47 protein-coding genes and 2 tRNA genes are annotated in these 57,671 nt (G+C 60.5%); 18 read left to right on the top strand and 31 right to left on the bottom strand.

All coding sequences use genetic code 11. The annotated features are described in order from the left end of the window. Nucleotides 1-256 precede the first annotated feature (256 nt). Both amaA and amaB read right to left on the bottom strand, forming a co-directional pair. Complete coding sequence (gene amaA, locus AC1DWG_RS15135) at nucleotides 257-1,540, bottom strand: L-pipecolate oxidase (RefSeq protein ID WP_477763652.1); 1,284 nt, start codon at nucleotides 1,538-1,540, stop codon at nucleotides 257-259. Between the two features lie 144 nt (nucleotides 1,541-1,684). Then, a complete protein-coding gene (gene amaB, locus AC1DWG_RS15130; RefSeq protein WP_477763653.1) occupies nucleotides 1,685-3,175 on the bottom strand; it encodes an L-piperidine-6-carboxylate dehydrogenase in 1,491 nt (496 codons plus the stop codon). Nucleotides 3,176-3,349: 174 nt separating this feature from the next. Between amaB and AC1DWG_RS15125 the strand changes: the two genes are divergently transcribed. The 3 genes from AC1DWG_RS15125 (at nucleotide 3,350) to nadE (ending at nucleotide 6,417) form a co-directional block, all read left to right on the top strand. Beyond that, entirely contained in the window at nucleotides 3,350-4,261 is a 912-nt protein-coding gene (locus tag AC1DWG_RS15125) for a LysR family transcriptional regulator (RefSeq protein WP_477763654.1), read from the top strand. 97 nt (nucleotides 4,262-4,358) lie between these two features. Beyond that, a complete protein-coding gene (gene pncB, locus AC1DWG_RS15120; protein ID WP_477763655.1) occupies nucleotides 4,359-5,585 on the top strand; it encodes a nicotinate phosphoribosyltransferase in 1,227 nt (408 codons plus the stop codon). Nucleotides 5,586-5,589: 4 nt separating this feature from the next. Further along, a complete protein-coding gene (gene nadE, locus AC1DWG_RS15115) occupies nucleotides 5,590-6,417 on the top strand; it encodes an ammonia-dependent NAD(+) synthetase (RefSeq protein ID WP_477753182.1) in 828 nt (275 codons plus the stop codon). A 151-nt stretch (nucleotides 6,418-6,568) separates the two neighbouring features. Here the strand turns inward: nadE and azu are convergent, their stop codons facing one another. Continuing rightward, the gene (gene azu, locus AC1DWG_RS15110; RefSeq protein ID WP_477763656.1) at nucleotides 6,569-7,015 is read right to left on the bottom strand and encodes an azurin; all 447 of its coding nucleotides are present in this window, start codon (nucleotides 7,013-7,015) and stop codon (nucleotides 6,569-6,571) included. A gap of 343 nt (nucleotides 7,016-7,358) precedes the next feature. On the opposite strand from azu, the gene AC1DWG_RS15105 reads away from it, so the two are divergent. Beyond that, entirely contained in the window at nucleotides 7,359-7,946 is a 588-nt protein-coding gene (locus AC1DWG_RS15105; RefSeq protein ID WP_477753180.1) for an LOG family protein, read from the top strand. A gap of 68 nt (nucleotides 7,947-8,014) precedes the next feature. Beyond that, complete coding sequence (locus AC1DWG_RS15100; protein WP_110660080.1) at nucleotides 8,015-8,206, top strand: hypothetical protein; 192 nt, start codon at nucleotides 8,015-8,017, stop codon at nucleotides 8,204-8,206. A 213-nt stretch (nucleotides 8,207-8,419) separates the two neighbouring features. On the opposite strand, the gene AC1DWG_RS15095 is transcribed toward AC1DWG_RS15100, so the two are convergent. The 11 genes from AC1DWG_RS15095 to rnr all read right to left on the bottom strand — a co-directional run bounded on the left by AC1DWG_RS15095 (nucleotide 8,420) and on the right by rnr (nucleotide 25,141). After that, entirely contained in the window at nucleotides 8,420-9,310 is an 891-nt protein-coding gene (locus tag AC1DWG_RS15095; RefSeq protein WP_477763657.1) for a transglutaminase family protein, read from the bottom strand. Then, nucleotides 9,310-11,796 carry a circularly permuted type 2 ATP-grasp protein gene (locus AC1DWG_RS15090; RefSeq protein ID WP_477763658.1) on the bottom strand — a complete coding sequence of 829 codons (2,487 nt, stop codon included), beginning with the start codon at nucleotides 11,794-11,796 and terminating at the stop codon, nucleotides 9,310-9,312. The genes AC1DWG_RS15095 and AC1DWG_RS15090 overlap by 1 nt, the downstream gene beginning before the upstream one ends. 88 nt (nucleotides 11,797-11,884) lie before the next feature. Next, nucleotides 11,885-15,160, bottom strand: a complete 3,276-nt coding sequence (locus tag AC1DWG_RS15085) for a transglutaminase family protein (RefSeq protein WP_477763659.1) — start codon at nucleotides 15,158-15,160, stop codon at nucleotides 11,885-11,887. Nucleotides 15,161-15,429: 269 nt separating this feature from the next. Continuing rightward, nucleotides 15,430-17,733, bottom strand: coding sequence for a YgiQ family radical SAM protein (locus AC1DWG_RS15080; protein WP_218430973.1), 2,304 nt, complete (start codon nucleotides 17,731-17,733; stop codon nucleotides 15,430-15,432). Between the two features lie 105 nt (nucleotides 17,734-17,838). After that, complete coding sequence (gene dnaB, locus AC1DWG_RS15075) at nucleotides 17,839-19,233, bottom strand: replicative DNA helicase (protein ID WP_477753176.1); 1,395 nt, start codon at nucleotides 19,231-19,233, stop codon at nucleotides 17,839-17,841. Between the two features lie 122 nt (nucleotides 19,234-19,355). Beyond that, nucleotides 19,356-19,802 (bottom strand): 50S ribosomal protein L9, encoded by a 447-nt coding sequence (rplI, locus tag AC1DWG_RS15070; protein ID WP_034149636.1) that lies wholly within the window; start codon nucleotides 19,800-19,802, stop codon nucleotides 19,356-19,358. A gap of 19 nt (nucleotides 19,803-19,821) precedes the next feature. Beyond that, nucleotides 19,822-20,715, bottom strand: a complete 894-nt coding sequence (locus tag AC1DWG_RS15065; protein WP_223462530.1) for a YybS family protein — start codon at nucleotides 20,713-20,715, stop codon at nucleotides 19,822-19,824. 36 nt (nucleotides 20,716-20,751) lie between these two features. Next, nucleotides 20,752-20,982, bottom strand: coding sequence for a 30S ribosomal protein S18 (rpsR, locus tag AC1DWG_RS15060; RefSeq protein WP_002551829.1), 231 nt, complete (start codon nucleotides 20,980-20,982; stop codon nucleotides 20,752-20,754). Nucleotides 20,983-21,010: 28 nt separating this feature from the next. Next, nucleotides 21,011-21,433: a 30S ribosomal protein S6 gene (gene rpsF / locus AC1DWG_RS15055; RefSeq protein WP_008048087.1), complete on the bottom strand. Its 423-nt coding sequence runs from the start codon at nucleotides 21,431-21,433 to the stop codon at nucleotides 21,011-21,013. Between the two features lie 307 nt (nucleotides 21,434-21,740). Continuing rightward, nucleotides 21,741-22,508, bottom strand: coding sequence for a 23S rRNA (guanosine(2251)-2'-O)-methyltransferase RlmB (gene rlmB, locus AC1DWG_RS15050; protein ID WP_110661045.1), 768 nt, complete (start codon nucleotides 22,506-22,508; stop codon nucleotides 21,741-21,743). Continuing rightward, nucleotides 22,505-25,141: a ribonuclease R gene (rnr, locus tag AC1DWG_RS15045; RefSeq protein WP_477753173.1), complete on the bottom strand. Its 2,637-nt coding sequence runs from the start codon at nucleotides 25,139-25,141 to the stop codon at nucleotides 22,505-22,507. Before rnr ends, rlmB begins: the two co-directional genes overlap by 4 nt. Before the next feature lie 224 nt (nucleotides 25,142-25,365). Between rnr and AC1DWG_RS15040 the strand changes: the two genes are divergently transcribed. The 4 genes from AC1DWG_RS15040 (at nucleotide 25,366) to AC1DWG_RS15025 (ending at nucleotide 28,535) form a co-directional block, all read left to right on the top strand. After that, nucleotides 25,366-25,452 (top strand) — tRNA-Leu (locus AC1DWG_RS15040). 167 nt (nucleotides 25,453-25,619) lie between these two features. Beyond that, nucleotides 25,620-25,706, top strand: a tRNA-Leu gene (locus tag AC1DWG_RS15035). Between the two features lie 262 nt (nucleotides 25,707-25,968). After that, entirely contained in the window at nucleotides 25,969-26,979 is a 1,011-nt protein-coding gene (locus AC1DWG_RS15030; protein ID WP_477763661.1) for an extracellular solute-binding protein, read from the top strand. After that, nucleotides 26,979-28,535: an ABC transporter permease gene (locus tag AC1DWG_RS15025; RefSeq protein WP_477763662.1), complete on the top strand. Its 1,557-nt coding sequence runs from the start codon at nucleotides 26,979-26,981 to the stop codon at nucleotides 28,533-28,535. Before AC1DWG_RS15030 ends, AC1DWG_RS15025 begins: the two co-directional genes overlap by 1 nt. A gap of 90 nt (nucleotides 28,536-28,625) precedes the next feature. On the opposite strand, the gene AC1DWG_RS15020 is transcribed toward AC1DWG_RS15025, so the two are convergent. The 12 genes from AC1DWG_RS15020 to AC1DWG_RS14965 all read right to left on the bottom strand — a co-directional run bounded on the left by AC1DWG_RS15020 (nucleotide 28,626) and on the right by AC1DWG_RS14965 (nucleotide 43,626). Beyond that, nucleotides 28,626-30,560, bottom strand: coding sequence for a methyl-accepting chemotaxis protein (locus AC1DWG_RS15020; protein WP_477763663.1), 1,935 nt, complete (start codon nucleotides 30,558-30,560; stop codon nucleotides 28,626-28,628). 149 nt (nucleotides 30,561-30,709) lie between these two features. Continuing rightward, nucleotides 30,710-31,999 carry an adenylosuccinate synthase gene (locus AC1DWG_RS15015; RefSeq protein WP_477753169.1) on the bottom strand — a complete coding sequence of 430 codons (1,290 nt, stop codon included), beginning with the start codon at nucleotides 31,997-31,999 and terminating at the stop codon, nucleotides 30,710-30,712. A 54-nt stretch (nucleotides 32,000-32,053) separates the two neighbouring features. Beyond that, nucleotides 32,054-33,241, bottom strand: coding sequence for an ATP phosphoribosyltransferase regulatory subunit (locus tag AC1DWG_RS15010; RefSeq protein WP_477753168.1), 1,188 nt, complete (start codon nucleotides 33,239-33,241; stop codon nucleotides 32,054-32,056). A 310-nt stretch (nucleotides 33,242-33,551) separates the two neighbouring features. After that, nucleotides 33,552-34,421, bottom strand: a complete 870-nt coding sequence (gene hflC, locus AC1DWG_RS15005; protein WP_007973264.1) for a protease modulator HflC — start codon at nucleotides 34,419-34,421, stop codon at nucleotides 33,552-33,554. After that, nucleotides 34,421-35,596, bottom strand: a complete 1,176-nt coding sequence (hflK, locus tag AC1DWG_RS15000; RefSeq protein WP_477763664.1) for an FtsH protease activity modulator HflK — start codon at nucleotides 35,594-35,596, stop codon at nucleotides 34,421-34,423. Before hflK ends, hflC begins: the two co-directional genes overlap by 1 nt. Nucleotides 35,597-35,692: 96 nt before the next feature. Then, nucleotides 35,693-36,994 (bottom strand): ribosome rescue GTPase HflX, encoded by a 1,302-nt coding sequence (hflX, locus tag AC1DWG_RS14995; RefSeq protein ID WP_008048071.1) that lies wholly within the window; start codon nucleotides 36,992-36,994, stop codon nucleotides 35,693-35,695. A 12-nt stretch (nucleotides 36,995-37,006) separates the two neighbouring features. Further along, complete coding sequence (gene hfq, locus AC1DWG_RS14990) at nucleotides 37,007-37,267, bottom strand: RNA chaperone Hfq (protein ID WP_007902656.1); 261 nt, start codon at nucleotides 37,265-37,267, stop codon at nucleotides 37,007-37,009. A 92-nt stretch (nucleotides 37,268-37,359) separates the two neighbouring features. Beyond that, on the bottom strand, nucleotides 37,360-38,331 hold the full coding sequence (gene miaA, locus AC1DWG_RS14985; protein ID WP_477763665.1) for a tRNA (adenosine(37)-N6)-dimethylallyltransferase MiaA: 972 nt from the start codon (nucleotides 38,329-38,331) through the stop codon (nucleotides 37,360-37,362). Next, nucleotides 38,331-40,241 (bottom strand): DNA mismatch repair endonuclease MutL, encoded by a 1,911-nt coding sequence (mutL, locus tag AC1DWG_RS14980; RefSeq protein ID WP_477787953.1) that lies wholly within the window; start codon nucleotides 40,239-40,241, stop codon nucleotides 38,331-38,333. The genes miaA and mutL overlap by 1 nt, the downstream gene beginning before the upstream one ends. Continuing rightward, nucleotides 40,238-41,668: an N-acetylmuramoyl-L-alanine amidase gene (locus AC1DWG_RS14975; RefSeq protein WP_477754993.1), complete on the bottom strand. Its 1,431-nt coding sequence runs from the start codon at nucleotides 41,666-41,668 to the stop codon at nucleotides 40,238-40,240. Before AC1DWG_RS14975 ends, mutL begins: the two co-directional genes overlap by 4 nt. Further along, nucleotides 41,669-42,139 (bottom strand): tRNA (adenosine(37)-N6)-threonylcarbamoyltransferase complex ATPase subunit type 1 TsaE, encoded by a 471-nt coding sequence (tsaE, locus tag AC1DWG_RS14970; RefSeq protein ID WP_150727883.1) that lies wholly within the window; start codon nucleotides 42,137-42,139, stop codon nucleotides 41,669-41,671. Next, nucleotides 42,127-43,626: an NAD(P)H-hydrate dehydratase gene (locus AC1DWG_RS14965; RefSeq protein ID WP_477787952.1), complete on the bottom strand. Its 1,500-nt coding sequence runs from the start codon at nucleotides 43,624-43,626 to the stop codon at nucleotides 42,127-42,129. The genes tsaE and AC1DWG_RS14965 overlap by 13 nt, the downstream gene beginning before the upstream one ends. A 63-nt stretch (nucleotides 43,627-43,689) precedes the next feature. Here AC1DWG_RS14965 and queG point away from each other — a divergent pair, with 63 nt between their 5' ends. Then, nucleotides 43,690-44,769 carry a tRNA epoxyqueuosine(34) reductase QueG gene (gene queG, locus AC1DWG_RS14960; protein WP_477787951.1) on the top strand — a complete coding sequence of 360 codons (1,080 nt, stop codon included), beginning with the start codon at nucleotides 43,690-43,692 and terminating at the stop codon, nucleotides 44,767-44,769. Here the strand turns inward: queG and AC1DWG_RS14955 are convergent. After that, a complete protein-coding gene (locus AC1DWG_RS14955; protein ID WP_477787950.1) occupies nucleotides 44,751-45,353 on the bottom strand; it encodes a trimeric intracellular cation channel family protein in 603 nt (200 codons plus the stop codon). The two genes, queG and AC1DWG_RS14955, sit on opposite strands and share 19 nt — an antisense overlap. A 15-nt stretch (nucleotides 45,354-45,368) precedes the next feature. Next, nucleotides 45,369-45,911, bottom strand: coding sequence for an oligoribonuclease (gene orn, locus AC1DWG_RS14950; protein ID WP_477763669.1), 543 nt, complete (start codon nucleotides 45,909-45,911; stop codon nucleotides 45,369-45,371). Between the two features lie 106 nt (nucleotides 45,912-46,017). Here orn and rsgA point away from each other — a divergent pair, with 106 nt between their 5' ends. The 4 genes from rsgA (at nucleotide 46,018) to AC1DWG_RS14930 (ending at nucleotide 49,108) form a co-directional block, all read left to right on the top strand. Beyond that, the gene (rsgA, locus tag AC1DWG_RS14945) at nucleotides 46,018-47,049 is read left to right on the top strand and encodes a small ribosomal subunit biogenesis GTPase RsgA (protein ID WP_095943175.1); all 1,032 of its coding nucleotides are present in this window, start codon (nucleotides 46,018-46,020) and stop codon (nucleotides 47,047-47,049) included. A gap of 198 nt (nucleotides 47,050-47,247) precedes the next feature. Then, entirely contained in the window at nucleotides 47,248-47,655 is a 408-nt protein-coding gene (locus tag AC1DWG_RS14940; RefSeq protein ID WP_477763670.1) for a TIR domain-containing protein, read from the top strand. A gap of 2 nt (nucleotides 47,656-47,657) precedes the next feature. Next, complete coding sequence (locus tag AC1DWG_RS14935) at nucleotides 47,658-48,617, top strand: caspase family protein (RefSeq protein WP_477763671.1); 960 nt, start codon at nucleotides 47,658-47,660, stop codon at nucleotides 48,615-48,617. Further along, complete coding sequence (locus AC1DWG_RS14930; RefSeq protein ID WP_477754986.1) at nucleotides 48,617-49,108, top strand: toll/interleukin-1 receptor domain-containing protein; 492 nt, start codon at nucleotides 48,617-48,619, stop codon at nucleotides 49,106-49,108. The genes AC1DWG_RS14935 and AC1DWG_RS14930 overlap by 1 nt, the downstream gene beginning before the upstream one ends. Before the next feature lie 51 nt (nucleotides 49,109-49,159). Here AC1DWG_RS14930 and motB read toward each other — a convergent pair whose 3' ends face one another. Together motB and motA are read right to left on the bottom strand one after the other, a co-directional pair. Then, nucleotides 49,160-50,188, bottom strand: a complete 1,029-nt coding sequence (gene motB / locus AC1DWG_RS14925) for a flagellar motor protein MotB (RefSeq protein WP_477763672.1) — start codon at nucleotides 50,186-50,188, stop codon at nucleotides 49,160-49,162. Between the two features lie 3 nt (nucleotides 50,189-50,191). Further along, nucleotides 50,192-51,043, bottom strand: a complete 852-nt coding sequence (motA, locus tag AC1DWG_RS14920) for a flagellar motor stator protein MotA (RefSeq protein WP_150754807.1) — start codon at nucleotides 51,041-51,043, stop codon at nucleotides 50,192-50,194. 167 nt (nucleotides 51,044-51,210) lie between these two features. Here motA and AC1DWG_RS14915 point away from each other — a divergent pair, with 167 nt between their 5' ends. From AC1DWG_RS14915 to asd, 3 genes are read left to right on the top strand one after another with little or no spacing between them, the layout of a single operon-like run. Next, complete coding sequence (locus AC1DWG_RS14915) at nucleotides 51,211-52,749, top strand: HDOD domain-containing protein (protein WP_477787949.1); 1,539 nt, start codon at nucleotides 51,211-51,213, stop codon at nucleotides 52,747-52,749. 41 nt (nucleotides 52,750-52,790) lie between these two features. Next, nucleotides 52,791-53,606 (top strand): rhodanese-like domain-containing protein, encoded by an 816-nt coding sequence (locus AC1DWG_RS14910; RefSeq protein ID WP_477763674.1) that lies wholly within the window; start codon nucleotides 52,791-52,793, stop codon nucleotides 53,604-53,606. Nucleotides 53,607-53,624: 18 nt separating this feature from the next. Continuing rightward, nucleotides 53,625-54,485 (top strand): archaetidylserine decarboxylase, encoded by an 861-nt coding sequence (gene asd, locus AC1DWG_RS14905; protein WP_477763675.1) that lies wholly within the window; start codon nucleotides 53,625-53,627, stop codon nucleotides 54,483-54,485. Nucleotides 54,486-54,582: 97 nt separating this feature from the next. On the opposite strand, the gene serB is transcribed toward asd, so the two are convergent. Further along, the gene (gene serB, locus AC1DWG_RS14900; protein WP_108218400.1) at nucleotides 54,583-55,797 is read right to left on the bottom strand and encodes a phosphoserine phosphatase SerB; all 1,215 of its coding nucleotides are present in this window, start codon (nucleotides 55,795-55,797) and stop codon (nucleotides 54,583-54,585) included. A 135-nt stretch (nucleotides 55,798-55,932) separates the two neighbouring features. On the opposite strand from serB, the gene AC1DWG_RS14895 reads away from it, so the two are divergent. Then, on the top strand, nucleotides 55,933-57,456 hold the full coding sequence (locus tag AC1DWG_RS14895) for an AhpA/YtjB family protein (RefSeq protein ID WP_477753909.1): 1,524 nt from the start codon (nucleotides 55,933-55,935) through the stop codon (nucleotides 57,454-57,456). Nucleotides 57,457-57,671: the final 215 nt, after the last annotated feature.

Genomic DNA, 57,671 nt, shown 5'->3' with positions numbered 1-57,671 from the left:
TGTTATTTCGACTGTTTCGGGCCCATTTTCATTGGGCGTGCAACCGTCTAAACCGCGGAAGGTAGAACCATTATTTTTTTGAGGCGCAACCCGCCTGCGCCATCATTGCAACCGCGGCTTTAAACGACGTGCAACCAGCCTGTAACAACGTGCGTCACCGAAGTGCACACTGCTGGTGCGAGACTGCTACAACCCGCACCACTACAGGCTAGCTGCAGATCGAAAAAGCGCCGCTTCCTACGGCAAAAATCAACCTTCAGATCACGATCCGAAGGCACTGGCCTGCGTGATACAGCGAGAATCCCGCCTCATACAGACAGCTGCGCAACCCCACCCCGGCCAACGGCTGCATGGGCGCGAAAGGAATCGGTAGTGCTTGAGGATTTCCGTTACACAGGTAATCGGCAAAGGCCTTGCCGACCACCGTTCCCGTGGTCACGCCCCGCCCGTTGTAACCGGTGACTGCCACCAAACCGGGCGCCGGTTCGAACAGGCGCATCAAATGATCGGGGGTGAAGGCGATGCAGCCGGTCCAGGTGCACTCCCACTCCACCGGTTTGAGGTACGGGAAATAGTGCTGCTGCACCCGGTCGGCCCAGGCCTTGAGAAACCAGGCTGGTTTCTGATTGCCATTACCGAGACTGCCCAGCAGCAGGCGTCCGTCTTTATCCCGACGAATACTACTCAAGACCTGGCGGGTGTCCCAGGAACCCTGGCCGCCGGGAAGAATTTGCCGGGCGGCTTCGTCGGTCAGCGGGACCGAGGCCACCTGGTAGTAATAACCGGGGAAAAAATTGCGCCGCAGTTCCGTCCAGTCGCCTTCGGTGTAGGCATTGGAGGCAATCACCACTTTCTCGGCCATGACCGAGCCCTGGGCGGTTTGCACAGACCAGCGCTGGCCCTGACGCTCAAGTCGGGTGACCGGGGAGTGATCGTATAATTGACCGCCCAGGCCGATGGCCGCTTTGGCCAGCCCCGTGGTATAGGCCATCGGGTTGAGCGTGCCGGCGCGGCGATCGAGCAGCGCGGCGGCGATCTTTTTGGTGCCCGTCGCTTGCTCGCAAGCCTGGCCAGTCAACAACTCCACCGGCGCCCCGCGGCGTTTCCATTGTTCTTCACGACTGCGCAAGTCAGCTTCGCCACGGGCGTTGTGCGCCATGTGCAGCGTGCCTTCGCGGCGCAACTGGCAATCGATGTTGTACTTGTCCACAAGGCTGAACACCAGGGATGGCGCCGCCCCAAGCATGCGGTTGAGCTGGCTGCCAACCTCCTTGCCAAACCCGGCTTCGATCTCGTCCGGGGGAATCCACATCCCGGCATTGACCAGCCCGACGTTACGCCCCGAACCACCGTGGCCGGCGCGATGGGCCTCCAGTACACAAACGGTCTTGCCTTGCTCCAGCAGATGCACCGCCGCCGACAAACCGGTAAAACCGGCGCCGATGACGCAGACATCCACCGTGATCTCACCCTTGAGGGCCGAATTGTCCGGCCTTTGCGGCGTCAGTTTTTCCCACAGACACTCTTCGCGTAACGGCATTGCCAGACTCCAACAGAAACCTAACCCACCTCGTTGTCGCCGCCAAAAGATCGCAGCCTGCGGCAGCTCCTACAAAATCGCAGCCAGTCACAGTCCTGTAGGAGCTGCCGAAGGCTGCGATCTTTCCAGCTTCACAATCAATACTTAATCGAACGTAATACCCTGCGCCAACGGCAATTCCAGCGAATAGTTCACGGTGTTGGTCTGGCGGCGCATGTAGCCGCGCCATGCATCGGAGCCGGACTCACGACCACCGCCGGTTTCTTTCTCGCCACCAAATGCACCACCAATTTCAGCGCCGCTCGGGCCGATATTGACGTTGGCGATGCCACAGTCGCTGCCCACCGCCGACATGAACTGCTCGGCTTCACGCACGTCGGTGGTGAAGATGCACGAGGACAGGCCTTGTGGCACAGCATTGTTCAGGCGCAGGGCTTCCTGGAAATCGCTGTAGCCGACCACGTACAGGATCGGGGCGAAGGTTTCGTGGCAGACCACATCGCTCTGCTCCGGCATTTCGACGATGGCCGGCGACACGTAGTAGGCATTGGGGAACTTGTCTTCCAGCTGACGTTTGCCGCCGAACACCCGGCCGCCTTCGCTCAGGGCTTGTTCCAGCGCGTCCTGCATGTTGTCGAAGCTTTGCTTGTCGATCAGCGGGCCGACCAGATTGCCTTCCAGCGGATGGCCGATACGTACTTTCGAGTACGCGGCTTTCAGGCGGGTTACGATTTCTTCTTTCACCGATTCATGGGCGATCAGGCGACGCAGAGTGGTGCAGCGCTGACCGGCGGTGCCGACGGCGCTGAACAGGATCGCGCGAACGGCCATGTCCAGGTCGGCGCTTGGGCCGAGGATCATTGCGTTGTTGCCGCCCAGCTCCAGAATGCTGCGGGCGAAACGTGCGGCGATTTTCGGCGCCACTTCACGGCCCATGCGGGTACTGCCGGTGGCGCTGACCAGCGCGACACGCGGATCATCGACCAGGGCTTCGCCGGCATCGCGACCGCCAATGACCACCTGGCTCAGGTGCGGTGGAGCATCGCTGAAGTTCTTCAGCACACGATCGAACAGCGCCTGGCAAGCCAGTGCGGTCAGCGGAGTCTTTTCCGACGGTTTCCAGATCACCGGGTTGCCGCAGACCAGCGCCAGCGTGGCGTTCCAGGCCCAGACCGCAACCGGGAAGTTGAACGCACTGATCACCCCGACAACGCCCAGCGGATGCCAGGTTTCGCGCATGTGGTGGCCAGGACGCTCGGAAGCGATGGTCAAACCGTACAGCTGACGGGACAGGCCGACGGCGAAGTCGCAGATATCGATCATTTCCTGAACTTCACCCAGGCCTTCCTGGGTGATCTTGCCGGCTTCCCACGACACCAGCTCGCCGAGGTCGGCCTTGTATTCACGCAGGATGTCACCCAGTTGCCGCACCAGTTCGCCACGGCGCGGTGCCGGGACCTTGCGCCACAGTTCGAACGCATGATCTGCGCGACTGATGTGCTGCTCGACTTCAGCAGCGCCTTCCCAGTTCACGGCGGCGATCCTGCTGCCATCGATGGGCGAATGCACCGGCACTTTGCCATTCTGGTACAGGGCCGGGTTCACACCTAGACGATCAAGCAATGCGGCAACCATGAGTCACTCCTCAAGCAAAAGACAGAACACGTGCAGCCGGAAATTCACGGCTGATCAGACCTGTAGTTTTAGCTGCCCGGAGGTTACTCAACAAACGACCTTTAAGAGAGATATCATTCCGTTTATTCATGCTGTGCATTGCTGGCAATAAGAAACAAGAACCAAGGACCGCCCATGCTGAATAAACGCTACTTGCCATCGATCGCTGCGTTGCAGTGCTTCGAGGCCGTCACCCGGCATTTGAGCTTCACCCGGGCCGCCGAAGAGTTGAACCTGACCCAAAGCGCCGTGAGCAAACAGGTCGCGCAACTCGAAGAGCTGTTGCAACACCTGCTGTTTCGCCGGGTGCGCCGCCGCCTGCAGATGACGCCGGCCGGTGATCTGTATCTGGTTGAGGTGCGAAAAATCCTCACGCAGGTCGAGATGTCGACCCATTACCTGCGTTCCTACGGTGGCGAAACAGAAGTCCTGCGGGTTTCGACGCCTCCCACCTTCGGCGCACGCTGGCTGGTGCCGCGCCTGAAAGGCTGGCGCCTGCGGCACCCGTCGATCCACCTGGACCTGTGCAGCGAACAGGAAGCCGACGATCTGCTGCAAGGTCGCAGCGACCTGGCGTTCTACTTCGGCCAGGGCTCGCGGCCGGGCACCGAATGCCTGAAGCTGTTCGGCGAAGAGCTTGTTCCTGTATGTGCTCCGGGCAGCTTGCCTGCCCAACCGTTCACCGATCCGACGCAACTGTCCGATCTGGTACTGCTGCAAAACGCCTCCCGCCCCCAGGCCTGGCACGACTGGTTCGAGCATCAGGGCTACCACACCGAGCACAGCTACCACGGCCCGCGTTTCGAAACCTTTTATATGTGCATCCGCGCCGCCCAGGTCGGTTGCGGCGTTGCGTTGTTGCCACGCTTTCTGGTGGAAGAGGAACTGGCTGACGGCAAACTGGTCATTCCCTGGCAGCATGCAATGCCCAGCAGCGATGCCTATTACCTTGCCTACCCTGAACACTCGGCGGAAGTGCCCAAGGTGCGGGACTTTGTGAAGTGGATGCTGGAGCAGATCGATAGCCCGGATGCGGTGCCGCATTAAGCCCTCCCACAAGGATCTGCTGCAGTCTAAAAAATTGCTGGCAATCCCCTTCACCGTTATGCGCCACTAGCTCTATTCAATGTGGAGAACCCCCGTTATGAGCGAGAGTGTGTTTGCCGATCGCATCGTGCAGAACCTGCTCGACACCGACTTCTACAAACTGACGATGATGCAGGCGGTGCTGCACAACTACCCGAACGTCGAAGTCGAATGGGAGTTTCGTTGCCGTAACAGCGAGGACTTGCGCCCGTACCTGGCGGAAATCCGCTTCCAGATCGAGCGCCTGGCCGAGTTGAGCCTGAGCGCCGACCAGTTGAGCTTTCTCGAGCGCATCAGCTTCCTGAAGCCGGACTTCCTGCGTTTTCTCGGGTTGTTTCGCTTCAACCTGCGCTACATCCACACCGGCCTCGAAAACGGTGAGCTGTTTATTCGCCTGCGGGGCCCCTGGCTGCATGTGATCCTGTTCGAAGTGCCGCTGCTGGCGCTGGTCAGCGAGGTGCGCAACCGCTATCGCTACCGCGAAGTCGTGCTGGAGCAGGCCCGCGAGCAGCTCTACCGCAAGTTCGACTGGCTGAGCGCCAATGCCAACAGCGATGAATTGTCCGAATTGCAGGTGGCCGATTTCGGCACGCGCAGACGTTTTTCTTACCGCGTGCAGGAAGAAGTGGTGAATGTGCTCAAGCACGACTTTCCCGGACGCTTCGTCGGCACCAGCAACGTGCACCTGTCCCGGGAGCTGGACATGAAACCGCTGGGCACCATGGCCCACGAGTGGATCATGGCCCACCAGCAACTCGGCCCGAGGCTGATCGACAGCCAGATCGCCGCACTCGATTGCTGGGTCCGCGAATATCGTGGCCTGCTGGGGATTGCCCTGACTGACTGCATCACCATGGATGCCTTCCTCGGCGATTTCGATCTGTTTTTCGCCAAGCTTTTCGACGGTTTGCGCCATGACTCGGGCGATCCGGTGGTATGGGCGGAAAAGGCCATCGCCCACTATCACAAGCTCGGCATCGACCCGATGAGCAAGACGCTGACCTTCTCTGACAGCCTGACCCTGCCCAAGGCTCTGGAGATATTCCGGGTGCTGCGCGGTCGGATCAATGTCAGCTTCGGCATCGGTACCAACCTGACCTGTGATATTCCGGGTGTCGAACCGATGAGCATCGTGCTTAAAATGGCCGCCTGCAACGGCCAGCCGGTGGCGAAGATCTCCGACGAGCCAGGAAAGACGCACTGTAAAGACCCGAATTTCGTCGCTTACTTGCGACACGTTTTCCAGGTTCCTGCCGCCCTTTCAAATACATCAAGCAAGGAGTGAATTCATGCAAGCCGTACAGCGTGAGATTGCTGAACAGCTCAAGGTCCAGCCGCCATTCGCCGACGAAGCCGCCCTTGAGGCCGAAGTCGCCCGGCGGGTGACCTTCATTCAGGACTGCCTGGTCAATTCCGGGCTCAAGACCCTGGTGCTGGGCATCAGTGGCGGGGTCGACTCCCTGACCGCCGGTCTGCTGGCCCAGCGGGCCGTCCGTGAACTGCGCCAGCGCAGCGGTGATGCCGCGTACAAATTCATCGCCGTACGCCTGCCCTACGAAACCCAGTTCGATGAACACGACGCCCAGGCTTCGGTGGATTTCATCAAGCCGGACGAGCGCCACACCGTGAACATCGGCCCGGCGGTCAAGTCCCTGGCCAATGAAGTCGCGGCCTTCGAAGGCAAACATGCGGTGTCGGTGGACTTCGTGCTCGGCAACACCAAGGCACGCATGCGCATGGTCGCCCAGTACACCATCGCCGGCGCGGCCCATGGCCTGGTGATCGGCACCGATCACGCGGCGGAAGCGGTGATGGGGTTCTTCACCAAGTTCGGTGACGGCGCCTGCGACCTGGCGCCACTGAGTGGCCTGGTAAAAAACCAGGTCCGCGCCATCGCCCGCAGCTTCGGCGCGCCGGAGTCGCTGGTGGAGAAAGTCCCGACCGCCGACCTCGAAGACCTGTCGCCCGGTAAACCGGACGAAGCTTCCCACGGCGTGACCTACGCCGAGATCGACGCGTTCCTGCACGGCAACCCGGTGCGTGAAGAGGCGTTCAGGATCATTGTTGATACGTACAACAAGACCCATCACAAGCGGGTGATGCCGTTTGCGCCGTAACGCCTGCGCGCAGGAGCGTGTAGGAGCTGTCGAGTAAAACGAGGCTGCGATCTTTTGATGTTCAAGATCAAAAGATCGCAGCCTGCGGCAGCTCCTACAAGCGCAAAAAAAAGCGTCCACTACGGACGCTTTTTTTATGACTGCGATTCAATTACTTCAGGGTCACGGTGCCTTTCATCATCGAGATGTGCCCCGGGAACGAGCAGAAGAATCCATACTTTTCAGCCGCATCCAGCTTGGACACATCGAAGGTCACCGAGTCTGTCTCGCCAGCGCCGATGATCTTGGTGTGAGCGATGATGCGAGCGTCGCCTTCCTTCAGGTAGTTCTTGTCGATACCGGCGCTCAGGCCGTCGGTGGCGATCGGCTGCATGTCAGCTTCTTTACTCAGCACCCAGTTATGGCCCATGACGTTCTTCGGCAAGCTGCCGGAGTGCTTGAGTTCCACGGTAAACGTCTTGCAGCTCTTGTCGATTTCAATGGCCTTGGTGCTAAAGGACATTTGATCGGTGGAGTCAATGGTGGTCTTGCACTCGGCAGCCATCAATTGGCTGCTAGCCAGTGTCAACAGGGATACCGCAACAAGTTTGGCAAACATGGTGAATCTCCAAGGCAGGGTTAACGAAATCGCGAATGGACAGAAGACTGCCTGAAAATTTCGCAAGTTCATATGACTTGAATCAAAAATTGTATACAACTTTCGGGCTATGACACCGATGCAAACTATCTACCGGCCAAGTGCCTGGTCCGGGCCTATCATCAGACCGTCCCCTTCAAATGGAACGTCTGTCATGTCGATCAACAGCCTGTTGTGCAGTTTGCTCGCCGCCTACGCTTGCGGCGCCAGCGGTACGTACGAACCCCCAGAACACCAAGTCTAGCCCTTGGAGTACCGTGCGCCTGCCTTTACTCTGTGGCCCTGATCGACCATGGAGCAAAGCATGTCTTTAACATCCGTTTGTGTATTTTGTGGTGCCAGCACCGGCACCAACCCGGCTTACCGTGAAGCGGCCGTGGCCCTTGGCCGGGCGTTGGCCGAACGCAAGCTGACCCTCGTTTATGGCGGCGGCGCCGTGGGCCTGATGGGCATCGTCGCCGATGCCGCGCTGGCGGCCGGCGGTGAAGTGATCGGCATCATCCCGCAAAGCCTCAAGGACAAGGAAATCGGCCACAGCGGCCTGACTCGCCTGGAAGTCGTCGATGGCATGCACGCCCGCAAGGCCCGGATGGCCGAGCTCAGCGATGCCTTTATCGCACTGCCCGGTGGCCTTGGCACCCTCGAAGAACTGTTCGAAGTCTGGACCTGGGGCCAGCTCGGCTACCACGGCAAACCGCTGGGTTTGCTGGAAGTGAACGGTTTCTACAGCAAATTGACGTCTTTTCTCGATCATATCGTCGGCGAAGGCTTCGTTCGCGGGCAGCACCGTGACATGCTGCAAGTGAGCGAATCGCCGCAAACCCTGATCGATGCTCTGGATGCCTGGCAACCGTCCATAGCGCCAAAATGGGCCGAGCAAAAACCCAGCTAACGGCTTGGCACCGATACAGGGCAGAATATGCGCCGCTCAACCTCACCTTCGACCCCAGAGGATCGCCCATGGCCAAACCTAATTATTCCTTCGCCAAACGTCAAAGAGACTTGGCCAAGGAGCAGAAGAAAGAGGAAAAGCTTCAGCGCAAGAAAGCTACAGCTGAAGAAGAAGCAGCCGCACTGAACCCGGAAGCAGAAGGTGAAGTGGCCGCAGAAAGTGATGTTGAAGCACCGAAAGATCAGGCGCCCGACGCCTGAGACCCTCAGGGCCCGATGATCTGATCAGGCCCACCGGATCTGTGTCCAGGGTTGGCAGCTTTGCTGCCAACCCTCACAGGCCAATCGAATGACTCCAACACACCACCATTCCCTGTAGGAGCGAGCTTGCTCGCGAAAGTGGTGTGTCAGACAACATCCTTGTGAATATGAAATTGCTTTCGCGGGCAAGCCCGCTCCTACATTTGATCTTTGTTACTCCAGTGGCATCACCGTTACCCGAACTTCCGGATCGTGATTGCCCCCGCCCAGAATCACCCCCCGCAATGGCGACACATCAGAAAAATCCCGGCCCCAGGCCAGGGTGATGTGCTCCAGCGCCGGTTGCACATTGTTGGTCGGATCGAAATCCACCCACCCCAGCACCGGGCAAAACACCGAGACCCAGGCGTGGGACGCATCAGCACCGATTAGCCGTGGCTGACCCGGCGGTGGCTGGGTCAGCAGGTAGCCGCTGATGTACCGCGCCGCCAATCCACGGGACCGTACGCAAGCGAGCATCAGGTGGGCAAAGTCCTGGCAGACCCCGCGTCGGCGCTCCAGCACCTCCACCAGCGGCGTCGCCACCTGGGTCGCTTCGGCATCGAAGGTGAACTCGCTGAAGATTTTCTCCATCAGCGCCTGCACGCCGAGCAACAACGCTCGACCGGGCGGAAAACAGCTTTGCGAAAACTCGACGAAGTTTTTCTTCAAATGCACATACGGCGATTCAAACCGGTATCGGCAGGCCTCGAGTAGCTCGGGCGACAGCGGTTGGCTGCTGTAGGTCAGCGCGCTTCGGGTCTGTTCCCACGCTGGTGACCGATTGAAGTCCAACGCAGGTCGGGGCAGCACTTCAATGGTCAGGCTGGCGTTGACCAGCAATTCATCGTGGGGACGCTCGAACGCCAGCCGGGTCAGCGGATTGCCGAATACATCCAGTTCATCGCGACGCGAGGTCGGCTGCGGACTGATCTGCAATTGCCGGTCGGTGCAGCGCTGCCAGGCACAAGGCCGCGGCCACAAATGCGCCAATTGCTGGGCCAGGGACACCGGGCTGTCATAGTGATAATGGGTGTCGTGGAAAATCTGGTAGTGGGCGCTCATCAGACGGACACCGTGCGCTGGCTGACATCGTCGACATGGGCGAAATGCCGCAGCGCCAGGCGATCGGAAACTTGCCCGCTGGCGTCGGCGATCTCCTGCAACAGCGCGGCCAGCCCCTCGATGGCGGCGCGAACACTCGCGTCGCCGAACAGCGGGTTTTCCAGGCAGCCCAGATCGAATCGCGCCAGACGCTCGACCAATTGCGGCAGCGCCGTTTCGCGCGGCACGCCAAAGTCGTCGTTGAGGCGCTTGAGGGTGCGGGTCACCAGTTTCAACTGGAACAACACGGCGTGAGGGTTCTGCTCGTCGAGCAACAACAAGTCGAGCACCGGGATCATCTGTGCCACCGCCAGGTATCGAGAACGATAGGTGATACTGCTGTTGCCCAGTTCCAGCAACCACTCCAGGCCGGCCTGATCGAAAGCCCCGGCGCCCCGCAGGAACGCCGCCAGGCTGCCGCTGAGAAACTGCAGACGCTCGAGCCGCCGGCCAATCATCAGGAAACGCCAGCCTTCGTCCCGGGTCATGTCGTCCAGGGCAAAGCCGGACAGTGCCGCCAGGGACATCACCAGACGGTTGAGGAAATCCAGCAACTCGCCGAAATCCGGCTCTTCGGTTTCCAGCTCCATGGCTTCACGCTGCAACTCCACCAGTGCCTGCCAGTTTTCCCGCGAGAGTTTGCCGCGTACCTGTGAAGCAGCCCACTGCAAGCGTTGCAGGTTGGAGCGCAGGCTGAACGGCCAGTCATCGCCGAGCAGCGCCGCCAACAGGCGCTCCGGCAATTCGCCCTCATCGGGTAACAACATCAGCCGTTCACCGAGATCCACCGCAGCCTGCAGGGCTTGCGGGTCGTCGCCGTCGACATAGCGCGCCAGCATGATGCGCAGCAAACGGGCGCTGTCGTCGCAACGCTCGCAGTAACGGCCAAACCAGAACAGGTTTTCTACCACCCGCGACGGCAGGTATGGATCGCGCCGCACCAGGTCATGCACGCCGATATTGCGCTGGGCCTTCCATTGTTCGCCGCTGGGCGCACGATCGCCCAGCACCCAGGTGTCTTTACTGGCGCCGCCGCGCTGCATCGACACCACTTCGGCATCGGCTTGCGCGGCGACCCGGGTCAAGCCACCGGGCAGCACCCGGTAGCCCTCGCGGCTGGCCACCGCATACACGCGCATGCCGATGGCACGGGGCTGCAGTTGACCGTCTTCGGCTTGCCAGATCGGCGCCTGGGACAATTGCGCGAGTTCTTGTGCCACATAAGCGTAAGGCCGTGCCTGCATGCGTTCGGCGAGTTCCTGGCGCTGTTTTTCACCCAAATCACGGCCAAATACCGGTGCAAAGCTTTGGGACGGAAACGCCGGTTTGATCAGCAGCTCTGGCAGTTTTTCCAGGGCCTGGGCCAATACCGACGCTTCGCCGCACCACCAAGTGGCGATGGACGGCAGGATCAGCTCTTCGCCGAACAGGAATTGATTGATCTTCGGCAGAAACCCCAACAACCCCGGCGATTCCAGCACACCACTGCCGAGGGCGTTGGCCACCAGCACCCGCCCCTGCCGCACTGCTTCCAGCAGGCCCGGCACGCCGAGGGCTGAGTCGGTTCGCAGCTCCAGCGGGTCGCAGAAATCATCGTCGAGCCGGCGCATGATCGCGTGAACCCGGCGCAGACCACTCAGGGTCTTCAGGTAGACCGTCGCATCGCGCACTGTGAGGTCGCCGCCCTCCACCAGTGGGTAGCCGAGCTGGCGAGCGAGGTACAGATGTTCAAAATAGCTTTCGTTGAAACGCCCTGGCGTCAGCAGCACCACCAACGGTGCGTCCCCGTCGTTCGGGGCCTGACGAGCGAGGGTTTCCTGCAAGGTGCGAAAGAACCCGGCCAGGTGCTGCACTTTCAGATCGCGGTACAGCTCGGGAAAGGCCCGGGACACAATCGTGCGGTTTTCCAGCGCATACCCGGCTCCCGAAGGCGCCTGGGTACGATCCGCCGTCACCCACCAGCGGCCATCGGGTGTGCGCGCCAGATCCACGGCATACAGATGCAGAAAGGCTCCGTCAGGCGGGCTGATGCCCTGACAGGGCCAAAGGAAGTTGTTGTGACCGAACACCAGCTCGGCGGGCAAAAGACCTTCGGCAATCAGCCGTTGCGGACCGTAAAGGTCAGCAAGCACGGCATTGAGCAACCTGGCCCGTTGCGCGATGCCGGCCGCAAGGTGCTCCCACTCCTCGGCGGCAATGACATGGGGCAGCAGGTCCAGTTCCCATGGTCGGTCAGCGCCTTTGGGATCGGCATAAACGTTATAGGTAACGCCGTTCTCCTGGATTTGCCGGGTCAGCAGGGCCTGACGCTGCACCAGTTGCGCCGGCGTGCTGCGTTGCAACTGCTCGAACAACCGGCGCCAGTGCGGGCGCACGGCGCCACTGTCGTCGAGCAGTTCGTGATAGGTGCCCGCCGTCAGCGGGTAGCGGTCTAGCAGGTCAGGCATGGAAAGCTCGGCAGACAGCAATGAACGGTCAGACTAACGCAGGCTCGTGACGCCCGGATATACGTAAAATCCGAGCGTCGCGTACGGTTTAGAAACGTCGCAAATCGAGCGTCATCGGCAGCTCGTCACTGATTTCCAGATTGGGTATAGGAAGTTTCCCTGGCGTGTGTCCGATGCGGAAGAAGCGCGCCATTCGCCGGCTCTCCGCTTCATTGGCGTTCACCGGCAAGCTGTCGTAATTGCGCCCGCCCGGGTGGGCGACGTGGTACTGGCAGCCGCCCAACGAACGCTGCATCCAGGTATCGAGCAAGTCGAACACCAGGGGCGCGTGGACCGGGATGGTCGGTTGCAGGCAGTTGGCCGGTTGCCAGGCACGAAATCTCACGCCAGCAACGAATTCGCCTACACGCCCGGTGGGTTGCAATGGCACGGGCACGCCGTTGCAGGTCAGCAGATAACGCTGGGGCGGCAAGCCGCTGAGCTTGACCTGCAAACGCTCCAGCGACGAATCCACGTAACGCACCGTACCGCCCATGGCGCCCTCTTCGCCCAGCACGTGCCAGGGCTCGAGCGCCTGGCGCAACTCCAGCGCAATGCCACTGACGGCGTAGTCGCCAACCTTGGGAAAACGGAACTCCAGATGCGCGGCGAACCATTCGGCCCGCACCGGATAACCGGCGGCGTTGAGGTCGACGATGACATCGGCGAAGTCTTGCTCGATAAAGTGCGGCAACAGGAAGCGATCGTGCAGCTCCGTACCCCAGCGCGCCAGTTTCGGCGGCGCATAGGGCTCGCGCCAGAACCGCGCGACCAGCGCCCGCAGCAACAATTGTTGCGCCAGGCTCATGCGGGCATGGGGCGGCATCTCGAATGCACGCAGCTCCAACAATCCGAGGCGCCCGGTGGCACCGTCCGGCGAATAGAGTTTGTCGATGCAGAACTCGGCGCGGTGGGTGTTGCCGGTCACATCGATCAGCAGATTGCGCAGCAGTCGATCCACCAGCCATGGCGGGCATTCCTCACCTGCTTCAGGCATTTGTGCGAAAGCAATTTCCAGTTCGTACAAGGCATCGTTGCGTGCTTCATCGACACGGGGCGCCTGGGACGTCGGGCCGATGAACAATCCGGAAAACAGGTAGGACAGCGACGGATGGTTGTGCCAGTAGCTGATCAGGCTGCGCAGCAGATCCGGGCGACGTAGAAACGGCGAGTCCCCCGGGGTCGCGCCACCCAGCACGAAATGGTTACCGCCGCCCGTGCCGGTATGCCGGCCGTCGATCATGAATTTCTCGGTGGTCAGCCGGGTCTGGCGTGCTTCTTCGTAGAGGAATTCGGTGCGCTCGACCAACTCATCCCAGGTCGCGGACGGCTGCACATTGACCTCGATCACCCCCGGATCCGGGGTAATGCGAAAGTTGCTCAGGCGTGGGTCGCTCGGCGGCTCGTAGCCCTCAAGCAACACCGGGCACAGCAACTCTTCGGCGGTGGCTTCGATGGCAGCGACCAGTTCGAGGTAATCCTCGACCCGCTCCAGCGGCGGCATGAACAGGTACAACCGGCCTTCCCGCGCTTCGGCGCAGAAGGCAGTACGGGTCAGCCAGTCGGCGGATTCGTCGAGCTTCGGCGCGCGCTCTTGTACCTCGGCAGCTTCGCTTTGGCTTTGCAGTTGCGCAGTGTCGGGCAGCGGCGGGAAGTCTTGATTCGGGTCTTGCGGATGAATGAACGGATATTCCGCCGCTTTCACCCAAGGCTGCGACCCCAGCGGCAAGCGATAACCCAGCGGCGAGTCCCCCGGCACCAGGCGGCAGTGCTCGTCGCGCAGATACCAGCGCCCGCTCTGCCACTGGTCGCCCTTGGCGGTGCGCGCCAGCGGCAGGACCTGGCCGATGACCTTGTCCAGCCCCTGGCTGAATACTTTGCGCAGGCGTGCCCGTTCCAGGGGTTCTTCCAGACGCGAGTCTTCGGCGCTGACGTTTTGCGGCAACAGCCCTTCGCGCCAGAGGTAATAAAAATTGTCTTCGTAGGCTGGGAACACAAAGCGTGTCGGAATCTTCAGGCGTTCGGCGACACTCGCCAAAAATCGCCCGGCAAGTGCGCCATCCGCGCCGTAGTCTTCCTGCTCGTCGGCGATCAGCGCGCTGTTGTGCCAGATCGGCACGCCGTCACGGCGCCAGTAGCAATTGAGCGACCAGCGCGGCAGTTGCTCGCCGGGGTACCACTTGCCCTGCCCGAAATGCACCAGCCCCTGGGGCGCGTAATGCTTGCGCATGCGCCGGAACAGTTCAGCAGACAACCGCCGCTTATCCGGCCCCAGTGCCGCGGTATTCCACTCGGCGCCGTCCGGATCATCGATGGACACAAAGGTCGGCTCGCCACCCATGGTCAGGCGCACATCGCCTTCCAGCAAGTCGGCATCGATCTGACGGCCCAGGGCCTGGATCGCCAGCCACTGTTCGTCGCTGTAGGGCTTGGTGACCCGCGGCGCTTCCCAAATCCGCTCCACGGACATTTCGTGGCTGAATTCGCACTCGCAGGGTTCCACCAAGCCACTGATCGGCGCCGCAGAGGACGGATCGGGACTACAGGCCAACGGAATATGCCCTTCACCGGCAAACAGCCCGGAAGTCGCATCCAGGCCGATCCAGCCGGCGCCGGGCAAATACACCTCGCACCAGGCGTGCAGGTCGGTGAAATCCACTTCGGTGCCGGAGGGACCGTCGAGACTTTTGACGTCGGCGGTCAGCTGGATCAGGTAACCCGACACGAAACGCGCCGCCAGCCCCAGGTTGCGCAGCAGTTGCACCAGCAACCAAGCGGAGTCGCGGCACGAACCGGAGGCCTGGTCGAGGGTGTGCTCAGGTGTTTGTACACCGGGCTCCATGCGGATCAGGTAGTCGATGTCTTCGCTCAGGCGCTGGTTGAGTGCGACGAGAAAATCCACGGCGGGCAACGGTGTGCGGTCGATGCCATCCAGATAGGCCTTGAACTTCGGCGTCAGGGGCAAGGTTTCCAGGTACGGCGCCAGTTCCTTGCGCTCATCGGCGGCATAGGCGAAGGGGATCTTTTCCGCATAGGGCTCGAGAAAGAAGTCGAACGGATTGAAGATCGCCATTTCTGCCAGCAGATCGACCTCGATTCGCAATTCCTCGGTTTTCTCCGGGAACACCAGCCGCGCCAGATAATTGCCCTGAGGGTCCTGCTGCCAGTTGATGAAGTGCTGTTCGGGGGAGACTTTCAGCGCATAAGACAGAATCCGCGTGCGGCTGTGAGCGGCGGGACGCAGACGAACGATCTGCGGGCCGAGCTCGACAGCGCGGTCATAGCGGTAATGCGTGACGTGGTGCAATGCGACATGAATCGACACGGCGTGCCTCCTGCGAGCCTTGAACGTATAGGAAAGCGCGCAAGACTTATGCCATCCAGCAGCGCTGGCGCTTTCTTCGGTTGCCTGAGGCAGTACAGCACCAAAATCGGGCGATGCCGGAAAATGGTTTGGAGCAATTGCACGAATATGTCGCAAAGATCAAAAGATCGTCCGAAGGCTCGGGCCGCGTTCGGACGATCTTTTGATCTTCTGGTGAGATGCAAAAACGCCAACCCGAAGGTTGGCGTTCTGTTCAGCTCAAGCGCGGCTTAGCGCGGCACGACCGGCTTGCGGGTCGGCTTGGGGCCTTTGCCCTTGGCCGCGTCCTTGCGTTCCTTGGCCGCTTGCTGGTTGCGGGCGAACGCCGCAGCCTTGGCCTGTTCACGCTTGTCCCACGGGTTGCCGCCATCGCTGGCACGTGGTGGCAGGCCGGTATGCTGGGTCAGGATCTTGGTGGTCTTTTCCCCTGCAACCTTGTGGCTGCCGGCCGGCGTCGAGTTCTTGCGACGGGCGCTCTGGTAGCTGTCGGTCGACGGCTGGTGCAAAGGAATCAGCTGGTTCTTGCCCGGCCCGATCAGGTCGGCGCGGCCCATGCGGGTCAGGGCCTCACGCAGCATCGGCCAGCCTTTCGGGTCGTGATAACGCAAGAACGCCTTGTGCAGACGACGCTGCTCTTCGCTCTTGACGATGGTCACCGCGTCACTCTTGTAGGTGACCTTGCGCAGTGGGTTCTTGCCCGAGTGGTACATCGCGGTGGCGGTGGCCATCGGCGACGGGTAGAACGCCTGCACCTGGTCGGCACGGAAGCCGTTGCCCTTGAGCCACAGGGCCAGGTTCATCATGTCTTCGTCGGTGGTGCCCGGGTGCGCCGCGATGAAGTACGGAATCAGGTACTGCTCTTTGCCCGCTTCCTTGGAGTACTTCTCGAACATGCGCTTGAACTTGTCATAGCTGCCGATGCCCGGTTTCATCATCTGGTTGAGCGGACCTTCCTCGGTATGTTCCGGGGCGATCTTCAGGTAGCCACCGACGTGGTGAGTCACCAGCTCCTTGACGTATTCCGGCGACTCGACCGCGAGGTCGTAGCGCAGGCCGGATGCGATCAGGATCTTCTTCACACCCGGCAATTCACGGGCACTGCGGTACAGCTGGATCAGCGCCGAGTGGTCGGTGTTCAGGTTCGGGCAGATGCCGGGGAACACGCACGATGGCTTGCGGCACGCGGATTCGATTTCCGGGCTCTTGCAGGCAATGCGGTACATGTTCGCGGTCGGGCCGCCAAGGTCGGAGATCACGCCAGTAAAACCGGGAACCTTGTCACGAATTTCTTCGATTTCACGAATGATCGATTCATGGGAACGGTTCTGGATGATCCGGCCTTCGTGCTCGGTGATCGAGCAGAAGGTGCAGCCGCCGAAGCAGCCACGCATGATGTTCACCGAGAAGCGGATCATGTCGTAGGCAGGAATTTTTTCCTTGCCATACGCCGGGTGCGGAACACGGGCGTAAGGCATGCCGAACACGTAGTCCATTTCTTCGGTAGTCATCGGAATCGGTGGCGGGTTGAACCAGACGTCCACTTCGCCATGCTTCTGCACCAGCGCACGGGCGTTGCCCGGGTTGGTTTCCAGGTGCAGCACGCGGTTGGCGTGAGCGTAGAGCACCGCATCGTTGCGGACTTTTTCCACCGACGGCAGACGGATCACGGTCTTGTCGCGGGTCATGCGCGGGCTGGCCAGGATCTGCACGACCTTGGCTTCCTGCGGATCTTCAACCGGACCCTTTTCCTGCTCGATGGCGCAGGCCTGGGTGTCCTGGGTGTTCACGTACGGGTTGATGATCTTGTCGATCTTGCCCGGACGGTCGATGCGCGTTGAGTCGACTTCGTACCAGCCTTGTGGCGTGTCACGACGGATGAACGCGGTGCCGCGCACGTCGGTGATGTCTTCGATCTTGTGACCGTAGGACAGACGCTGGGCGACCTCGACGATGGCCCGCTCGGCGTTGCCGTAAAGCAGGATGTCGGCGCTGGCGTCGATCAGGATCGAGTTGCGCACACGGTCCTGCCAGTAGTCGTAGTGGGCGATGCGGCGCAGGGACGCTTCGATGCCGCCGAGCACGATCGGCACGTGCTTGTAGGCTTCCTTGCAGCGCTGGCTGTAAACCAGGCTGGCGCGGTCAGGACGCTTGCCTGCCAGGCCACCCGGCGTGTAGGCGTCGTCGGAACGGATTTTCTTGTCCGCGGTGTAGCGGTTGATCATCGAGTCCATGTTGCCGGCCGCGACACCGAAGAACAGGTTCGGCTCACCGAGCTTCATGAAGTCGTCTTTGGACTGCCAGTTCGGCTGGGCAATGATCCCGACGCGGAAACCCTGGGACTCCAGCAACCGGCCGATGATCGCCATGCCGAACGACGGGTGATCGACGTAGGCATCACCGGTGACGATGATGATGTCGCAGGAATCCCAGCCAAGCTGATCCATCTCCTCCCTGCTCATGGGCAGGAATGGCGCTGGCCCGAAACATTCGGCCCAGTACTTGGGATAGTCAAATAACGGCTTGGCTGCTTGCATGTCGATAACCGGTGTTGGCTTTCATTGAATTTCGCGGGCGCGGAATATAGCACAAATTTTGACCAATTCCGATGGCCATGGTCGGAAATTGGTGTACCGAATAACTTACTCGTCGTCGAAGTTGTAACTACCCGGCGCCAGGTTTTCGAAGCGGGTGTACTTGCCGATGAACGCCAGACGTGACGTACCGATCGGGCCGTTACGCTGTTTACCGATGATGATTTCAGCGATGCCTTTATGCTCGGTTTCCGGGTGATACACCTCATCCCGGTACACGAACATAATCACGTCAGCATCCTGCTCGATCGCTCCGGATTCCCGCAAGTCGGAGTTGATCGGGCGTTTGTTCGGTCGCTGCTCCAGGGAGCGGTTGAGCTGGGACAATGCCACTACCGGGCAATTGAATTCCTTGGCCAGTGCCTTCAAGGAACGGGAGATCTCGGAAATCTCGTTGGTCCGATTGTCGCCGCCTGAACCTGGAATCTGCATCAATTGCAGGTAGTCGATCATGATCAGGCCGACATCGCCATGCTCACGGACCAGACGTCGGGTTCGGGCGCGCATTTCCGACGGGCTGATGCCGGCGGTATCGTCGATGAACAGCTTGCGGTCATTGAGCAGGTTGACCGCCGAGGTCAGACGCGGCCAATCATCGTCCTCCAGCTGACCGGAACGAACCTTGGTCTGGTCGATCCGCCCCAGGGACGACAACATACGCATGATCAGCGACTCGCCTGGCATCTCGAGCGAGTAAACCAGTACGCACTTGTCGCTGCGCAACACGGCGTTTTCCACCAGGTTCATCGCAAAGGTGGTTTTACCCATGGACGGACGGCCGGCAACGATGATCAAGTCGGCAGGTTGCAGGCCGCTGGTTTTCTCGTCGAGGTCAGTGTAGCCAGTAGAAAGCCCGGTGATAGCGTTGTCAGTATTGAACAAGGTGTCGATGCGGTCGATGGCCTTGGTCAGGAGGTCGTTGACACCTACCGGGCCGCCGGTTTTTGGCCGGGCCTCGGCGATCTGGAAGATCTGCCGTTCGGCTTCGTCGAGAATCTCTTCAGCCGTACGACCTTCCGGGTTGAAGGCGCTGTCGGCAATCTCCGTGGCTATGCCGATCAACTGCCGCAAGGTAGCCCGTGCGCGAACAATCTGTGCATAGGCCTTGATGTTGGCGACGGACGGGGTGTTTTTCGCCAGTTCGCCCAAGTAACCGAGACCGCCGACCTGTGAAGTCTGACCTTCCTTGTCCAGTTGTTCGGACAGGGTCACGACGTCGATCGGCATGTTCTGATCGGCCAGCTTGGCGATCGCGCGGAAGATCAGACGGTGGTCATGTCGATAGAAATCGCCGTCGGAGACTTGATCGAGCACACGCTCCCAGGCGTTGTTGTCCAGCATCAGACCACCGAGTACAGCCTGTTCGGCTTCGATGGAATGCGGCGGCACTTTCAGCGCGGCGGTTTGCAGATCGTATTGCTCAGGAGCGGAGATATCGTTCATGGCCACTTGATTCTTGGTGATAAAAAGCAGGGGTTTCAGAAAGACAAAGGGCACGACCTGTAAACAGGATCGTGCCCGATGTTACCGACAAGCACCCGAGGGTGCCAGCCGACAAGTGCTGCTTAAGCTGCTACCACGACAACGCGTACGGTGGCTTCAACTTCAGCGTGCAGGTGCACGGCTACGTCGAATTCGCCTACGTTGCGGATGGTGCCGTTCGGCAGACGAACTTCGCTCTTCTGCACTTCAACGCCGGAGGCGGTCAGTGCGTCAGCGATGTCGTGAGTACCGATCGAACCGAACAGCTTGCCTTCGTCGCCAGCGGTGGCAGTGATGGTCACTTCCAGCTCGGCCAGTTGGGCAGCGCGGCTTTCAGCCGACGATTTACGATCTGCTGCAGCTTTTTCCAGCTCAGCGCGACGCTCTTCGAACGCAGCCAGGTTGGCTGGGGTCGCAGCGGTAGCTTTGCCGTAAGGCAGCAGGTAGTTACGACCGTAACCAGCCTTAACGTTCACTTTGTCACCCAGGTTGCCCAGGTTGGTGACTTTTTCCAGAAGGATCAGTTGCATGTGAAAATCCTCTTAACTTTTAACCTTCACCGTTCGCGTTATCGGCATCTTTCGGTGCCGAACGACCGCGAAAATCAATCAGGCTGTCGACGATGGCCAAGACCACCAGCAACGGATAGATCAGTTGCATGAACAGCAACAGCGTCACGTACAACCCCACCAGCCAGAACCTGGCCAGTCGCTTCTGCGCCACCAGCCCGTGAATCAGGGCCAGCCCGGCGAACACCAGCGGTACGCTGCACAACGGCGTCAACATGGCCATCTGCGGACCGATGTTCGGCCCCAGAAGCATGCACGCCAGCAGCAACATCGCCGGCAACAGCGGGAAGCGGATGGCGCGAAACTCGCGACCAAAACCGCCCGGGTTGTACAACAACGCCTGCCAGTAACGCCCGACAAGCAGGCTCAGCAAGCTGACGATTTGCAACAACGCCGCAATCAGGCCGGTCAGGACCGGTGCAATCAGGGACGCGAAACGCGCTTGTTCGTCTACCGACAACTTCTGGTAGACATCGCCGAGTAGCGACGGCATGACTTTGATCAAAGCCTGCGCCAGCATCTCGATCTGGGGAGCAAAAGCTGTCCCCAACACCACTGAAAACACCACTCCCATCGCTATGCTGACCAGCAGCACGCGGTTCCAGGACTCGCTTGCGCGCAAAACCAACGCAAGGCTCGCAGACCCCAGCAGCACCAGAAGTGCCCGTGGGTCGTCGGAGTAAAGCCACCAGGCCAATGCCGGCAGCAGCCCCAGAGCAAGAACGCCCAAGGCATCCCTCAATCCGCGCCGCAGGAGCACAAGGCATCCGGCGGCAGCACCCAACCAATACAACAACGGCATCGCCGCGCATCCAGCCACTACGAGAGTGGCCTGCATACGGCCGCGCATGATGAACTCAGCTATGGCCCGCATGCATTCAATCCTTTGCTACGTGTCGACTGCCCGGTCTCAGCGGCCGTGGCTGTCGGTGTAGGCCAGCAGGGCCAGGAAGCGGGCGCGCTTGATAGCGGTGGCCAGCTGACGCTGATAACGAGCTTTGGTACCGGTGATGCGGCTTGGAACGATTTTGCCGGTCTCGGATACGTAGGCTTTCAGAGTGTTGAGATCTTTGTAATCGATCTCTTTCACGTCTTCAGCGGTGAAGCGGCAGAATTTACGACGACGGAAGAAACGTGCCATGTAATTGGCTCCTTAAAAGGTCCGTGGATTACTCGTCAGCGTTATCGCTGTTGTCGCTGTCATCACTATCAGCGCTTTCGGCGCCTTCGTGCTCAGGACGGTCGCGACGCTCACGGCGCTCACTGCGGTTTTCTTCAGCCTTGAGCATCTCGGACTGGCCGGTAACGGCTTCGTCGCGACGGATGACCAGGTTACGGATCACTGCATCGTTGTAGCGGAAGTTGTCTTCCAGCTCGGCCAGGGCCTTGCCAGTGCACTCAACGTTCAGCATCACGTAGTGAGCCTTGTGAACATTGTTGATTGCGTAGGCCAGTTGACGACGGCCCCAATCTTCCAGACGGTGGATTTTGCCGCCGTCTTCTTCGATCAGCTTGGTGTAACGCTCAACCATGCCGCCGACTTGCTCGCTTTGATCCGGGTGGACCAAAAAGATGATTTCGTAATGACGCATGAATGCTCCTTACGGGTTGTAGCCTGCCGCTCAAAAGCGGTCAGACAAGGAGTGAATGACACTTATGGACTTGCGGACGCTAGACACGTTGGTGCCTGCCATCACAGCAAGGGGCGCAATTGTAGAGAAGGGGCGAGGGAGGCGCAAGGTAATTGGTGATTAATTGAACAACCACCAACTCATGCCACACCACAAAACACTGTAGGAGCGGGCTTGCCCGCGAAAGCGGCATTCCATCCGGCATCGTTGCTGAATGTTGCTGCGCTTTCGCTGGCAAGCCAGCTCCTACATTGGATGTGCGTTCAGCTTAGGGCTTTTTGACGGCAGCCTTGGCTTTGACACTGCGCTGACGCTGCGCTTCGAACAGGCATACACCCGTCGCTACGGAAACGTTGAGACTGCTGACGCTACCGGCCATCGGCAGGTTCACCAGGTAGTCGCAATGCTCGCGGGTCAGGCGACGCATGCCCTTGCCTTCGGCGCCCATGATCAGGATGGTCGGGCCGGTCAGATCCTGGTCATACAGGCTGACCTCAGCCTCACCGGCCGTACCGACAACCCACAAGCCGCGCTGCTGGAGCTTTTCCAGGGTGCGCGCCAGGTTGGTCACGGCAACCAGCGGAATCACTTCCGCCGCACCGCAGGCGATTTTTCGTACAACCGGAGTCAGGGTCGCCGACTTGTCCTTCGGCACGATCACTGCCAGCGCGCCCGCCGCATCGGCCGAACGCAGGCAGGCGCCGAGATTGTGCGGATCGGTCACGCCGTCGAGCACCAGCAACAACGGCGCGCCGTCGGTGCGATCGAGCAATTCGTCGAGCATCGCCTCGCCCCAGACCTGGCTCGGACTCACGTCCGCGACCACACCCTGGTGCACGCCTTCAACCCAGGCATCCATTTCGCGGCGCTCGGCCTGACCGACCTGGACCCGGTTTTCGTTGGCCAGCTCGATCAGTGTCTGGACCCGAGGGTCATTGCGACCTTCGGCCAACCAGATCTGCTTCACGCGTTTCGGGTGGTGACGCAACAACGCTTCTACAGCATGTACGCCGTAGATCTTTTCCAACTGACTCATGGCTTGGCCTTAGGTTTACGCGCCCCGCCACTCTTGGCTGGAGCCGAGCCCGCTTTTGGCGGGCCTTTACGATGTTTGCTCGGTTTGGCTGGCTTGCCGCCGGCAGCCTTTTCAGGCGCCGACCGTCCGGTCTTTCCCGTAGACGCCGCTTTACCGCCGCTTTTCGCGCCGGCGAGCAACGCCTGCTTCATTTCACGGCTCTTGCGCACTTCAGCGTTTTTCGCCGCTGCATCGCTCGGGCGATAGGCCTCGACCGCCTTTTCCTTGGCAGGACGACGACCGGTTTTCGCCGGGGCCGGTTCTGCGACTGTTTTTGTAGAGAGGGCCGCAGGTGCTGCCGCTTCCGTGCCACGTTTTTTGCGGCCGATCGGTGCGCTGATGGTTTTTTCGGCCATCTCGAAGTCGATCTTGCGTTCGTCGAGGTCGACGCGCATGACCCGCACTTCCACAGTGTCGCCCAAGCGGAAGCTGCGACCGGTACGCTCACCGGCCAGGCGGTGGTGCACAGGATCGAAGTGGTAGTAATCGCCAGGCAGCGCGGTGACGTGCACCAGGCCTTCGACGTAGATATCGGTCAGTTCGACGAACAGACCAAAACCGGTCACGGCGGTGATCACACCCGGGAACGATTCGCCCACGCGGTCCTTCATGAACTCGCACTTGAGCCAGTTCACCACATCGCGGGTCGCTTCGTCGGCACGGCGCTCGCTCATCGAGCACTGCTCGCCGAGTTGCTCCAGGGCCGCCTCGTCGTACGGATAGATGCGCGCTTTCGGAATGGTCATCGCACCGGCACGGCGAACGTGCGGGGTGTTCTGCTTCGAATGGATCACGCTGCGAATCGCCCGGTGTGTGAGCAAGTCCGGGTAGCGGCGGATCGGCGAGGTGAAGTGGGTGTAAGCCTCATAATTCAGGCCGAAGTGGCCCTGGTTATCGGCGCTGTACACCGCCTGGCTCAACGAACGCAGCATGACGGTCTGGATCAGGTGGAAATCCGGACGATCCTTGATACCAGCCAGCAGTGCCTGGTAATCCTTCGGTGACGGGCCGTCCTTGCCTTTGTGCAGGGACAGGCCGAGCTCGCCAAGGAACGCGCGCAGTTTTTCCAGGCGCTCCGGCGGCGGGCCGTCGTGAACGCGGTACAACGCAGGGATTTCGTGTTTCTTCAGGAACTCGGCGGTGGCCACGTTGGCCGCCAGCATGCATTCCTCGATCAGCTTGTGCGCGTCATTGCGGATTGTCGGACGGATTTCGGCGATCTTGCGCTCGGAGCCGAAGATGATCCGGGTTTCCTGGGTTTCGAAATCGATCGCGCCACGCACATGACGAGCCGCCAGCAACACCTTGTACAGCGAGTACAGCTGCTTGAGGTGCGGCACCACGTCGGTGTATTCGCCGCGCAGCTTGCGCGCCTCGGTCGCCTTCGGCGTTTCGAGCATGGCACTGACCTTGTTGTAGGTCAGGCGCGCATGGGAGTGGATCACCGCTTCGTAGAAACAGTAGTCGGTCATTTCGCCGGATTTGGAGATGGTCATCTCGCAAACCATGGCCAGGCGGTCGACCTGCGGGTTCAGCGAGCACAAGCCGTTGGACAGCTGCTCAGGCAGCATCGGAATCACGCGCTCGGGGAAGTACACCGAGTTGCCGCGAACCTGCGCTTCGGCATCGAGTGCCGAACCGAGCTTCACGTAACTGGATACGTCGGCAATCGCCACGTACAACTTCCAGCCGCCCGAGAACAGGCGCAGCTTGCCCGGACGGGCTTCGCAATAGACCGCATCGTCGAAGTCGCGGGCATCTTCGCCGTCGATGGTGACGAACGGCAGATGACGCAAGTCGATGCGTTTCTCTTTGTCTTTCTCTTCGACTTCCGGCTTGAGCTTGCCGGCTTCCTTGAGCACGGCATCAGGCCAGACGTGAGGAATGTCGTAGGTACGCAGGGCGACATCGATTTCCATGCCCGGCGCCATGTAGTTGCCCACGACTTCAACCACGTCGCCTTGCGGCTGGAAGCGTGGCGTCGGCCAGTGAGTGATCTTCACTTCGACGAACTGACCGATCTGCGCGTTGGCGTTACGACCCGGCGTCACCAGCACTTCCTGCTGGATCTTCGGATTGTCGGCAACCACGAAACCGATGCCACCCTCTTCGAAATAGCGGCCGACGATGGTTTCGTGAGCGCGGGACACCACCTCGACGATCATGCCTTCGCGGCGACCACGACGGTCAAGGCCAGATACACGGGCCAGCGCACGGTCACCATCGAACACCAGGCGCATCTGCGCCGGGCTCATGAACAGATCGTCACTGCCGTCGTCCGGCACCAGGAAGCCGAAGCCATCACGGTGACCGCTGACGCGACCCAGGATCAGGTCGAGCTTGTCCACCGGCGCATAAGTGCCGCGACGGGTATAGATGAGTTGAGCATCGCGCTCCATGGCGCGCAGACGGCGGCGCAGGGCTTCGATCTGGTCTTCTGTGGTCAGACCAAACTCTTCGACCAGTTGCTCGCGGTTAGCAGGCGAACCTCGATCAGCAAGGTGCTGAAGGATCAGTTCACGGCTAGGAATAGGGTTTTCATATTTTTCCGCTTCACGAGCGGCCTCGGGATCGAGGGACTGCCAATCGGCCATTAGAGAGTTTTCACCTTGTCTATATGCGGGTTAGTTTGGCATAGGCGTAATGAAACGGGAAATTTCAGGCTAAGACGCCCCATCTAAAGCCCTGTATCGACACCGCAAAGCTGTTTTGAAGACCGCTGGCGAAATTTTCCAGGTTTTTTTGATGTCGGGGGTTTACAGTTAAAAAGACGCTCCGTATAGTGCGCGCCATCGACGACGGAGACGTTGCCGATACTGCCCAGATGGTGAAATTGGTAGACACGCCAGCTTCAGGTGCTGGTGACCGCAAGGTCGTGGAAGTTCGAGTCTTCTTCTGGGCACCACTTTCGAGCTTGAGATTAGATGAATTTCAAGGCTCACACAAAAACCCGCGAAAGCGGGTTTTTGCATTCTGGGCCACTGGTTTATTAATTTTAAAATCAGGGGTTTACAGATCAAAGTGCTCTCCGTATAGTACGTCACATCAACAGCGGCAACGCTGAAGATGAATGCCCAGATGGTGAAATTGGTAGACACGCCAGCTTCAGGTGCTGGTGACCGCAAGGTCGTGGAAGTTCGAGTCTTCTTCTGGGCACCAATTCAAATTCAAGGTCACGGCCTTGAATTTCACAGAAACCCGCGAAAGCGGGTTTTTGCGTTTCTGGCCCACAAAAATCCTCGAATCTCCGTAGGAGCTGCCGAAGGCTGCGATCTGTTGATCTTAAAAATCCAAAGTCAAAAGATCGCAGCCTTCGGCAGCTCCTACCAAAGTATCGCTCACCTCACAAGGCGCATTTGAGAAACAATATCGTTTATCATTGTTGCAAGTTTTTGCAATGCGACAGTGAGGAACCCTGCGAATGATGTTTCGAAATACCCTGCGCCGCGGCTTGACCATTACCCTGCTAGGCCTGGCGCTCGCCACTCCCCTCACCCAAGCCGCCGATCCGGTTGCCCTGACCCTCTACAACGGTCAACACAAAGAAGTCGGCGACGCGGTCGCCAAAGCCTTCGAAGCCAAGACCGGCATCCACGTCAATGTGCGCAAAGGCAGCAGCAACCAGCTCGCCAGCCAGATCGTCGAAGAAGGCGATCGCTCCCCCGCCGACGTGATCTACACCGAAGAATCGCCACCACTGAACAAACTTGGCGAACAAGGCCTGCTGGCCAAGGCGGATGACGCCACGCTGGCCGTTCTGCCCAAGGAATACGTCGCCGGCAATGGCACCTGGATTGGCGTGACCGCCCGGGTACGCGTTGTGGCCTACAACCCGAAACTGGTCGATGAAAAAGACCTGCCGAAGTCGGTGATGGAATTCTCCAATCCAAAATGGCAAGGCAAGGTCGGCTTCGTACCCACCAGTGGTGCCTTTCAGGAACAGGCCGTTGCGATCATCAAAGTTCACGGCACGGACGCAGCCGAAGAGTGGCTGACCGGCCTGCGTGCATTCGGCAAGACCTACAGCAACAACATGGTTGCATTGAAAGCGGTGGAAAATGGCGAAGTCGCCACCGTACTGGTCAACAACTACTACTGGTTCGCCCTGCAGCGTGAAAAAGGCCAACTCGACTCGAAACTGCATTACTTCACCGGCGGCGATGTCGGTGGACTGATCACCGTGTCCAGCGCTGCCGTCCTGAAATCCAGCAAACATCCAAAACAAGCCCAGCAATTGCTCGCCTACATGGCCAGCGAGGAAGGCCAGCGCGTGATCACCCAGACCACCGCCGAATATCCGCTGCACAAAGGCATGGAGTCTGATCGTGGGCTCAAGCCATTCAGCGAACTGGAAGCACCAAAAGTCACGCCTGCCGACCTCGGCAACGCCGAAGAAGCGCTGGACCTGGAACGTGACGTTGGCCTGAATTGATGGGTGCCTCACTGTCCGCGCATCACGCGTACGCACCACGGCGCAAGCGGCCGTCTATCTGGCTGATACTGCCCGTGTTGCTGTTGGTGGTGCTCAGCCTCCTGCCTCTGCTGTACGTCGGCCTGAAAACCTGGCAGGCAGGCTGGGCAGAAGCGCTGCATTTGCTATGGCGACCTTATGTGTTCGGCTTGCTGCGCAACACACTCGCATTGATGATTGGCGTCACCGCTGCTTGCGGAGTAATCGGCCTGTCGCTGGCCTGGTTGCTGGAGCGCAGTAATCTGCCGGGCCGACGATTGTGGGGCGTGATCCTCTGCTTGCCGTTCGCCGTTCCGGCATTTGTCAGCAGCTTCACCTGGGTTTCCCTCAGCGCTCATTTCGAGGGACTTGGCGGGGCCATCCTCGTGATGAGCCTGTCCAAATACCCGCTGATTTTCCTGCCCGTGGCGGCAACGCTGCGCAACCTTGACCCGTCCCTCGAAGAGTCCGCGCGCACACTGGGGCAGAATCGTTGGGGCGTATTTTTCAAGGTCACCCTGCCCCTGCTCTGGCCTTCGCTGCTGGCGGGTTCGTTGCTGATCGCCCTGCACATGCTGGTGGAATTCGGCGCGCTGTCGATCATTGGCCTGCAAACCTTCACCACCGCGATCTATCAGCAGTTCGAACTGGAGTTCAGCAACGCCAACGCGGCGATGCTCTCCGCCGTACTGCTGATGTTGTGCCTGGCGCTGCTGTGGCTGGAGCTGCGCGTACGCGGCAAGGGTCGACACGTGCGCACCGGCCAAGGTGCGGCGCGACGCGCGGAACAGGTTCAACTGGGCCCCTGGGCCGTGGCGGGACAGCTTTATTGCCTGCTGCTGGCAATCATTGGCAGCGGGATTCCGCTGGGCATGCTGGCCTACTGGCTGGCAGTGGGATCATCGGCAGCCTTTCCCGTGGCGGCAATCGGCGAAGCATTGCTGTCATCCCTCGCACTGTCGCTGGGCGGCGCTGCGCTGTGCCTGGTGCTGGCGGTGCCGGTCGGCCTGCTGGTCGTGCGCTACAAAGGTCAACTGGCGATCTGGGCCGAGCGCCTGCCGTATCTACTGCACGCCCTGCCGGGGCTGGTCATTGCCCTGACCCTGGTGTATTTCGCCCTGCACTACGTGCCGATGCTTTACCAGACGTCCGCCTTGCTGCTGATCGCCTATGCCCTGCTGTTTCTGCCACTGGCCCAGGCGCCGATCCGCACCGCCCTGAACAAGGCGGCACCACAACTTGAGGAGGCCGCTCGCACACTGGGGGCTTCGTCATTCAGTGCCTTCTGCCGAGTGACACTGCCGATTATTTTCCCGGCGCTGGGGGCGGCTTTTGCCCTGGTGTTCCTGGATGCGATGAAGGAGCTGACGGCGACCTTGCTGTTGAGTCCAACCGGGCTGAATACACTGGCAACGGAAGTCTGGGCACATACCGCGAATGTGGAGTTTGCGGCGGCGGCGCCTTATGCGGCGTTGTTGATACTGGTGTCGGGGTTGCCGGTCTATTTGTTGACGACCCGGATGTATCTGAGCCGCTGACAAAGCAAAAGATCGCAGCCTTCGGCAGCTCCTACAGAGAAACGCAAAGCCCCCTGTAGGAGCTGCCGAAGGCTGCGATCTTTTGATCTTTTAAGCCCTGAACTGCCCCAGGCTCGCCTTCAACTGCGCCGCCAAGCCATCCAGCACCTTGCCGCTCGCCGTGGTTTCCACAACCGCTTGAGCTGCCTTCTCAGCCTGGGCGTGAATGGTCTGGACCCGCCCCCGCACTGCCTGCGCGCCCTGCGCCTGATGCGCCGCCGCCTGGGTGGCCAGACCGATCGCTGCATGGACCTGCTCGACCGATGCCTGCACCGACTGCTGCAACCGCGCACTATCACGCAGCACCAGCAAACCCTCGCTGGCCTGGCGCCCGGCCTGACCAATCGCCGCCACCGCCTCACGCGCACCTTGCTGCAACGCCACGATGTGCGCCTGGATATCGCCAGTGGAGCTCTGCGTCTTGCTCGCCAGCGCCCGCACCTCATCGGCCACCACCGCAAACCCGCGCCCCGTCTCGCCGGCACGCGCCGCTTCGATGGCCGCGTTCAGCGCCAGCAGGTTGGTCTGCTCGGCGATGCCGTGAATCACCGTCAGCACCACTTCAATCTGCTCACTTTGCTGCGCCAGGCGCTCGATCACTTGCGCGCCGATATTGACCTGACCCGCCAGCTCCTCGATCAGGCTGCCGACTTTCGTCGAGGTGCGGGTGTTTTCATCGGTGGCCTGGCGAATGTCCACGACCTGCTTGAGCGCCGCCTGCATGGCGTGGCTTTCCGACTGCGCCTCATCAGCCATTTGCGACAGTGCGCGCAAACTCTCCGCCACCTCGTCGCGCTGCATGCCAGCCGCCGCGTCCGCACCAGCGTTGCGCAAGGTCATGGCGCCAATTTCCACGCCGGTACGCTGGGCCACATCGCCCGCCTCGCGCACGATCGGCTGCAACTTGTCCACAAAGCGATTGACCGCCGAGGCCATGTCGCCGATTTCATCCTGGCTGTTGATCTGCACGCGCTTGGTCAGATCGCCCTCGCCCGCCGCCAGGTCATCCATGGCTACGATCAGCATTTTCAGGCGATTGACCACTCGGCGACCGAGCACCACCGCCAACAACAGCAGGACACCGAAACCCACCACCGCCAGACACACACCGATGCGCCAGCGCAATGTCGCAGCGGCTTCCTGCACCGTATTGGTGGTGTTGGCTTTCATTTCAGCCGCCGTGGACTGTGCTGACTGCAGACGCGAGCCCATGGCCGCCGCGCTGTCGGCTGCCGCGCCTTTGAGACTGTCGCCCACCAACTGATCGCTGCTGGCGATCAGGGCCAAGAAGCGCTTGTCGAGAGCCGCGAGATCAGTCTCCACCGAAGCAGTCGAGACCCCCATCAGGACCTTGCCGATTTCCACGCCATTGGGATTGATCGAAGCCTCGACGTAGAAGACCGAAGGATCGCTCTTCGCCGCATCCAGCACCTTGTCCAGCGCACGCTCGCCCTGGCCTTTTTCCAGCAGCGCCTTGTTGATCGGGTTTTCCCGGTTGAGGTAGCGCGTCAGGTGCTGGCCGGTGGCGTCGTCATACACCACGAACAGCACATTGGGATTGCGTTGGGCCCGGCGGGCGAACTCGGAAAGTGTCGGAACGTCGTTGTCCCACATGGCGCGGGGCGCGACGGAAGCCAGAAGCTGCGCCATGTCGCTGGCGGAGTCCTTCAGGTCTTTTTCCAGCGTTGAGCGTAACTGCGCCTGTTCGTCCTTCAGTCGCGAGGACAAACCAGCTGTCAGGCGCTGACGCGTACTGGTGGAGAGGCTGTTGAGGCTCGACGTGACTTCGCGCCCCGCCTGCTCAAGCTCAGCGGAAAGCTTTTGACTGTCCGCACCCAGGCGCTGGCCCAAGTCGGCTTCCAGCGCGGTCACCGTGCTCCGGGTCAGAGCAACAGCTACCAGCACCTGCACCAAAAGGGCGATACCAAGGGTAACGAACACGGGCCGCAACAAACGGCTCTGTAACAACGAGAGAACGGCCGACATTTGAAATCCCTCTGCTTTGGCGCCATTAAATTGATAGCACGCCGGAAGCAATGCTTTTTTAATGTTCACAGCAAAGGTCATGCCGTCCTGCAGACAAATACGACAAAGGCCCCGATTAAGGAGCCTTTGTGTTTTACATCAACGACTTATCAAGCAAACGGATGGCGCAGAACGATGGTTTCGTTGCGGTCCGGGCCCGTCGAAATAATGTCGATCGGCGCACCGATCAGCTCTTCGACGCGCTTGATGTAAGCACGGGCGTTAGCTGGCAGCTCTTCCAGGGTTTTGGCACCCACGGTCGACTCGGTCCAGCCCGGTACTTCTTCGTACACAGGCTGCAGGCCCACGTAGCTGTCAGCGTCAGTCGGGGCAACGCCATTACCTTCCGCATCCTTGTAGCCGACGCAGATGTTGATTGTTTCCAGACCGTCGAGCACATCCAGCTTGGTCAGGCAGATGCCCGAGATGCTGTTCACATCGATAGCGCGACGCAGGATAACAGCGTCGAACCAGCCACAACGACGAGCGCGGCCGGTAGTCGCGCCGAACTCATGACCTTGTTTAGCCAGGTGCGCACCGACTTCGTCGAACAGCTCAGTCGGGAATGGACCCGAACCTACACGGGTGGTGTAAGCCTTGGTGATGCCCAGGATGTAGTCCAGGAACATAGGGCCAACACCCGAACCGGTAGCAACGCCGCCAGCGGTGGTGTTGGAGCTGGTCACGTACGGGTAGGTGCCGTGGTCGATGTCCAGCAACGAACCCTGGGCGCCTTCGAACATGATGTCTTTGCCTGCGCGACGCAGGTCGTGCAGCTCGGCAGTAACGTCCAGCATCAGCGGCTTGAGCAGCTCAGCGTATTCTTTGCATTCGGCCAGGGTCTTGTCGAATTCGATGGCTGGCTCTTTGTAGTAACCCACCAGCATGAAGTTGTGGTAATCCACCAGTTCACGCAGCTTGTCTTCAAAGCGCGGCATGTTAAGCAGGTCGCCCACACGCAGGCCACGACGTGCAACCTTGTCTTCGTAGGCCGGGCCGATGCCGCGACCGGTGGTACCGATCTTCAGCTCGCCACGGGCCTTTTCACGGGCCTGGTCCAGCGCAACGTGGAAGGACAGGATCAGCGGGCAGGACGGGCTGATACGCAGGCGCTCGCGCACCGGCACACCTTTCTCTTCCAGCTTGGTGATCTCGCGCAGCAGGGCGTCAGGTGCAACCACCACGCCGTTACCGATCAGGCACTGCACACCTTCGCGCAGCACGCCCGACGGGATCAGGTGCAAGACAGTTTTTTCGCCATCGATCACCAGAGTGTGACCAGCGTTGTGGCCACCCTGGTAGCGCACTACGGCGGCAGCATGTTCGGTCAGCAGATCAACGATCTTGCCTTTGCCCTCATCACCCCATTGGGTGCCCAGGACTACGACATTCTTACCCATAACACTTGTCCTCATTCGCGCAAACTTGGTGCCGGCGGCGGCCGGCAGGAAAACTCAAGAAGCCAGTGGCGAAACTTGCCAAAGCCCATTCTGCTGAATCAATTGCCGGTCGCAGTCCGCTTCACGGGCGGCGGCCAAAGGTTGCCCAGGCAAGGCCTGAACGACACGCTGACCCTCACTGCGCAACTGGCAAACCTGCTGCCAGAGTGCTGCATCCGTACTGTCAGGCATCCAGATACCGCCAGACGGTAGCTCGATCTCAGCACGCCCCAGGGTCACCAGGGTTTTCAAATCAGTGGAAAAACCGGTCGCCGGACGGGCGCGACCGAAGTCGGCGCCGATGTCGTCGTAACGACCGCCCTGGGCAATGGACTGGCCAACACCCGGTACGAACACGGCGAACACCACACCGGTGTGGTAGTGGTAACCGCGCAACTCGCCCAGGTCGAAATACAGCGGCAGCTCAGGGAAACGCACGGACAGCCGTTCGGCAATCGCCAGCAAGTCGTCCAGCGCTGCCAGAACAGGGGCCGGAGCCTTGGCCAGGCGCTCGCGGGCCGCAGCCAGCACTTCACGATTGCCACACAGATCGACCAACGCCCGCAGCATGCCCGACAGATCGGCAGGCAAGCCCTCGGTCAAGGTAATGACCTCATCGATGGCCTTGCGTTGCAAAGCATCGAACAACTGTTGCTCGACTTCACCGGACAAACCGGCAGCGCGGGCCAGGCCACGGTAGATACCGACATGGCCGAGGTCCATGTGCACATCCGGCACATCGGCCAGTTGCAGCATGGCGAGCATCAGGCTGATGACTTCGACGTCGCTGCTTGGGCTGCCATCGCCGTACAACTCGGCACCCAGCTGAATCGGGCTGCGCGAGGACGACAGGGCACGAGGCTGAGCGTGCAGAACGCTACCGGCATAGCACAGGCGGCTTGGGCCTTCACGACGCAGGGTATGCGCATCGATGCGCGCCACTTGCGGCGTGATGTCGGCACGGAAACCCATCTGCCGGCCCGATTGCGGGTCGATGACCTTGAAGGTGCGCAGATCCAGGTCCTGGCCCGCGCCGGTCAGCAGGGATTCCAGGTACTCGATATGGGGAGTCACGACAAACTCGTAACCCCAGCTCTGGAACAGATCCAACACCTGACGGCGCGCGACTTCAATACGCGCAGCTTCCGGTGGCAGTACTTCTTCGATGCCATCTGGCAGAAGCCAGCGGTCTACCGTTGCCATTACGCCTTCCCCTATATCCGGGCGACCAGCCTGTCGGCGATCCTTGAGTGAAGCAGAAAATGATCGGCTTGCGCGCAAACCACGCGCATGAGCGACGGAGCGAAAAGCCCTTCTACCGGCTTCGCTGACCACTTTCCTCGAAAAACTGTCGAGCCCATCGGCCCGGCATCTGCTTAAAAACAGCAATCAAACATGCAGACGCAAAAAAGCCGGGAATTTCCCGGCTGCCGCATCATACACACGTTTTCCCAAAGGATCACCCCGCCAGAGGTTTTAGCCGCCCGGCGGGAGGATTCAGGTCAACGTCGTATCAAGGCTTGGCTTTTTCCAGGTAGTGGAAGAAGTCGCTGCTTGGGTCGAGGACCATGACGTCGGATTTGTTCGCGAAGCTTTCACGGTAGGCGCGCAGGCTACGATAGAACGCGTAGAACTCCTGATCCTGACCGTAGGCCTTGGAATAGATCGCAGCGGCCTGGGCATCACCATCACCACGAACCTCCTCGGATTCACGATAGGCTTCAGCCAGCAGCACGCGGCGTTGACGATCGGCGTCGGCTCGAATGCCTTCGGCCAGCTCGTTACCCTTGGCGCGGTGCTCACGAGCTTCACGCTCACGCTCAGTGCTCATACGTTCGAACACGCTGCGGTTCACTTCTTTCGGCAGGTCGATGGTCTTGACCCGAACATCGACCACTTCGATGCCCAGTTCTTTTTCAGCCATCTTGTTCAGCGAAGCCGTGATATCCGCCATCAGCGCATCACGCTCACCCGACACCACTTCGTGCAAGGTGCGCTTACCGAACTGGTCACGCAGGCCCGATTCCAGACGACGGGACAGACGTTCGTCGGCGATCTGCTTGAGGCCGGAAGTCGCGGTGTAGTAACGCTCTGCGTCCTTCACGCGCCACTTGGCGTAGGCATCGACCATCACGGCTTTCTTTTCCAGCGTCAGGAAGCGTTGTGTCGGTGCATCCAGCGTCATCAGGCGTGCGTCGAATTTACGCACCTGGTTAACGTAAGGCACTTTCACATGCAGGCCTGGCTGAACATCGGTCTGGACCACGCGACCGAACTGCAGCAACACCGCACGCTCGGTCTGAGCCACGATGTAGAAGCAGTTCCAGGCAGCGATCGCCACGACGACGCCGACAATAAGGGCGATCAGCGATTTATTGCTCATCAGCGACTCTCCCTGGTACGTGCTTGCTGTTGCTGCAGATCTGCTGCCGCACGCGTATTCGCTTCATTGCTGGTGGCTGCCGCACCGCTCATTGGAGTGCTGGTATTGCGACCACTTTCGACCATTTTGTCCAGCGGCAGGTACAACAGGTTGCTCTGGCCGTTCTTGTTGCCGGTCACGAGAACCTTGCTGGTGTTGCTGAAGACTTCCTGCATGGTGTCCAGGTACAGACGCTGGCGGGTGACTTCAGGAGCCTTGCGGTACTCGGCGACCAGTTTGGTGAAGCGATCGGCCTCACCCTTGGCGCGCGAGACGGTTTCGTCTCGGTAACCATTGGCATCCTCGAGGATGCGCTGGGCCTGACCACGGGCTTCCGGCACGACGCCGTTGGCATAGGTTTCGGCCTGGTTGCGCGAACGCTGCTCGTCTTCCCGGGCACGGATCACGTCATCGAAGGCTTCCTGGACTTCGCGCGGTGCCGCTGCGCTCTGAACGTTGACCTGGGTAACGGTGATACCGGTGCGGTAGGTGTCCATGAAGCGTTGCAGACGCTCCTTGATCTCGCTGGCCATCAACTCACGACCTTCGGTCAGGACCTGGTCCATCGCGGTGGAACCCACCACATGGCGCAAGGCGCTGTCGGTCGCGTGCTGCAGGCTGATTTCCGGCTGATCGACGCTCAGCACGAAGTCCTGCAGGTTGCTGATCTTGTACTGCACGGTCAGCGGCACTTCGACGATGTTCTCGTCTTCAGTCAGCATCTGGCCCTGCTTGGTGTAGGCACGCTCACGCGTGACGTTTTCCATGTACTTCCTGTCGATCGGCGGGAAGTAGATGTTCAGGCCTGGACCCACGGTTTCGTAGTACTTGCCGAAGCGCAGCACCACTGCCTGCTCCTGCTCGTCGACAACATAGACCGCGCTGTACAGCCAAACGGCGGCCAACACGACCAGACCGATACCGAGCAGGCCGCCAAAGCCGCCACTCTTGCCCGGACCACCGCCGTCGTCGCCACCACGTTTCTTACCGCCACCGAACAAACCGTTCAGGCTTTCCTGCAGCTTTCGGAAGGCCTCGTCGAGATCCGGTGGCCCCTTGCGGTCGCCGTTGTTACGACGCTTGCCACCCCAAGGATCCTGATTATTCGAGTTGCCACCCGGCTCATTCCAAGCCATAGCGCTCTCCATCTGATAAAGCAAAGACGCACCCACGGCGCGCCGACCAATGCTACAGAATGCCTGTCACCACGGCACAACCGCTTTCCCAGGCTTTTATTGCAAAGTGTGTTGCTCGATGAACTCCATCGGCTGCAATCCCTCGCGGCTTACCAGTCGATTCAACTCGACCCGGGGCAAACGAACGGCCAGCAAACTGATGCCTTCTTCGTCGTGTTCTTCTTTCTGCACCGCACCGAGTTCGAAGAACTGCGCACGCAGTCGAGCGAATCGTTGCGGCAAGCGCAAGGTACCGACAAACAAATCACTGCCCAGTAACTCGGCAATGGCTTGCTCAAGCAATTCCAGACCACTGCCATCACGCGCCGACAGCCAGACCCGTTGGGGCTTGCCGTTTTCGTCGCGCTGGATTTGTGGCTCAACGCCCTCAAGCAAATCGAGTTTGTTATAGACCTCGAGGATCGGCAAGTCCTGAGCACCAATCTCCCCGAGCACCACCATTACCTGCTCGATCTGCAACATGCGATCTGGTTCGGCCGCATCGATCACGTGCAACAACAGATCGGAGTTGCTCGACTCTTCGAGGGTAGACCGAAATGCTTCGACCAGCTTGTGGGGCAAGTGGCGAATGAAACCCACAGTGTCCGCCAGGACAATCGGCCCCAGATCGTCTATATCCAGACGACGCAGGGTCGGGTCCAGCGTGGCAAACAATTGGTCAGCTGCGTAGACGTCGGATTTCGTCACGTTATTGAAGAGCGTGGATTTACCGGCGTTGGTGTACCCCACCAGAGACACGGTAGGAATATCCGCACGCGATCGGCCACGGCGCGACTGTTCTCGCTGGCTGCGCACTTTCTCCAGCCGACCCTTGATCTGCCGCAGGCGAACCCGCAGCAAACGGCGGTCGGTTTCCAGCTGGGTTTCACCCGGGCCACGCATACCGATACCGCCACCCTGGCGCTCAAGGTGAGTCCAGCCACGAACCAGCCGGGTGCTCATGTGGTCAAGCTGGGCCAGTTCGACCTGGAGCTTGCCTTCATGGGTACGGGCGCGCTGGGCGAAAATATCGAGAATCAGACCGGTACGGTCGATCACGCGACACTCGAAAACACGTTCGAGGTTACGTTCCTGACTGGGTGTGAGGATGTGATTGAAAATCACCAGATCGGCCTGTTCGGCTTTGACCAGGTCGCGCAGTTCCTCGACCTTGCCACTGCCAATCAGGGTCTTGGCGGTTGGCCGATGACGCGGCACGTTAAAAAACGCGACGGTCTCGGCACCCGCCGAGTTAGCCAATTCCTGAAACTCCTGCGGATCTTCGCGCGCCTCAGGGTCCTGTCCATCCAAGTGAACGAGGATTACTCGCTCACCACCACCGTGGCGCTCAAAGAACAAAGGAGACTCCTATCAGGCGTTACCTGGCTCAGCGTCACCTGCTTCGGATTCGGTTGCGCTAGGCAGACGAATTGGACGAACCGGCACCACTGTAGAGATAGCGTGTTTGTAGACCATTTGGCTGACGGTGTTTTTCAGCAGGATAACGAACTGGTCGAAAGACTCGATCGTGCCTTGCAGTTTGATACCGTTGACCAGGTAGATGGACACCCCAACTTTCTCTTTACGTAACGTATTCAAGTAAGGGTCTTGTAGCGAATGCCCTTTTGACATGTGCCGCACTCCTTTAAGGATTCAATATAAAAATAGGTAAACAGATGGCTTTGGCCGTCACACCCCCAAGGATAGACGGCAATTGCAAGGACTCAGCTCAATATGGAGACGGTCCCCAGGTATTTCAAGGCGCGCGGCAGATTGTCGCAATCCAGACTGTCCAGCCAATGCAGATCAGTCCAACTGCGCAGCCAGGTGAACTGACGTTTCGCCAATTGGCGCGTGGCAATGATTCCACGCTCCTGCATCTCGGCTGACGTCAGCTTGCCATCCAGGTAGTCCCAGACTTGGCGGTAGCCTACTGCACGTATAGACGGCAACCCGGCATGCAGGTCACCTCTCTTGCGCAGGGCTACGACCTCGTCAATGAATCCCTGTTCCAACATTAAAGTGAATCTTTGTTTAATTCGTTCGTGCAGTACCTGACGATTTGCCGGGGCAATGGCCAAGTTCGCGACAGTATAGGGCAATTGTTGTCGTCCCGAAGCGGCTGCTTCAGTACTTTGCGCAGATTGTTGCATACGCAGGGCAGTCATGCTTTGACCGCTGACACGATAAACTTCCAGCGCCCGACTGAGGCGCTGGGGATCGTTCGGGTGAATCCGCGCCGCAGACTCCGGATCGATCACCGCCAATTGTTCATGCAAGGCTTGCCAGCCAAGGCGTGCAGCCTCTTCTTCGATTTGCGCGCGGACGTCGGGATCGGCCGCCGGCATATCTGCCAGACCTTCAACCAAAGCCTTGTAATAGAGCATGGTGCCGCCCACCAGCAGCGGAATTTTTCCGCGTGCGGTGATCTCCGCCATGGCTTCCAGGGCGTCACGGCGGAAATCCGCAGCCGAATAGCTCTCGGCCGGGTCGAGAATATCGATCAGACGATGCGGATACTGCGCCAGCAGCTCTTTGGAAGGCTTGGCGGTGCCAATGTCCATGCCACGGTAGACCAGCGCCGAATCGACGCTGATCAACTCGCACGGCAGGACCTTGGTGAGTTCGATGGCCAGATCGGTCTTGCCGGCGGCGGTCGGGCCCATCAGGAAAATCGCAGGTGGGAACTGGCTCATCAACGACCGCGCAAGAAGAGTTTGTCCAGATCGTCCAGGCCCAGCTGGGTCCAGGTCGGTCGGCCATGGTTGCATTGACCGCTGCGCTCGGTGCTTTCCATGTCACGCAGCAGAGCGTTCATTTCCGGCAGGGCCAAACGCCGATTTGCACGAACCGCACCGTGGCAGGCCATGGTCCCGAGCAATTCGTTCAGGTGCGCCTGAATGCGGTCGCTGGTGCCGAACTCCATCAGGTCGGCCAGGACGTCGGCGACCAGCCGGTTGGCCTCGGCCTGATTGAGCAGTGCCGGAATCTGCCGGATCGCCAGGGTTTCCGGGCCCAAACGCTGCAATTCAAAGCCCAGACGCTGGAACCAGGCGACATGTTCCTCGGCGCAATCGGCTTCACGCTGACTGACGGCCAGGGACTCCGGCACCAGCAACGGCTGGCCGCTCAGGCCCTCGCTGGCCATCGCCACCTTCAGACGCTCATACATGATCCGCTCGTGGGCGGCGTGCATGTCCACCAGCACCAAGCCCTGGGCGTTTTCCGAAAGAATGTAGATGCCCTTGAGTTGTGCCAGTGCATAACCGAGCGGCGGGATGTCGTCCTGCCCGGCCGGTAGCGCAACGGCATTGGCCTCGGGCAGCGGCGCAAAGAACTCGCGATAGGCGGCCTGCGCTTCGGCGACAGGCACACCGGACTGCGGACGCGGCGTGTATTGATATTGATAACCCGCGCCAGCTCCCGAACCCGCCGGCGTACTGAACGACGGCTGAGCCTGAGGCTGTTCCAGCAGCGCATTGGCGGCCAGGCGCATTTCGCCCTGGGGCCCGAACTCACCGGCTTCGAGACCGGTAGGCCGGACGATGGCCGTGGCAACTGGCGCCGCCAGATGATCGTCCGGCCGCACATCGCCCAAGGCACGGTGCAAGGTGCCATAGAGAAAATCGTGAACCATGCGTCCTTCACGGAAGCGCACTTCGTGCTTGGTCGGGTGCACGTTGACGTCGACGCCGGTCGGATCGACTTCGAAAAACAGCACGAAGGTCGGGTGCCGACCATTGAACAGTACGTCGCGATAAGCCTGGCGCACAGCGTGAGCCACCAGTTTGTCGCGCACCGCACGGCCATTGACGAAGAAATACTGCAAGTCCGCCTGGCTGCGGTTGAAGGTCGGCAGCCCGACCCAGCCCCATAGATGCAGGCCGTTGCGCTCGATCTCGATCGGCAGCGCCTGTTCCAGGAAGCCCGGCCCGCAGATCGCTGCCACGCGCCGGGCACGGGCCGCATCATCATGGGCCTCGTGCAGGCTGAGGATGGTCTTGCCGTTGTGGCGCAGATGGAACGCCACATCGAAGCGCGCCAGGGCCAGGCGCCTGATCACTTCTTGCAGGTGATCGAATTCGGTTTTTTCTGTCTTGAGAAATTTGCGCCGCGCCGGCGTATTGAAGAACAAGTCGCGCACTTCAACCGATGTGCCCACCGGATGGGCCGCGGGCTGCACGCGAGGCGCCATGTCCCGGCCTTCGGTCTCGACCTGCCAGGCCTGATCGGCGTCGCGGGTGCGGGAGGTCAGGGTCAGGCGCGCCACGGAGCTGATCGATGCCAGGGCCTCACCACGAAACCCCAGGCTCATGACCTGCTCGAGGTCTTCCAGGTTGCGGATCTTGCTGGTGGCGTGACGGGCCAGCGCCAGCGGCAGGTCATCAGCGGAAATGCCGCTGCCATCGTCGCGCACCCGCAGCAGCTTGACGCCGCCCTGCTCCACATCGACATCGATACGCTTGGCGCCGGAGTCGAGGCTGTTTTCCAGCAACTCCTTGATCACCGAAGCCGGGCGTTCGACCACCTCACCCGCCGCAATCTGGTTCGCCAGTCTCGGGCTGAGCAGCTCGATGCGAGCGCTGTTGTTCACAACCTGATTCATTCTTTGGCCGCCAGTTCAGTGCCCGGAATAGTCAGGTGCTGACCGATCTTGAGCTCATCGCTCGACAGGTTGTTGGCACTGCGCAGGGTGGCGGGCGACACTTGATAGCGCACGGCGATCATCGCCAGGGTCTCGCCCGGGTTGACGCGGTGGTCACGTGGACCTTGCACAATCTTGCCGGAGTCGCGCAGCCAGGCAATGTAAGTGCCCGGCGGCGGGTTCTGCTGGAAGAACTGGCGCACGCCGCTGCTGATCGAACGCGCCAGCGCCTGCTGGTGGCTGGACGCAGCAAGCTTCGAGGCTTCGTCAGCGTTGGAGATAAACCCGGTTTCCACCAGGATCGACGGAATATCCGGCGACTTCAGCACCATGAACCCGGCCTGCTCAACCCGTTGCTTGTGCAAAGGCGTAACCCGGCCAATGTTGCTCAGCACCTTCTGGCCAACGTTCAGGCTGGACGTCAGGGATGCGGTCATCGACAGGTCGAGCAGCACGCCAGCGAGCATGCGGTCCTTGTCATCGAGGCTGACGTTGCCGGCACCACCGATCAGGTCGGAACGGTTTTCGCTGTCGGCCAGCCAACGGGCCGTCTCCGAAGTCGCGCCGCGATCAGACAGGGCAAATACCGAAGCACCGAAAGCGGCGGCAGAAGGCGCGGCATCGGCATGAATCGAGACGAACAGGTCGGCGCCTTTCTTGCGGGCAATTTCGGTACGGCCGCGCAACGGAATGAAGTAGTCACCGGTACGGGTCAGTTCGGCGCGGAAGCCTTTCATGCCGTTGACCTGCCGTTGCAATTCACGGGCGATGGCCAGTACTACGTCTTTTTCACGCTGACCGCGAGAACCCGAAGCCCCCGGGTCTTCGCCACCGTGACCGGCGTCGATCACCACAATGATATCGCGCTTGCCAGCCGGGGCCGGTGGCAACTTGATCGCCGGTTCCGCAGGTGTGACCGGCACGGCGGGCACCGTGGCGACCGACGGTGTTGGCGCTGGAGGAGGAGCGGCATCCGCGGCGTTATCGAACAGATCGACCACCAACCGGTTGCCGTACTGGGCGTTCGGCGCCAGGGAGAAGCTCTTCGGCGTTACCGCCCTTTTCAGATCGATAACCACCCGTAGGTCGGTCGGCGTGCGTTGAGCCGAGCGCATGGCGGTAATCGGGGTGTTCGAGGTGTTGACGTTGAGCGGCGCACCGAGGGTCGCGCCATTGATGTCGATGACCAGGCGATCCGGAGCCGTCAGGGTAAAGACGCTGTGTTGCACCGGGCCGGTCAGGTCAAACACCAGTCGTGTGTTGTCCGGTGCCCGCCACAGACGAACACTGTTGACCTTCGAATCGGCCACAGCGTCGACGGTCACCGCCAAAAACAACACCCCTACGGCAGCCACCAACGCGCGAAAGCGCATACCTAACCCCATCATCTATTTGGATTCCAATGCCAAAGCGGCACACCAGGCCTCGCCACGCGAGCCCTGGGATAAAATTTTCAGCGAACGCCCGCTGTCTTGCGGGCTAATGGTAATGGTCAGGTCGGGCTTTGGCAAAAAGCCTGCACCTTTGTCGGGCCACTCGATCAGACACAGGGCATCGTCTTCGAAGTAGTCGCGGATACCGAGGAACTCCAGTTCCTCCGGATCGACCAGACGGTACAAATCGAAATGGAAGGCGCGAATGTCGCCGATCTCGTAGGGCTCAACCAGGGTGAAGGTCGGGCTTTTGACTGCTCCGACATGCCCAAAGCCGCGGATGATGCCTCGGGACAACGTGGTTTTGCCCATCCCCAGGTTGCCCTCGAGGAAGATCAGGCCATGGCCTTGGGTGATTCGGGCAATGCGTGCTCCAAAGTCGCTCATGGCCTGCTCATCGGCCAGGTACAGGGTTACTTCAGACACGGTGCTTGCTCCTCCAACAACTGACGAATGGCTGGGATCAGATCACTGGCCGCCAGCCCACGGCCGAATTTTCCTTGTTGCTCGCCGGCATTGGCGTGCAGCCAGACCGCCAGGCAGGCTGCGTCAAATGGCTCCATGCCCTGGGCCAGCAATGCGCCGATCAACCCGGCCAACACATCGCCCAAACCGGCGGTGGCCATGGCCGGGTGCCCCTGATGACACAGCGCCAGACGCCCATCGGGATGGGCGATCAGGCTGCCGGCACCTTTTAAGACGACGACAGCTGTATATTTTTTGCTCAATGCATGGGCCGCTGCCGGTCGATCGGCTTGAACCTGTAGCGTACTCATTCCAAGCAAACGCGCCGCCTCGCCCGGATGCGGGGTGATCACGCAATCCTTGGGCAAACTCACACGCTCCTCGGCCAACAGGTTCAGCGCATCGGCGTCCCAGACTTGCGGCAGCGGTGCGTTGGCGGCGGCCGACAACAAGCTGCGCCCCCAACCCGCCTGCCCCAGCCCCGGACCGACAACCAACACGGAAACTTTTTGCAGCAAAACCATCAACTGATTGGCCGACGAAGTGCCCAGCACCATCGCCTCGGGGATCCGCGCCAGCGCGGCGGACACGTGTTCGCTACGGGTCGCCACCGACACCATGCCCGCCCCGCTGCGCAGCGCACTTTGCGCGCTCAGCAGAATCGCGCCACCCAACCCGCGATCACCACCGATCAGCAGCACATGGCCGAATCGGCCTTTATGGGAGGTCGGGGTCCGGGGCGCTGGACGCGGAAGGTTAGCGGCCGTCAGACGACGAGCGGTGAACGCCGCGCCACCAACCAACTGCGAATCGGCGTGCAAGTCATTGAACACCAGTTCGCCCACCACATCCGCCGCACCACCGGTGAACAACCCCACCTTCAAGCCAATGAACGTGACCGTCAGGTCGGCATGCACGGCATGACCATGGATGCGGCCCGTATCAGCGCACAACCCTGACGGAATATCCACCGCCGCAACCGGCAGCCCGCTGGCATTGATCGCGCCGATGGCGCTGGCATACGGCTCACGCACATCACCGCTCAGGCCGGTACCAAGCAAAGCATCCAGCACAATGCCGCGCAATCCGGATTGTGCGGTCCAGGGCTCGATGAGCACGTTTTCGGACACCGCCTCGGCATGGGCTAACGCCGCATCGCCCTGCAAGCGCTGCGGATCCCCCACCGCCAGCACCCGCACCGACCAACCGGCACGCTGGGCCAGCGCTGCCACCAGGTACCCGTCCCCGGCATTGTTGCCATGACCGGCCAGAACGCTCAGCTCGTTCGCTGTCGGCCACTGCCGCACCAGCGCCCGCCACGTCGCCCGCGCCGCGCGCTGCATCAATTCGAAGCCCGCTGTGCCGGCGGCAATCAGGCTCGCGTCGAGTGCTCGCACCTGGGCGGCGCTATACAGCGCGTCGGGTAATTCATCTTTAGTGTGCGGCATGCGTCTTCAGGCTCCGATGTCTGGCAGAATTATACGCACCTCAGCTCCGGTTTCTCTTGTCTCATGCCCGCTATTACCACAGACCTGCCCGCTCTCGCCCAATCCATCAAGGACTGGGGCCGCGAGCTGGGCTTTCAGCAAGTCGGCATCAGCGGCCTCGACCTGGCCGAGCATGAGCAGCACCTGGAACGCTGGCTCGAAGCCGGCTACCACGGCGAAATGGACTACATGGGCGCCCACGGCAGCAAACGCTCGCACCCCGAAGAGCTGGTGCCGGGCACTTTGCGCGTGGTTTCGCTGCGCATGGACTACCTGGCCGGCGACACCCAAATGGCGAAAGTGTTGGCCAAACCGGAAAAAGCCTACGTCTCCCGTTATGCCCTGGGTCGCGATTACCACAAGCTGATCCGCAAACGCGTGCAACAACTGGCGGAAAAAATTCAGGCCGAGATCGGCCCGTTTGGGTATCGCGCCTTCGTCGACAGCGCGCCGGTGCTGGAAAAAGCCATCGCCGAACAGGCGGGGCTTGGATGGATCGGCAAAAATACCCTGGTCTTGAATCGCAAGGCAGGCAGTTATTTCTTCCTCGCCGAACTGTTCGTCGACTTGCCGCTGCCGGTCGACCCGCCCCACGCCACCGAACACTGCGGGCGGTGCAGCGCCTGCCTCGACATTTGCCCGACCAATGCCTTCGTCGGCCCCTATGTGCTGGATGCCCGGCGCTGCATTTCCTACCTGACCATCGAACTCAAAGGCGCGATCCCTGAAGACCTGCGGCCGCTGATCGGCAATCGGGTGTTCGGTTGCGATGACTGCCAGATTGTCTGCCCGTGGAACCGCTTCGCCCGTCCGTCCGGTGAAAGCGACTTCAAGCCGCGGCACAACCTGGACAATGCCGGGCTGGCGGAACTGTTCATGTGGGACGAGGACAAATTCCTGAGCAGCACCGAAGGCTCGCCACTACGCCGGACCGGTTACGAAAACTGGTTGCGCAATCTGGCGGTAGGTCTGGGCAATGCGCCATCAACGATTCCTGTGCTGGAGGCGCTGAAGGCGCGTCGGGAACATCCTTCGGAACTGGTACGTGAACATGTCGAGTGGGCATTGCGGCAACACGCCGAACGTCAGGCTTCGTCGTTATAGACGAACTTGGGCATTTCCCAATGAAAACGGATCGCCAGCAAGCGCAACAGGAAACCGCCGAACAAGGTGATCAGAATCGATTGTTCATTGGGTAATTGCAGATAGATGCAGAGCATGTAGCACCACGCCGCCGCAAACGAGACGCTGGCATAGAGCTCACGGCGAAAGATCAGCGGAATATCGTTGCAGAAGATGTCCCGCAGGATGCCGCCGAAGACGCCGGTAATCACGCCGCTGACCGAGGCCACCAACATGCCGTGGCCCATTTCCAGGGCGGTGATGCAGCCGATCAGGGTGAAAGCCACCAGCCCCATGGCATCGAGCACCAGAAACAGTGAACGCAGATGGCGCATCCAGCGCGCCGTGAACACTGTGATCATGGCGGCAGCCGTGGTCAGCACCAGGTATTCCGGGTGTTTGACCCACGTCAGCGGGTAATGCCCGAGCAGCACATCGCGCACCGACCCGCCCCCCAGTGCCGTGACGCAAGCGATCAACACCACACCGAACCAGTCCATGCCACGACGCCCTGCCTTTTGATGTTCAAGATCAAAAGATCGCAGCCTGCGGCAGCTCCTACACAAGGACCGTGGGCCGTATCAGAACTTGATGAAATGCTTGCGGTAGTGCTGCAACTCGGCGATGGATTCGCGGATGTCGTCCAGGGCCAGGTGGGTGCTGCCTTTCTTGAAGCTGTCACGCACGTCCGGTGCCCAGCGCGCAGCCAGCTCTTTGAGCGTGGACACGTCGAGGTTGCGGTAGTGGAAGAAACTTTCCAGGGATTTCATGTGGGTATAAAGGAAGCGCCGATCCTGACAGATGCTGTTGCCGCAGATCGGCGATTTGCCCTTCGGCACCCACTTCTCCAGGAATGCGATGGTTTGTGCTTCGGCTTCGGCCATGCTGATGCGGCTGTCGCGAACCCGCTGGGTCAACCCGGAACCGCCGTGCTGACGGGTGTTCCACTCGTCCATGCCGGCGAGGATTTCGTCGCTGTGGTGAATGGCGATCACCGGGCCTTCGGCCAGGGTGTTCAGGTCACTGTCGGTGACGATGGTGGCCATTTCGATGATGACGTCGGTGTCCGGGTTCAGACCGGTCATTTCCAGGTCGATCCAGATCAGGTTCTGTGGGTTTTGCATGTTTGGCTCCTAGGCAATGCTGCGCAGTTTAGCCTAGGCCGGTAGCCGGGCGTGCTAAACTCGCGGCCGTTTTACCTAATCGCTGCATTCTTTATACGGAACACCCATGGCCAAACGCCAACTCAATCGTCGTCAAAACTGGCGCATCGAAAAGATTCAGGGCGAACGCGCTGCCCGCGCCGCCAAACGCGAGTCCTCGGCTGTCGAGGCGCTTGAGGGCGGCGATCTGGGCCCGGAACAGCACGGCCTGGTGATCGCGCACTTCGGCGTGCAGGTCGAAGTCGAAGCCCGTGATGGCGAACTGGCCGGCCAGGTGTTCCGTTGTCACCTGCGTGCCAACCTGCCGGCGCTGGTGACCGGCGATCAGGTGGTCTGGCGTGCCGGCAACCAGGGCATCGGCGTGATCGTGGCGCAACTGCCGCGCAACACCGAGCTGTGTCGCCCGGATAGCCGTGGTCAGCTCAAGCCTGTTGCGGCCAACGTCGACATGATCGTCATCGTGTTTGCACCGCTGCCCGAGCCCCACGCCAACCTGATCGACCGCTACCTGGTGGCGGCCGAGCATGCGGGCATCAAACCGTTGTTGCTGCTGAACAAGTTCGACCTGATCGACGACAACAACGCTCCTGCGCTGAATGCCTTGCTCGCGGTGTACCGCACCCTCGGCTATCCGGTGCTGGAAGTGTCGGCGCACCACGGCAACGGTATGGAGCAGTTGCAGAAGCAGCTGGACGGGCGTATCAGCGTGTTCGTCGGTCAGTCCGGTGTCGGCAAGTCATCGCTGGTCAACAGCCTGCTGCCGGAAGTCGAAACCCGCGTCGGTCCGTTGTCCGAACTGTCCGGCCAGGGCACTCACACCACCACCACCGCGCGGTTGTTCCACTTCCCCGGCGGCGGTGAGTTGATCGACTCCCCGGGTATCCGCGAATTCGGCCTGGGCCACGTCAGCCGTGCCGACGTCGAAGCTGGTTTCATCGAGTTCAACGATCTGCTCGGCACCTGCCGCTTCCGCGACTGCAAGCACGACCGCGAACCTGGTTGCGCGCTGCTCAAGGCCCTTGAAGACGGCCGCGTGCAGCAGCAACGGATGAACAGCTACCGCTCGATCATCGCCAGTCTGCCGGAAAACGGCTACTAAACAGACGTACCGGCCGCCCTGCCTTCAGCGGGGCGGCCGGTGGCTGGATCTTCCCCCGCTTAAACATCAGAACTTTCTGTAAGACGCGCGCACGCTCGCTTGTAGGGCATTTCTCTTTCCGCGCCGACACCTTGTGGCCGCCCTGTATTCACCTAAGTTCAAACCCTCTTCGCACTCCTGCGACACCGAGGGACACCCATGCAAACCTACCACCTGTTCATCAGCCACTCGTGGAACTACCCCGACGCCCACGACAATCTCGTACGCTTGCTCAACGCCTGGCCCGGTTTCACCTACAAGAATTTTTCGGTGCCACCGGACAACCCGATTGTCGGCGCGAAAACCGACAAACAACTTGAGGAGGCCATCGAAAACAAGATTCGCCCGTGTTCGGCGGTATTGATCATGGCCGGGATGTATTCCACCTACAGCAAGTGGATCAACAAGGAAATCGAGATCGCCAAGCGCATGGGCAAGGTGATCATTGCGATCAAGCCGTTCGGTGCCGAGCGCATTTCCACGGTGGTACGTGACGCGGCACATGCCGAATGTGCGTGGAACACCAACAGCATCATCGATGCGATTCGCCAGCATACGGCGGTGTAACCATGCGCAAGGGACTGTTTATCGGCATCAACGACTACACCCATGTATCGCGCCTGAGCGGTTGCAGCAATGACGCCATGGCCATGGCGTCCGTTTTGAAGACCGATGCCAATGGCGATCCGAACTTCAAGAACATCGTACTGACCTCCGCCGAGGACTACCTGAGCCGGGAAAAACTCGAAGACCAGATCCGCGAGCTGTTTGCCGGGGACTGCAACGTCGCGCTGCTGTATTTCGCCGGCCACGGCAGCTTCGATACCGACACCGACGAAGGCATGTTGATCCCGCAGGACTACAAGAGCGCCAAGGACGGGATTCGCCTCAGCGACATCCTCAACTGGGCGAGCAAGGCCACGAAGATCAAGAACAAAGTGATCATTCTCGATTGTTGCCAGAGCGGCTCGGCCGGCGAACTGCGCGCCTTGCGCAGTGAAGGCAGCGTGGTCGGCGAAGGCATGACCATCCTGACCGCCTGCAAAAAGGAAGAGCCGGCGATGGAGGGCGTGCAGCACGGCGTGTTCACCGGATTGCTGCTCCAGGCCCTGCACGGTGGTGCAGCGAACATCCTGGGCAAGATCACTCCCGGCAGCCTTTATTCGTTTGTCGACAATGCCCTCGACGCCTGGGAACAGCGTCCGGTGTTCAAGACTAACGTCTCGCAGTTCATTTCCCTGCGCGAAGTGTCGCCGCTGATCCCCAAGGAAATCCTGCGCAAACTCCCCGAATGGTTTGCCGAAGCGGAGTCGGTATACCCCCTCGCCCCCAGCTTTGAGCCCACCGAACCCGAGTTCAACCCTGAACACGGCGAAGTCTTCGCCCAACTGCAAAAGTGCAACCGCCACAGCCTGGTCGAACCGGTGGACGCCGAACACATGTACTACGCCGCCATCCACTCCACCGGCTGCCGCCTCACCGCCCTCGGCGCCTATTACCGCGAACTCGCGATCAAGGGACATTTCTGATGCCAGTGTTTATCAGCTACCGCCACATGGATCGCGCCCACGCGGTCAAAATCAACGGGCGCCTGATCCAGGCCAATATCAAGACCTACCTCGACGTACTGGATATCGAATCCCAGACCACCGATGACATCACCGGGGTGATCACCCGCAACATCAGCGAATGCACGCACCTGCTGGCGGTGGTGTCGGAGAAAACCGCGCTGTCCTGGTGGGTGCCGTTCGAAATCGGCGAGGCGACTATCACTAATCGGCGTATCTGCTCGTTCAAGACCGGCCCGACAGAGCTGCCGCTGTACCTCGATAAATGGCCGAAGCTGATCAGCGACCGGGACATCGAGTTCTTTATCGATGCCTATCGCAACGAAGCGACACTCAAGCGCTCGATGTCGCTGGAATCGGTGACCGGCAGCGAGTCGGTGCGCAGCGTCAACAAATCCAATGCGGATCGCTTTCACGCCGATCTCAAATCCCGAATCACCCGCGGCTTTTAACGTAGAAAACGCCGACAAAAAAGCCGACATCGCTGTCGGCTTTTTTGTCGGTCACTGCTTGGGCGGCTCACCCGGTTTCGGTGCCGGATCATCGAACAGGTTCAGACGCTCACGCAGTTCATGAGCCGGCAGAGGTTCCTTGTCCGCCGGCAACGCGTTCGGGTCGACCGGTGTAGACGGTGCGGCTCCCGGAGCAGCCGAACCTTGCGGCGCATCAGGAGCAGGCTCCGCCCCTTGCGAACCTTCGATCGCACGCTGGGCTTTCTTCGTCAGCACCACGATGTCGATACGGCGGTTAACCGGGTTGAACGGATGCTCGCGATCGAACAGGGCCGACGAGGCATAGCCGACCACGCGCGCCACCTGTGCATCCGGATAGCTGCCCGCCACCAGCGCACGCCGAGCGGCGTTGGCTCGGTTGGCAGAAAGCTCCCAGTTACCGAAATCACCGGTGCCGGTGTACGGCTTGGCATCGGTGTGGCCGCTGATGCTGATCTTGTTCGGCACCGCCTTGATGGTGTCGGCCATGGCCAGCAGGATGTCTTCGAAATACGGCTTCAGACGGGCTGAACCCGAGTCGAACATCGGGCGGTTTTCCGCGTCCATGATCTGGATTCGCAGGCCGTCCGGCGTGATTTCGAACAGGATCTGATCCTTGAACTTCTGCAGCTGCGGGTTTTCTTCGACCTTGTTCTGCAGCTCTTGCAGCAACAGCTCGAGGCGTTCTTTTTCGACCTGCTCGGCCATGCCTTCGACCTGGTCGGTATCGATGGTGACCTTGTCCGGCTGCGGCTGGGACTTCACTTCGGGGTTGAGGGTGTTTTCCGGCGCCAGGGTCGGCGTGCCGCCCAGATCGATGATGTACGGCGTACCGCTTTCGGAAAAGCCGATCGGGTCCTTGAAGTAACCGGCGATGGCAATCTTCTGTTCCGGCGTGGCGGTGGACAGCAGCCACAACACCAGGAAGAACGCCATCATCGCCGTGGCGAAGTCGGCGAAGGCGATTTTCCACGCGCCTCCGTGGTGCCCGCCAGCGATGCGCTTGACGCGCTTGATGATTATCGGCTGATTGTTTTCCATAACTTAACGACCGCGAACCGCTTGTTCCAGCTCGGCGAAGCTTGGACGGTGCGCCGGGTACAGCACCTTGCGCCCGAACTCCACGGCCAGCGATGGCGGCATGCCGGAAGCCGAAGCCACCAGCGAGGCCTTGATGGCTTCGTAGACGTTCAGTTCTTCCTTGGCATCGTGGGCCAGGGAATGGGCCAGCGGGCCGAAGAAACCGTAGGCGGCGAGAATACCGAAGAAGGTACCGACCAGTGCCGCACCGACGTGCAGGCCAATGGACTTCTGATCGCCCTCACCCAGCGAAGCCATGGTCACCACGATCCCCAGTACCGCCGCGACAATACCGAAACCGGGCATGGCGTCGGCGATGCCGTTCACGGCGTGGGATGGGTGTTCCAGGTCTTCCTTGAGGCTGAACAGTTCCATGTCGAACAAGCCTTCCAGCTCGTGCGGGGCCATGTTGCCGGAGGACATGATGCGCAGGTAATCGCAGATGAACGCGGTCATGCGCTCGTCCTTGAGGACCGTCGGGTACTTGGCGAAGATCGGGCTCGCGGCGGCATCTTCGATGTCGCCTTCGATGGCCATCATGCCTTCGCGGCGGCTCTTGTTGAGGATCTCGTAGATCAGGCCCAGCACTTCAAGGTAGAAGCCGTGATTGAAGCGCGAGCCGAACATGCTCAGGGACTTCTTGAGCACGTGCATCGTCATGTAGCCGGGGTTGGCCTGCAAGAATGCACCAAGGGCGGCGCCACCGATGATCATGACCTCGAAAGGCTGGATCAAGGCGGCAATCTTGCCGTGGGAAAGCACGTATCCGCCGAGCACGCTCGCGAATACGACGATGATGCCGATAATTTTAGCCATAGGTTAGGAGAGCACTTACTGAGTCGGGTTCAAGGTCATATTCGGAAGTTAAAAAATCTCTTCTTCTCCTTATCGGCAAAACTGCGCCAGACTATAGCCAGTTCAGGCGAAAAACTGATTTGACCCCATCCGGGCACAGGTAATGTTGACGATGATCGCCTCCCACCATGGTTAACGAAACGAACGTTCCAGCCCCGAAACCGACCACTCTCGAAGGCTGGGTCAAGCTTCTTGATGGCGTACGCCTGCCGGTTCCGCAAGCCAGCCACGACCGGGTCTGCAAGGCCATCCGTGACAATCGCAGCTCGCTGCGCGACATCGCTGACTTGATGCAAGGCAGTCCGGCCCTGGCCTTGAGCGTGATTCGCGAAGCCAACCGGCATACCCATGGCAGCATGACCGAACCTGCGGAAAACCTTGAAATTGCAATCAACCGCCTCGGCTTGAAGCGCACGGAAGAACTGCTCGCGCGCCTGCCCGCCGAACCCCGGTCCGAGATCCCCAAAGCCTTGCGTCAGCTGCAGATGATCAGCCAGCACGCCACGCAACAGGCCAACGGTTTTTTCGCCAGCCGCCTGGCGCGGCTGTGGCAGGACATCCACTGGGGCAGCCTGCTGTTTCTTTCGCCCCTGTGGCCGTTGGCGCTGACCCATCCAAAACTGCTCGAAGAATGGGAGTTGCGGGTCATCCACAAAGGCGAGTCCGCATGCAAAGTCGAAAAGCAATTGCTTGGCGTACGCCTGCTGGAGATCGGCCAGGCGATGGTGGAGATCTGGCGCTTGCCGATCTGGGTGCAGCAGGGCTATCGACTGCTGCTCACTGAACAGCGGGAACTGGTGAAAGTCCTGCGTATCGCCCGTGACAGCGAGCATCCACTGCGCCAGCAGAACCGTCTCGATGACGACCCGACCCTGCGCCGCTGGCTCAATCAACCGGCCAATACGGTATTGCTGGCCAATGGGCTGGCACTGTCGGCGCAACACGCCTGGGACAGCCCGCACAGTGAGCGCTGGCAATTCCTGACCAGCCTTTACCTGCAAATGCCGATGGACGAGGTGCAACAGCAACTGCACCAGCAAGCTGCCAACAGCGCACGCCAACACGCCATGCCCGACCTCTGGCACCCCGCCGAATCACTGATCTGGCCGTGGGGCATGAATCGTATCCACGCCGGGCTGCTGCCGGCATCGGCACCCACCGCCGAAGACCTGGCGAAGTGGCGCAAGCAATGTGCCGAATTGCTGGCCGAGCCGAGTCGCTTCACCAACGCCATGCACCTGACCATCGCCGCCCGGGACGCCCTCGCAGCCTGCGGCATGCGTCGGGTGATGATCCTGATGGCCGACCGCACCCAAGCCAACCTGCGCGCGCACCAGACGGCCGGTCTGCCGAAGGAAGCGGCCGGGTTGAACTTCGTGGTCAGCCAGAGCAACGTGTTGCAACGCCTGCTCGCGCAACAGGCCCAGGTGCGCCTGACGCCAGCCAACAACGCGCAATTCTCGGCGCTGCTGCCCAACAGCCTGCGTTCGCAGTTCAGCGGCGAACACCTGCTGCTACGCTCGCTGGTCAATAATGGCCGGGTGATCATGATCGTCGTGGCGGACCAGGGCGGCGGACCGTTTTCGGAAATTTCCGTACAGGCCTTCGGCAAAACCGCGCAGTGCATCGAGAAAGCCCTGCACAGCTTTAGCCACCGTGGCCAATAAGCTGCGCTACAATCCCCCCTTTTGTGCTCTGGAGACCTCACATGTCTGACTTCTCTGGCTTGCCGCTGGTGATCGAGCCGAGCGACTTGCTCCCTCGCCTCGACGCTCGCGAATTGATTCTGGTGGACTTGACCAGTGCCGCCCGCTACGCCGAAGGGCACATTCCCGGCGCGCACTTTGTCGATCCGAAACGCACGCAGCTCGGCCAGGCCCCCGCCCCGGGACTGATGCCCCCGCAGGCCGCACTCGAAACCTTGTTTGGTGAGCTGGGACACAACCCCGATGCGATCTATGTGGTGTATGACGACGAAGGCGGTGGTTGGGCCGGGCGCTTCATCTGGCTGCTGGATGTCATCGGCCACAGCAAGTACTACTATGTCGACGGCGGCCTGCCGGCCTGGCTGGCAGAAGGTTTGCCCATGTCGATCCAGATCCCGCCACCCGTGGGTGGCCCGGTTTCACTGACCTTGCACGATGAACCCACCGCCACCCGCGAATACCTGCAAAGCCGACTCGGCGCCGCCGACCTGGCAATCTGGGATGCTCGCGGCCCGCTGGAGTACTCCGGCGAGAAAGTCCTGGCAGCCAAGGGTGGCCACATTCCCGGCGCGGTCAATTTCGAATGGACCGCCGGCATGGATAAGGCACGTCAGCTGCGCATCCGCACCGACATGCCGCAGATCCTCGAACAACTCGGGATCAGCAAAGACAAAGAAGTGATTACCCACTGCCAGACCCACCATCGTTCTGGCTTCACCTATCTGGTGGCCAAGGCTCTCGGTTATCCGCGGGTCAAAGGCTACGCCGGCTCTTGGGGCGAATGGGGCAACCATCCCGATACCCCGGTAGAAATTTGAGATTTTTAAGGACCGTTAATGAACAAGCGTCTGTTTCTCCTCGGCCAGTACCTGCTGCCCCACAACTTGCTCTCGCGACTGGCCGGCTGCATCGCCGAATGCCGCGTGCGCTGGTTCAAGAATGCGTTCACCGCCTGGTTCGCCAAGCGTTATCAGGTGGACATGTCCCAGGCCCTGGTCGAAGACCTGACCGCCTACGAGCACTTCAACGCGTTCTTCACCCGTGCACTGAAAGACGGTGCCCGTCCGCTGGACGAAACCCCGGACGCGATCCTCAGCCCGGCTGACGGCGCGATCAGCCAGCTCGGCCCGATCGAGCACGGTCGCGTGTTCCAGGCCAAGGGTCACAGTTTCAGCGTGCTGGAACTGTTGGGTGGCGATGCGGCAAATGCTGCGCCGTTCATGGGCGGTGACTTCGCGACCATCTACCTGTCGCCGAAGGACTATCACCGCGTGCACATGCCACTGGCCGGCACCCTGCGCGAGATGGTCTACATCCCGGGTCGTCTGTTCTCGGTCAACCAGACCACCGCTGAAAACGTTCCGGAATTGTTTGCCCGCAACGAACGCGTGGCGTGCATTTTCGACACCGAGCGCGGGCCGATGGCCGTGGTGCTGGTGGGCGCAATGATCGTTGCATCGATTGAAACCGTCTGGGCCGGTCTGGTGACACCGCCCAAGCGCGAGTTGAAAACCTTCCGTTATGACGAAGCCGCACGCGCGCCGATCCACCTGGAAAAAGGCGCAGAACTGGGTCGCTTCAAGCTGGGTTCGACCGCTGTCGTGCTGTTCGGGCCGGATCAAGTGAAGTGGGCTGAAGAAATGACCGCCGGTACAGCGGTGCAGATGGGTCAGGGCATGGGCCTGCCGAAGGCCTGACCATTCCAGTAGGAGCCGGCTTGCCGGCGAATGTGCCAACGCGGTGTATCTGATACACCGCCTTCGCTGGCAAGCCAGCTCCTACGGGCTTATGCGTTTAGAGCTGCCCGTCGCGATCGCGGAAGCCCAGCAGATACAGCACGCCGTCCAGCCCAAGGGTCGAAATCGCCTGCTTGGCCGACTGTTTCACCAGCGGCTTGGCACGGAATGCCACGCCCAACCCGGCAATTGCCAGCATCGGCAGGTCGTTGGCACCGTCGCCGACCGCGATGGTCTGCTCCAAGCGCAAACCTTCCTTGTGCGCCAGTTCCTTCAGCAAATCGGCCTTGCGCTGCGCATCGACAATCGGCTCGACCGCCACGCCGGTGACTTTGCCGTCGACCACTTCCAGTTCGTTGGCAAACACGTAGTCGATACCCAGCTTGGCCTGCAATTGCTTGGCGAAGTAGGTGAAGCCGCCCGACAGAATCGCAGTCTTGTAACCCAGGCGCTTGAGTTCAGCGAACAGGGTTTCGGCGCCTTCGGTCAGGCGCAGCGAGGCACCGATGGAATCCAGCACATTGACGTCCAGACCTTTGAGCAAGGCCAGGCGCTCCTTGAAGCTGGCGCGAAAATCCAGCTCACCGGCCATCGCCCGTTCGGTGATTTCCGAAACCTTGTCACCCACACCGGCCGCCTTGGCCAGTTCATCGATCACTTCGGCTTCGATCAGCGTTGAATCCATATCGAACACCGCCAGGCGACGGTTGCGCCGGAACAGCGAATCTTCCTGGAAGGCGATGTCGACGTTCAGTTCCTGGGCAACGCTGAGGAATTCGGCACGCAGCGCCTGCGGATCAGCCGCCTCGCCACGCACGGAGAACTCGATGCAGCCCTTGCCCTTGTCGGCCGGGGTGTCCAGCGGCATACGTCCGGACAGACGATCGATGTGATCAATGTTCAGGCCATATTTGGCGGTGATCGAACTCACGGCCTGCAACTGCCCGGCTGTCACCTTGCGGGTCAACAGGGTCACGATGTGGCGTTTTTTACCCTGGTTGCCGACCCACTGCTGGTAATCCTCTTCGGACACCGGCGTGAAACGCACCTGTTGATCGAGCTCGTACCCCTTGAACAGGATGTCCTTGAGCACGGACTTGCCTTGTTCGGTGTCGGGAATTTCAACCAGGATGCCGAACGACAAGGTGTCGTGGATCACCGCCTGACCGATGTCGAGAATGTTCACACCACCCTGGGCCAGAACGCCGGTAATGGCCGCAGTCAGACCCGGACGGTCGACTCCCGTGATGTTTATCAGGACGATTTCGCGCAAGGCGCACCCCCGCAGGTGGAAAAAAAACGCATTCTACCCACTTTCAGTGACCATCGGGCACCGTGAGCGCTTTGACGGCCTAGGGCCTGTCGCTATACTGCGCGTCAACTTCACGGACAAAAGAGCCGAGCTCAAGTGAACCGGCCCACGCCAGTAAAAACCGACAACTTCTTCCTGCTGATCTTCCGGGCACTGCGCCACCGCCGTGTACCGATTGCATTGCGCATCGCCAGCCATAACGTGATCCTGGTCGCCCTGGCCCTGGTCATCTATGCCGGTGTGATGGGCTTGCAGTTCAAGCAGGCCATGCACGAGCAGGCGGATGCGCTGGGCGAAAGCCTGACCACGCAGACGGCCACCTCGGCCACCGAGCTGTTGGTGTCCAACGACATCCTCAGCCTCAACGTGCTGCTCAACAACCTGACCAAGAACAAGCTGGTGGCGCATGCAGCCATCTACAGCATGGATAACCGCATCCTTGCCGAAGCCGGTCAGCGCCCCAAACACGGCCTGCTGGGCGAAGCCGAGGGCATCTACCAGAGCAAGATCACTTTTCAGGACGTGACGGCTGGCCAGCTGCGCATCAGCCTGGACATGGATCAGTTCCAGCAGCCGATGACCATCAGCCTGCAAAGCATGGGCATTCTGAGCGCCATCCTGCTGGCCCTGTCTTTGGCCCTGAGCCTGCGCATGGGGCGTTATCTCTCCACGCCGCTGCTGCAATTGCGGGTGTGGCTGCGCAACATCGATGAATACACCCCGGCCACCGACCGCCAGGACGAAATCGGCGACCTGGCGCGTCAGCTGCACGCCAACTTCGCCCCGGAGCCCGCCCCTGTGCCGGAACCGGAACCGGAATTCGACGACATGGATGACGAAGCCGACCCGGCCTTCGAAGTCCGCAACCTGCGCGATCCGAGTTTCGACGAGAGCAGCCCGGTAGCGGCGCTCAAGCCAGCGCCACGGCAGATCGTCAGCACCGTCGAAGACGACGATGATGAAGATGAAGACCCGTTCGCCGACCTGCGCGACGAATCGCTGGGCAGCAACCCGCAACCGGTCATTCGCCAGGCCACGCCGAGCGTGCCACAACACAGCGCGGTGCTGGCAGTGCAGCTGGGCTCCCAGGAACAACTGCGACGCCTGCCGCGGGCACGTCTTGAAGAACTGCTCGAACGCTATCGCGACTGCCTCGATCAGGCCGCGTCGCTGTATCAAGGCGAAGTGGAAACCTTGAACGATGGCAGCACCTTGATGCTGTTCCACACCGAAGACAGCGGCGACGATTACCTGACCAACGCCATTTGCTGTGGCGAGCTGCTGCGGGCTCTGGGCCACCAGTTGCAGATCGAAGTCGCGGACAGCGGCATCACCCTGCAATTGCAGCTGGGCCTGACCCTCGGTGACGAATTGTTCGGCCTGAGCCAGATCGACCTGCTGCTGACCGACCCCGCCCAAGACGCCCTGGCCCTGTCGCAACACAGCCGCAACCTGCTGCTGGTGGAGCGCAAGATCAGTGATGACGCCTTGATCCGCCAGCGCGCACGGATCCGCCCGATTGCCAGCCCTGAGGGCGCGTGCTGCGTGGAACGGTTGATGGAGCCGTATCCATCGATGCTTGAACGGCAATTGGCGCGGATGCACGAGCGTCGGGCGTAGGAGCTGCCGAAGGCTGCGATTTTTTAGCCTTTAAACCTGGAAGCCCGCAGATGAGCGATCGTCTGCGGGCTTTTTGTTGCCTGCTCTGACGCTTTCGCTGGCAAGCCAGCTCCTACAGGATCGGTGTAAGCCCACAACTTTGTGAACGACGTAAAACCTGTAGGAGCTGGCTTGCCAGCGAAGAGGCCAGCACAGGCGACAGGAATCCCTGGCCT

The organism is Pseudomonas sp. P4_B3, assembly GCF_056402295.1.
Note: the sequence above shows the minus strand (reverse complement) of the source record. Positions and strands in the feature narration are given on the sequence as shown.

Bases quoted from the DNA above. Each gene is read 5' to 3' on its own strand.
- amaA (WP_477763652.1), bottom strand. From the start codon at position 1,540: ATGCCGTTACGCGAAGAGTGTCTGTGGGAAAAACTGACGCCGCAAAGG.
- amaB (WP_477763653.1), bottom strand. From the start codon at position 3,175: ATGGTTGCCGCATTGCTTGATCGTCTAGGTGTGAACCCGGCCCTGTAC.
- AC1DWG_RS15125 (WP_477763654.1), top strand. From the start codon at position 3,350: ATGCTGAATAAACGCTACTTGCCATCGATCGCTGCGTTGCAGTGCTTC.
- pncB (WP_477763655.1), top strand. From the start codon at position 4,359: ATGAGCGAGAGTGTGTTTGCCGATCGCATCGTGCAGAACCTGCTCGAC.
- nadE (WP_477753182.1), top strand. From the start codon at position 5,590: ATGCAAGCCGTACAGCGTGAGATTGCTGAACAGCTCAAGGTCCAGCCG.
- azu (WP_477763656.1), bottom strand. From the start codon at position 7,015: ATGTTTGCCAAACTTGTTGCGGTATCCCTGTTGACACTGGCTAGCAGC.
- AC1DWG_RS15105 (WP_477753180.1), top strand. From the start codon at position 7,359: ATGTCTTTAACATCCGTTTGTGTATTTTGTGGTGCCAGCACCGGCACC.
- AC1DWG_RS15100 (WP_110660080.1), top strand. From the start codon at position 8,015: ATGGCCAAACCTAATTATTCCTTCGCCAAACGTCAAAGAGACTTGGCC.
- AC1DWG_RS15095 (WP_477763657.1), bottom strand. From the start codon at position 9,310: ATGAGCGCCCACTACCAGATTTTCCACGACACCCATTATCACTATGAC.
- AC1DWG_RS15090 (WP_477763658.1), bottom strand. From the start codon at position 11,796: ATGCCTGACCTGCTAGACCGCTACCCGCTGACGGCGGGCACCTATCAC.
- AC1DWG_RS15080 (WP_218430973.1), bottom strand. From the start codon at position 17,733: ATGCAAGCAGCCAAGCCGTTATTTGACTATCCCAAGTACTGGGCCGAA.
- dnaB (WP_477753176.1), bottom strand. From the start codon at position 19,233: ATGAACGATATCTCCGCTCCTGAGCAATACGATCTGCAAACCGCCGCG.
- rplI (WP_034149636.1), bottom strand. From the start codon at position 19,802: ATGCAACTGATCCTTCTGGAAAAAGTCACCAACCTGGGCAACCTGGGT.
- AC1DWG_RS15065 (WP_223462530.1), bottom strand. From the start codon at position 20,715: ATGCGGGCCATAGCTGAGTTCATCATGCGCGGCCGTATGCAGGCCACT.
- rpsR (WP_002551829.1), bottom strand. From the start codon at position 20,982: ATGGCACGTTTCTTCCGTCGTCGTAAATTCTGCCGCTTCACCGCTGAA.
- rpsF (WP_008048087.1), bottom strand. From the start codon at position 21,433: ATGCGTCATTACGAAATCATCTTTTTGGTCCACCCGGATCAAAGCGAG.
- rlmB (WP_110661045.1), bottom strand. From the start codon at position 22,508: ATGAGTCAGTTGGAAAAGATCTACGGCGTACATGCTGTAGAAGCGTTG.
- rnr (WP_477753173.1), bottom strand. From the start codon at position 25,141: ATGGCCGATTGGCAGTCCCTCGATCCCGAGGCCGCTCGTGAAGCGGAA.
- AC1DWG_RS15030 (WP_477763661.1), top strand. From the start codon at position 25,969: ATGATGTTTCGAAATACCCTGCGCCGCGGCTTGACCATTACCCTGCTA.
- AC1DWG_RS15025 (WP_477763662.1), top strand. From the start codon at position 26,979: ATGGGTGCCTCACTGTCCGCGCATCACGCGTACGCACCACGGCGCAAG.
- AC1DWG_RS15020 (WP_477763663.1), bottom strand. From the start codon at position 30,560: ATGTCGGCCGTTCTCTCGTTGTTACAGAGCCGTTTGTTGCGGCCCGTG.
- AC1DWG_RS15015 (WP_477753169.1), bottom strand. From the start codon at position 31,999: ATGGGTAAGAATGTCGTAGTCCTGGGCACCCAATGGGGTGATGAGGGC.
- AC1DWG_RS15010 (WP_477753168.1), bottom strand. From the start codon at position 33,241: ATGGCAACGGTAGACCGCTGGCTTCTGCCAGATGGCATCGAAGAAGTA.
- hflC (WP_007973264.1), bottom strand. From the start codon at position 34,421: ATGAGCAATAAATCGCTGATCGCCCTTATTGTCGGCGTCGTCGTGGCG.
- hflK (WP_477763664.1), bottom strand. From the start codon at position 35,596: ATGGCTTGGAATGAGCCGGGTGGCAACTCGAATAATCAGGATCCTTGG.
- hfq (WP_007902656.1), bottom strand. From the start codon at position 37,267: ATGTCAAAAGGGCATTCGCTACAAGACCCTTACTTGAATACGTTACGT.
- miaA (WP_477763665.1), bottom strand. From the start codon at position 38,331: ATGAGCCAGTTCCCACCTGCGATTTTCCTGATGGGCCCGACCGCCGCC.
- mutL (WP_477787953.1), bottom strand. From the start codon at position 40,241: ATGAATCAGGTTGTGAACAACAGCGCTCGCATCGAGCTGCTCAGCCCG.
- AC1DWG_RS14975 (WP_477754993.1), bottom strand. From the start codon at position 41,668: ATGATGGGGTTAGGTATGCGCTTTCGCGCGTTGGTGGCTGCCGTAGGG.
- AC1DWG_RS14965 (WP_477787952.1), bottom strand. From the start codon at position 43,626: ATGCCGCACACTAAAGATGAATTACCCGACGCGCTGTATAGCGCCGCC.
- queG (WP_477787951.1), top strand. From the start codon at position 43,690: ATGCCCGCTATTACCACAGACCTGCCCGCTCTCGCCCAATCCATCAAG.
- orn (WP_477763669.1), bottom strand. From the start codon at position 45,911: ATGCAAAACCCACAGAACCTGATCTGGATCGACCTGGAAATGACCGGT.
- rsgA (WP_095943175.1), top strand. From the start codon at position 46,018: ATGGCCAAACGCCAACTCAATCGTCGTCAAAACTGGCGCATCGAAAAG.
- AC1DWG_RS14940 (WP_477763670.1), top strand. From the start codon at position 47,248: ATGCAAACCTACCACCTGTTCATCAGCCACTCGTGGAACTACCCCGAC.
- AC1DWG_RS14935 (WP_477763671.1), top strand. From the start codon at position 47,658: ATGCGCAAGGGACTGTTTATCGGCATCAACGACTACACCCATGTATCG.
- AC1DWG_RS14930 (WP_477754986.1), top strand. From the start codon at position 48,617: ATGCCAGTGTTTATCAGCTACCGCCACATGGATCGCGCCCACGCGGTC.
- motB (WP_477763672.1), bottom strand. From the start codon at position 50,188: ATGGAAAACAATCAGCCGATAATCATCAAGCGCGTCAAGCGCATCGCT.
- motA (WP_150754807.1), bottom strand. From the start codon at position 51,043: ATGGCTAAAATTATCGGCATCATCGTCGTATTCGCGAGCGTGCTCGGC.
- AC1DWG_RS14915 (WP_477787949.1), top strand. From the start codon at position 51,211: ATGGTTAACGAAACGAACGTTCCAGCCCCGAAACCGACCACTCTCGAA.
- AC1DWG_RS14910 (WP_477763674.1), top strand. From the start codon at position 52,791: ATGTCTGACTTCTCTGGCTTGCCGCTGGTGATCGAGCCGAGCGACTTG.
- asd (WP_477763675.1), top strand. From the start codon at position 53,625: ATGAACAAGCGTCTGTTTCTCCTCGGCCAGTACCTGCTGCCCCACAAC.